At 59.1% G+C, this 56,931-nt stretch carries 52 protein-coding genes and 4 tRNA genes (1 of these 56 only partly in view); 25 read left to right on the top strand and 31 right to left on the bottom strand.

The window, feature by feature from the left end:
• Positions 1 to 251, bottom strand: the 5' portion of a protein-coding gene (locus MLC70_RS00280) for a glutathione peroxidase (protein WP_317237497.1). The gene continues 232 nt to the left of window position 1, outside the view; the window shows 251 of its 483 coding nt (coding positions 1-251); its start codon is at positions 249 to 251; the stop codon falls past the left edge of the window.
• A gap of 181 nt (positions 252 to 432) precedes the next feature.
• On the opposite strand from MLC70_RS00280, the gene MLC70_RS00275 reads away from it, so the two are divergent.
• The 3 genes from MLC70_RS00275 to htpX all read left to right on the top strand — a co-directional run bounded on the left by MLC70_RS00275 (position 433) and on the right by htpX (position 3,133).
• Complete coding sequence (locus tag MLC70_RS00275; protein WP_248180971.1) at positions 433 to 1,647, top strand: pyridoxal phosphate-dependent aminotransferase; 1,215 nt, start codon at positions 433 to 435, stop codon at positions 1,645 to 1,647.
• 12 nt (positions 1,648 to 1,659) lie between these two features.
• On the top strand, positions 1,660 to 2,154 hold the full coding sequence (locus MLC70_RS00270; RefSeq protein WP_248180970.1) for a hypothetical protein: 495 nt from the start codon (positions 1,660 to 1,662) through the stop codon (positions 2,152 to 2,154).
• Between the two features lie 94 nt (positions 2,155 to 2,248).
• Positions 2,249 to 3,133, top strand: a complete 885-nt coding sequence (gene htpX / locus MLC70_RS00265) for a protease HtpX (protein WP_248181027.1) — start codon at positions 2,249 to 2,251, stop codon at positions 3,131 to 3,133.
• Here htpX and pdxB read toward each other — a convergent pair whose 3' ends face one another.
• From pdxB to MLC70_RS00250, 3 genes are read right to left on the bottom strand one after another with little or no spacing between them, the layout of a single operon-like run.
• Positions 3,134 to 4,288 (bottom strand): 4-phosphoerythronate dehydrogenase PdxB, encoded by a 1,155-nt coding sequence (gene pdxB / locus MLC70_RS00260; protein WP_248180969.1) that lies wholly within the window; start codon positions 4,286 to 4,288, stop codon positions 3,134 to 3,136. It lies immediately after the preceding gene.
• 21 nt (positions 4,289 to 4,309) lie between these two features.
• Complete coding sequence (locus MLC70_RS00255; RefSeq protein WP_248180968.1) at positions 4,310 to 5,605, bottom strand: DEAD/DEAH box helicase; 1,296 nt, start codon at positions 5,603 to 5,605, stop codon at positions 4,310 to 4,312.
• A gap of 6 nt (positions 5,606 to 5,611) precedes the next feature.
• Positions 5,612 to 6,190 carry an elongation factor P hydroxylase gene (locus tag MLC70_RS00250; protein ID WP_248181026.1) on the bottom strand — a complete coding sequence of 193 codons (579 nt, stop codon included), beginning with the start codon at positions 6,188 to 6,190 and terminating at the stop codon, positions 5,612 to 5,614.
• A gap of 150 nt (positions 6,191 to 6,340) precedes the next feature.
• Between MLC70_RS00250 and dsbD the strand changes: the two genes are divergently transcribed.
• Positions 6,341 to 8,227, top strand: a complete 1,887-nt coding sequence (gene dsbD, locus MLC70_RS00245) for a protein-disulfide reductase DsbD (RefSeq protein WP_248180967.1) — start codon at positions 6,341 to 6,343, stop codon at positions 8,225 to 8,227.
• On the opposite strand, the gene tusA is transcribed toward dsbD, so the two are convergent.
• A complete protein-coding gene (gene tusA, locus MLC70_RS00240; protein WP_427902077.1) occupies positions 8,208 to 8,492 on the bottom strand; it encodes a sulfurtransferase TusA in 285 nt (94 codons plus the stop codon). The two genes, dsbD and tusA, sit on opposite strands and share 20 nt — an antisense overlap.
• Positions 8,493 to 8,536: 44 nt before the next feature.
• Between tusA and MLC70_RS00235 the strand changes: the two genes are divergently transcribed.
• On the top strand, positions 8,537 to 8,821 hold the full coding sequence (locus tag MLC70_RS00235; protein ID WP_248180965.1) for an antibiotic biosynthesis monooxygenase family protein: 285 nt from the start codon (positions 8,537 to 8,539) through the stop codon (positions 8,819 to 8,821).
• A gap of 17 nt (positions 8,822 to 8,838) precedes the next feature.
• On the opposite strand, the gene rlmM is transcribed toward MLC70_RS00235, so the two are convergent.
• Positions 8,839 to 9,915 (bottom strand): 23S rRNA (cytidine(2498)-2'-O)-methyltransferase RlmM, encoded by a 1,077-nt coding sequence (gene rlmM / locus MLC70_RS00230; RefSeq protein ID WP_248180964.1) that lies wholly within the window; start codon positions 9,913 to 9,915, stop codon positions 8,839 to 8,841.
• 118 nt (positions 9,916 to 10,033) lie between these two features.
• Here rlmM and MLC70_RS00225 point away from each other — a divergent pair, with 118 nt between their 5' ends.
• Both MLC70_RS00225 and MLC70_RS00220 read left to right on the top strand, forming a co-directional pair.
• Positions 10,034 to 10,522, top strand: a complete 489-nt coding sequence (locus tag MLC70_RS00225) for a 7TMR-DISMED2 domain-containing protein (RefSeq protein ID WP_248180963.1) — start codon at positions 10,034 to 10,036, stop codon at positions 10,520 to 10,522.
• Positions 10,523 to 10,591: 69 nt separating this feature from the next.
• A complete protein-coding gene (locus MLC70_RS00220; protein ID WP_248180962.1) occupies positions 10,592 to 11,875 on the top strand; it encodes a sensor domain-containing diguanylate cyclase in 1,284 nt (427 codons plus the stop codon).
• Between the two features lie 11 nt (positions 11,876 to 11,886).
• Here the strand turns inward: MLC70_RS00220 and MLC70_RS00215 are convergent, their stop codons facing one another.
• Positions 11,887 to 12,546 (bottom strand): alpha/beta family hydrolase, encoded by a 660-nt coding sequence (locus MLC70_RS00215; RefSeq protein WP_248180961.1) that lies wholly within the window; start codon positions 12,544 to 12,546, stop codon positions 11,887 to 11,889.
• Positions 12,547 to 12,780: 234 nt separating this feature from the next.
• Between MLC70_RS00215 and ccoN the strand changes: the two genes are divergently transcribed.
• The 9 genes from ccoN to MLC70_RS00170 all read left to right on the top strand — a co-directional run bounded on the left by ccoN (position 12,781) and on the right by MLC70_RS00170 (position 21,441).
• Positions 12,781 to 14,211 carry a cytochrome-c oxidase, cbb3-type subunit I gene (gene ccoN, locus MLC70_RS00210; RefSeq protein WP_248180960.1) on the top strand — a complete coding sequence of 477 codons (1,431 nt, stop codon included), beginning with the start codon at positions 12,781 to 12,783 and terminating at the stop codon, positions 14,209 to 14,211.
• A gap of 15 nt (positions 14,212 to 14,226) precedes the next feature.
• Complete coding sequence (ccoO, locus tag MLC70_RS00205) at positions 14,227 to 14,835, top strand: cytochrome-c oxidase, cbb3-type subunit II (protein ID WP_248180959.1); 609 nt, start codon at positions 14,227 to 14,229, stop codon at positions 14,833 to 14,835.
• Positions 14,836 to 14,840: 5 nt separating this feature from the next.
• Positions 14,841 to 15,026, top strand: coding sequence for a cbb3-type cytochrome oxidase subunit 3 (locus MLC70_RS00200; RefSeq protein WP_248180958.1), 186 nt, complete (start codon positions 14,841 to 14,843; stop codon positions 15,024 to 15,026).
• Entirely contained in the window at positions 15,023 to 15,913 is an 891-nt protein-coding gene (ccoP, locus tag MLC70_RS00195) for a cytochrome-c oxidase, cbb3-type subunit III (protein WP_248180957.1), read from the top strand. Before MLC70_RS00200 ends, ccoP begins: the two co-directional genes overlap by 4 nt.
• A 125-nt stretch (positions 15,914 to 16,038) precedes the next feature.
• A complete protein-coding gene (gene ccoG, locus MLC70_RS00190; protein WP_248180956.1) occupies positions 16,039 to 17,469 on the top strand; it encodes a cytochrome c oxidase accessory protein CcoG in 1,431 nt (476 codons plus the stop codon).
• Positions 17,470 to 17,516: 47 nt separating this feature from the next.
• A complete protein-coding gene (locus MLC70_RS00185; protein ID WP_248180955.1) occupies positions 17,517 to 18,020 on the top strand; it encodes a FixH family protein in 504 nt (167 codons plus the stop codon).
• Between the two features lie 5 nt (positions 18,021 to 18,025).
• Positions 18,026 to 20,473 (top strand): heavy metal translocating P-type ATPase, encoded by a 2,448-nt coding sequence (locus MLC70_RS00180; protein WP_248180954.1) that lies wholly within the window; start codon positions 18,026 to 18,028, stop codon positions 20,471 to 20,473.
• A 51-nt stretch (positions 20,474 to 20,524) separates the two neighbouring features.
• On the top strand, positions 20,525 to 20,740 hold the full coding sequence (ccoS, locus tag MLC70_RS00175; RefSeq protein ID WP_248180953.1) for a cbb3-type cytochrome oxidase assembly protein CcoS: 216 nt from the start codon (positions 20,525 to 20,527) through the stop codon (positions 20,738 to 20,740).
• A complete protein-coding gene (locus tag MLC70_RS00170) occupies positions 20,740 to 21,441 on the top strand; it encodes a sulfite exporter TauE/SafE family protein (protein WP_248180952.1) in 702 nt (233 codons plus the stop codon). The genes ccoS and MLC70_RS00170 overlap by 1 nt, the downstream gene beginning before the upstream one ends.
• 27 nt (positions 21,442 to 21,468) lie before the next feature.
• Here MLC70_RS00170 and ttcA read toward each other — a convergent pair whose 3' ends face one another.
• Positions 21,469 to 22,344, bottom strand: a complete 876-nt coding sequence (ttcA, locus tag MLC70_RS00165; RefSeq protein ID WP_248180951.1) for a tRNA 2-thiocytidine(32) synthetase TtcA — start codon at positions 22,342 to 22,344, stop codon at positions 21,469 to 21,471.
• Positions 22,345 to 22,418: 74 nt separating this feature from the next.
• Here ttcA and MLC70_RS00160 point away from each other — a divergent pair, with 74 nt between their 5' ends.
• Genes MLC70_RS00160 through MLC70_RS00150 form a run of 3 tightly spaced genes read left to right on the top strand, consistent with a single transcriptional unit; the run spans position 22,419 to position 24,810 of the window.
• Entirely contained in the window at positions 22,419 to 23,063 is a 645-nt protein-coding gene (locus MLC70_RS00160) for a TetR/AcrR family transcriptional regulator (protein ID WP_248180950.1), read from the top strand.
• A 27-nt stretch (positions 23,064 to 23,090) separates the two neighbouring features.
• Complete coding sequence (locus tag MLC70_RS00155) at positions 23,091 to 23,759, top strand: DNA-J related domain-containing protein (protein WP_248180949.1); 669 nt, start codon at positions 23,091 to 23,093, stop codon at positions 23,757 to 23,759.
• 19 nt (positions 23,760 to 23,778) lie between these two features.
• Complete coding sequence (locus MLC70_RS00150; RefSeq protein WP_248180948.1) at positions 23,779 to 24,810, top strand: polysaccharide deacetylase family protein; 1,032 nt, start codon at positions 23,779 to 23,781, stop codon at positions 24,808 to 24,810.
• Between the two features lie 2 nt (positions 24,811 to 24,812).
• On the opposite strand, the gene MLC70_RS00145 is transcribed toward MLC70_RS00150, so the two are convergent.
• The 6 genes from MLC70_RS00145 to MLC70_RS00120 all read right to left on the bottom strand — a co-directional run bounded on the left by MLC70_RS00145 (position 24,813) and on the right by MLC70_RS00120 (position 31,514).
• On the bottom strand, positions 24,813 to 25,856 hold the full coding sequence (locus MLC70_RS00145; RefSeq protein WP_248180947.1) for a MalM family protein: 1,044 nt from the start codon (positions 25,854 to 25,856) through the stop codon (positions 24,813 to 24,815).
• A gap of 47 nt (positions 25,857 to 25,903) precedes the next feature.
• On the bottom strand, positions 25,904 to 27,529 hold the full coding sequence (locus MLC70_RS00140) for an OmpP1/FadL family transporter (RefSeq protein ID WP_248180946.1): 1,626 nt from the start codon (positions 27,527 to 27,529) through the stop codon (positions 25,904 to 25,906).
• A 37-nt stretch (positions 27,530 to 27,566) separates the two neighbouring features.
• Positions 27,567 to 28,577: a transporter gene (locus MLC70_RS00135; protein WP_248180945.1), complete on the bottom strand. Its 1,011-nt coding sequence runs from the start codon at positions 28,575 to 28,577 to the stop codon at positions 27,567 to 27,569.
• Positions 28,578 to 28,636: 59 nt separating this feature from the next.
• Entirely contained in the window at positions 28,637 to 29,437 is an 801-nt protein-coding gene (locus tag MLC70_RS00130) for a C39 family peptidase (protein WP_248180944.1), read from the bottom strand.
• A gap of 312 nt (positions 29,438 to 29,749) precedes the next feature.
• Positions 29,750 to 31,201, bottom strand: a complete 1,452-nt coding sequence (locus MLC70_RS00125) for an SLC13 family permease (protein ID WP_248180943.1) — start codon at positions 31,199 to 31,201, stop codon at positions 29,750 to 29,752.
• Positions 31,194 to 31,514: a TraR/DksA family transcriptional regulator gene (locus MLC70_RS00120; protein ID WP_248180942.1), complete on the bottom strand. Its 321-nt coding sequence runs from the start codon at positions 31,512 to 31,514 to the stop codon at positions 31,194 to 31,196. The genes MLC70_RS00125 and MLC70_RS00120 overlap by 8 nt, the downstream gene beginning before the upstream one ends.
• Positions 31,515 to 31,699: 185 nt before the next feature.
• On the opposite strand from MLC70_RS00120, the gene MLC70_RS00115 reads away from it, so the two are divergent.
• Complete coding sequence (locus MLC70_RS00115; protein WP_248180941.1) at positions 31,700 to 33,064, top strand: sodium:solute symporter family transporter; 1,365 nt, start codon at positions 31,700 to 31,702, stop codon at positions 33,062 to 33,064.
• 149 nt (positions 33,065 to 33,213) lie between these two features.
• A complete protein-coding gene (gene glpD / locus MLC70_RS00110; RefSeq protein WP_248180940.1) occupies positions 33,214 to 34,740 on the top strand; it encodes a glycerol-3-phosphate dehydrogenase in 1,527 nt (508 codons plus the stop codon).
• Here glpD and MLC70_RS00105 read toward each other — a convergent pair.
• Positions 34,694 to 35,308 carry a uracil-DNA glycosylase family protein gene (locus MLC70_RS00105; protein ID WP_248180939.1) on the bottom strand — a complete coding sequence of 205 codons (615 nt, stop codon included), beginning with the start codon at positions 35,306 to 35,308 and terminating at the stop codon, positions 34,694 to 34,696. The genes glpD and MLC70_RS00105 overlap by 47 nt on opposite strands.
• A gap of 91 nt (positions 35,309 to 35,399) precedes the next feature.
• On the opposite strand from MLC70_RS00105, the gene MLC70_RS00100 reads away from it, so the two are divergent.
• On the top strand, positions 35,400 to 36,140 hold the full coding sequence (locus MLC70_RS00100; protein WP_248180938.1) for a nitroreductase family protein: 741 nt from the start codon (positions 35,400 to 35,402) through the stop codon (positions 36,138 to 36,140).
• On the opposite strand, the gene MLC70_RS00095 is transcribed toward MLC70_RS00100, so the two are convergent.
• The 3 genes from MLC70_RS00095 to edd all read right to left on the bottom strand — a co-directional run bounded on the left by MLC70_RS00095 (position 36,131) and on the right by edd (position 40,564).
• Positions 36,131 to 37,669 (bottom strand): sensor domain-containing diguanylate cyclase, encoded by a 1,539-nt coding sequence (locus MLC70_RS00095; RefSeq protein ID WP_248180937.1) that lies wholly within the window; start codon positions 37,667 to 37,669, stop codon positions 36,131 to 36,133. The two genes, MLC70_RS00100 and MLC70_RS00095, sit on opposite strands and share 10 nt — an antisense overlap.
• 112 nt (positions 37,670 to 37,781) lie before the next feature.
• Complete coding sequence (gene glk, locus MLC70_RS00090) at positions 37,782 to 38,747, bottom strand: glucokinase (RefSeq protein WP_248180936.1); 966 nt, start codon at positions 38,745 to 38,747, stop codon at positions 37,782 to 37,784.
• On the bottom strand, positions 38,744 to 40,564 hold the full coding sequence (edd, locus tag MLC70_RS00085; RefSeq protein WP_248180935.1) for a phosphogluconate dehydratase: 1,821 nt from the start codon (positions 40,562 to 40,564) through the stop codon (positions 38,744 to 38,746). The genes glk and edd overlap by 4 nt, the downstream gene beginning before the upstream one ends.
• A gap of 173 nt (positions 40,565 to 40,737) precedes the next feature.
• Between edd and pyk the strand changes: the two genes are divergently transcribed.
• Positions 40,738 to 42,186 carry a pyruvate kinase gene (gene pyk, locus MLC70_RS00080; RefSeq protein WP_248180934.1) on the top strand — a complete coding sequence of 483 codons (1,449 nt, stop codon included), beginning with the start codon at positions 40,738 to 40,740 and terminating at the stop codon, positions 42,184 to 42,186.
• Positions 42,187 to 42,245: 59 nt separating this feature from the next.
• Here the strand turns inward: pyk and MLC70_RS00075 are convergent, their stop codons facing one another.
• From MLC70_RS00075 to zwf, 3 genes are read right to left on the bottom strand one after another with little or no spacing between them, the layout of a single operon-like run.
• Positions 42,246 to 42,893: a bifunctional 4-hydroxy-2-oxoglutarate aldolase/2-dehydro-3-deoxy-phosphogluconate aldolase gene (locus tag MLC70_RS00075; protein WP_248180933.1), complete on the bottom strand. Its 648-nt coding sequence runs from the start codon at positions 42,891 to 42,893 to the stop codon at positions 42,246 to 42,248.
• Between the two features lie 39 nt (positions 42,894 to 42,932).
• On the bottom strand, positions 42,933 to 43,652 hold the full coding sequence (gene pgl / locus MLC70_RS00070) for a 6-phosphogluconolactonase (RefSeq protein WP_248180932.1): 720 nt from the start codon (positions 43,650 to 43,652) through the stop codon (positions 42,933 to 42,935).
• A complete protein-coding gene (gene zwf, locus MLC70_RS00065) occupies positions 43,639 to 45,114 on the bottom strand; it encodes a glucose-6-phosphate dehydrogenase (protein ID WP_248180931.1) in 1,476 nt (491 codons plus the stop codon). Before zwf ends, pgl begins: the two co-directional genes overlap by 14 nt.
• A 185-nt stretch (positions 45,115 to 45,299) precedes the next feature.
• Here zwf and MLC70_RS00060 point away from each other — a divergent pair, with 185 nt between their 5' ends.
• Positions 45,300 to 46,172: a MurR/RpiR family transcriptional regulator gene (locus MLC70_RS00060; protein ID WP_248180930.1), complete on the top strand. Its 873-nt coding sequence runs from the start codon at positions 45,300 to 45,302 to the stop codon at positions 46,170 to 46,172.
• Between the two features lie 132 nt (positions 46,173 to 46,304).
• On the opposite strand, the gene MLC70_RS00055 is transcribed toward MLC70_RS00060, so the two are convergent.
• The 10 genes from MLC70_RS00055 to MLC70_RS00010 all read right to left on the bottom strand — a co-directional run bounded on the left by MLC70_RS00055 (position 46,305) and on the right by MLC70_RS00010 (position 55,661).
• Entirely contained in the window at positions 46,305 to 48,158 is a 1,854-nt protein-coding gene (locus MLC70_RS00055; protein ID WP_248180929.1) for a SurA N-terminal domain-containing protein, read from the bottom strand.
• A 197-nt stretch (positions 48,159 to 48,355) separates the two neighbouring features.
• The gene (locus tag MLC70_RS00050; protein ID WP_008174603.1) at positions 48,356 to 48,628 is read right to left on the bottom strand and encodes an HU family DNA-binding protein; all 273 of its coding nucleotides are present in this window, start codon (positions 48,626 to 48,628) and stop codon (positions 48,356 to 48,358) included.
• Positions 48,629 to 48,866: 238 nt separating this feature from the next.
• Positions 48,867 to 51,284, bottom strand: a complete 2,418-nt coding sequence (gene lon / locus MLC70_RS00045; RefSeq protein WP_248180928.1) for an endopeptidase La — start codon at positions 51,282 to 51,284, stop codon at positions 48,867 to 48,869.
• A 167-nt stretch (positions 51,285 to 51,451) separates the two neighbouring features.
• Positions 51,452 to 52,735 (bottom strand): ATP-dependent Clp protease ATP-binding subunit ClpX, encoded by a 1,284-nt coding sequence (gene clpX, locus MLC70_RS00040; RefSeq protein ID WP_248180927.1) that lies wholly within the window; start codon positions 52,733 to 52,735, stop codon positions 51,452 to 51,454.
• A 76-nt stretch (positions 52,736 to 52,811) separates the two neighbouring features.
• Positions 52,812 to 53,447 carry an ATP-dependent Clp endopeptidase proteolytic subunit ClpP gene (clpP, locus tag MLC70_RS00035; protein ID WP_248180926.1) on the bottom strand — a complete coding sequence of 212 codons (636 nt, stop codon included), beginning with the start codon at positions 53,445 to 53,447 and terminating at the stop codon, positions 52,812 to 52,814.
• 166 nt (positions 53,448 to 53,613) lie between these two features.
• On the bottom strand, positions 53,614 to 54,918 hold the full coding sequence (gene tig / locus MLC70_RS00030; RefSeq protein WP_248180925.1) for a trigger factor: 1,305 nt from the start codon (positions 54,916 to 54,918) through the stop codon (positions 53,614 to 53,616).
• Positions 54,919 to 55,144: 226 nt separating this feature from the next.
• A tRNA-Leu gene (locus MLC70_RS00025) sits at positions 55,145 to 55,229 on the bottom strand.
• A gap of 81 nt (positions 55,230 to 55,310) precedes the next feature.
• Positions 55,311 to 55,386 (bottom strand) — tRNA-His (locus MLC70_RS00020).
• 90 nt (positions 55,387 to 55,476) lie between these two features.
• Positions 55,477 to 55,553: transfer RNA gene (locus MLC70_RS00015), tRNA-Arg, on the bottom strand.
• Between the two features lie 31 nt (positions 55,554 to 55,584).
• Positions 55,585 to 55,661 (bottom strand) — tRNA-Pro (locus MLC70_RS00010).
• Positions 55,662 to 55,902: 241 nt separating this feature from the next.
• Here MLC70_RS00010 and folD point away from each other — a divergent pair.
• The gene (gene folD / locus MLC70_RS00005) at positions 55,903 to 56,760 is read left to right on the top strand and encodes a bifunctional methylenetetrahydrofolate dehydrogenase/methenyltetrahydrofolate cyclohydrolase FolD (RefSeq protein WP_248180924.1); all 858 of its coding nucleotides are present in this window, start codon (positions 55,903 to 55,905) and stop codon (positions 56,758 to 56,760) included.
• Positions 56,761 to 56,931 lie beyond the last annotated feature (171 nt).

Here is a 56,931-nt window from a genome sequence, read left to right as displayed (position 1 = left end):
CTGCAGAACTGGCTGATGGCGCCATTGTCTGCGGGATCCTGATTGAGAAACTGATTGCAGGGAAACCCCAACACGTCGAGCCCGCGTTCGCCAAGATCCTTGTGCAGCGCCTGCAGACCCTCGAACTGGGGGGTGAACCCACACTTGCTGGCAGTATTAACGATCAGCAGCACTTTGCCCCGATACTCCGCCATGTCGTGGTCGTTACCCTTGATATCCTGAACGCTAAAATCGTAAATACTTTCGCTCACACGCCCTCTCCTTTAATTGCCATCAATTGAATTGCGCACAATACATCATCCGAAGAACAAAGTCCTCTTTCGCCATAATTCATCACAATTGCCCTGTTGCCCGGCGGTCATGCTCCGCTAGAATACGAGATTGATGTTATTATAATTTTTTCTGATATCGGGTTAAGGGAACCACAGTCTTATGCAGAACTTCCACAAGTCCGCCAAGCTGGATAACGTGTGTTACGAAATACGTGGCGTGGTTCTGCGTGAGGCCCGTCGGCTCGAAGAAGAAGGGCATCGGGTGCTGAAGCTGAACATCGGCAATCCGGCCGCGTTCGAGCTGGATGTACCCGAAGAAATTCAGCAGGATGTGATCTACAACATGCCTCTGGCCCAGGGCTATGTGGAATCCAAGGGGCTGTTCTCTGCCCGCAAGGCGGTCATGCACTACTGCCAGCAGCGGGGCATCGACAAAGTCGATATCGACGACATTTTCCTTGGCAACGGCGTCAGTGAGCTCATCGTCATGTCCATGCAGGCCATGCTCAACACCGGCGACGAAGTGCTGATTCCGGCTCCGGATTACCCGTTGTGGACGGCGGCCGTGACGCTCTCCAGTGGCAAGCCGGTGCATTATCACTGTGATGAAGCCCAGGACTGGTTTCCCGACATTGACGATATTCGCAAGAAGATCACCAAGCGCACCCGCGCGATCGTGCTGATCAACCCCAACAACCCGACCGGGGCGGTTTACTCAACGGAGCTGCTGGAGCAGGTCATCGAGCTGGCCCGACAGCACAACCTGATCATTCTGTCTGACGAGATCTACGACAAGATTCTGTACGACGGCACCCGGCACGTGTCCACGGCTTCATTGGCCGACGACGTGCTGTTCTTCACCTACAACGGTCTGTCCAAGAATTACCGGGCCGCAGGCTACCGCTCCGGCTGGATGATCATCAGTGGCGCCAAGCACCGCGCGCGGGACCTCATCGAAGGTATCGAGATGCTGTCCAATATGCGGCTGTGCGCCAACGTGCCCGCCCAGTTGGCCATCCAGACCGCACTCGGCGGCTACCAGTCTATCGATGATCTGGTGGCCCCCGGTGGCCGATTGTTCGAGCAACGGGAAACCGCATGGCGACTGCTGAATGACATTCCCGGGGTGAGCTGTGTCAAGCCCAAGGGGGCGCTTTACCTGTTTCCGAAACTGGACCCCAAGAAGTTCCCGATCGTCAACGACGAGAAGCTTGTGCTGGATCTGCTGTTGCAGGAGCGCATTCTTCTGGTTCAGGGCTCGGCTTTCAATATCAATGACAAGCAACATCTGAGGGTGGTCTTCCTGCCCCGGGTTGATACCCTGGAGGACTCCATGACACGGCTTGCCCACTTTCTTTCGAATTACCAGCAGTGATTGGTGGGGTAAATGGCTGATATTCACGTTGAGGAATTCTACAAAGACGCCGCCATTGCACTGGTTCAGCTTTACAACGCGTTCCCCAGGCGCATCAACCTGTTTGTTGAAGACATCGCAGGGCCGGACGAGCCCGATGAGTTCGGCCTGCACAGCAAGCGCCATATGGCCTGTTTCGGCGCCCTGCTCTGGCTCGAAGACGAAGGGCTGTTGCGCTATGTCGACACCATCCGTCAGGAAGCTCTGGATCAGGCCGTGCTGACCCGCGACGCCTTTGTGCGTCTGAGCATGCCGGCCTGCCCGGGATTACTGGCCCTACTGGAGTCCCTTGCGCCACAGGATCAGACCGTATTGCCCCCATCCGTCAGGCACGATCTGTCTACTCACGTGCACCTTATCCGCAGCGCCCTGCGCAGTGGCCGCTCCGCGACCATCACCCAAGTGATGCAGGGTACTTTTTTTGGCACCGAAACGGCCGCGAAGCCCCGCAACCGGGGCGATCATTAAATCCGCGTAAACCGCTTGAACCGACCGCCACAAGCCGCATATAACGTCGGTGTAACATGTCGCTATTGTGGAACATGACTCACTTAAGGAACCGATAATGCGTATCTTGCTGTTTCTCGCCACCAACCTGGCGGTCATTATTGTAGCCAGCATTACCCTGCGCCTTCTCGGCGTGGACAGCTACCTTGCCCAGAATGGTATTCAGTACGGTTCACTGCTCGCGTTCGCAGCCGTGTTCGGCTTTGCCGGAGCTATCGTATCGCTGCTGATCTCCAAACCCATGGCCAAATGGAGCACCAAAGCACGGGTTATCGAGTCACCACGCACACCGGCTGAACGCTGGCTGGTGGATACCGTTGCCGACCTGGCCAAGAATGCCGGCATTGGCATGCCGGAAGTGGCGATCTTCCCCGCCTCCCAGTCCAACGCGTTTGCCACCGGCTGGAACAAGAACGATTCTCTCGTGGCTGTCAGCGAGGGCCTGTTGCATCGATTCAACAAGGACGAGATCCGCGCGGTGCTGGGCCATGAAATCGGCCATGTGGCCAACGGTGACATGATAACCCTGGCGCTGATTCAGGGCGTGGTGAACACCTTCGTGATCTTCGCATCCCGGGTGATCGGCTCGTTCGTGGATCGGGTCGTGTTCAAGAATGAGAGTGGCCACGGTATCGGCTTCTTCGTGGTCAGCATCGCAGCGGAAATCGTGCTGGGCATTCTCGCCAGCACCATCGTGTTCTGGTTCTCCCGCCGCCGGGAATTCCGCGCTGACATCGCCGGTGCCCAACTGGCCGGGCGCGGCGCCATGATCAACGCACTGGCGAGACTGAAACAGGAGAGCGAGGTACCGGATCAGATGCCGGACAGCCTGCAGGCGTTTGGCATCAACCGCGGTGCCCGGGCCGGCTTGAGTGCGCTGTTCATGACCCACCCACCGCTGGAAGCGCGCATCGAAGCCTTGAAGCAGGCCAGCCTCTGATCAGATTTTCAGCTTGAAGCCCAGGGCGCGAAAAGTGTCCTGGAGCGATTTGCTGGTGCCTTTGAGCTGGATTTTGACGCTCGAGAACTCCCGCCGCACCGGATAGTTCTTGCGCAGACGGTCGAACGCCGTGCCCCGCTCCTCTACCGGCAGGTCCATGGTCAGGCGCAGACGGGCATCATCCCGGCGGGGGTCATAACAGGAGCGCATGGCAATATTTCCGGCCCCCATTTCCTCGGCCGCGCTGGTGAAGCAGAGTTTGCTGAGCGCAGGCTCTGGCAGATATTGCCCGGCCTTTTTACGGGCCGGCAGGCCCAGGAAACGGCAGAGAGACTGATACACCATCTCGGTGCCCTGCACCTTACCCTCGAGGCTGTAGCCTGCAATGTGCGGGGTTGCCAGCCAGACCCGGTCAACCAGCTGCGGATTCACCCGCGGCTCCTGCTCCCACACATCCAGCACCACCGTCGGTGCGTTCGGCGCTTGCAGCCGCTCCAGCAACGCGGCCGATTCGATGACCTCGCCACGGCTGGTGTTGATCAGCAGCTGACCGGCGGTCAGCCTGGCCAGTCTGTCTGCATCGATCATGTTAAATGTGGGGTGGGCGGATTCCCGGGTCAACGGTGTGTGAAGGGTAATAACATCGCATTCCAGTGCTTCGTCCAGACTGCAGAACATCTCATTATCATCACCTTCAACCGCCTGCCGCGGCGGATCGCACAGGCGCACGGTGAAGCCGAGCTTATCCAGCTTACGCGCCAGTTCACTGCCCACATTGCCGGCACCTACAATGCCGACACTGAGGGTCTCCCAGTCGTCCAGCCCCTGCTGTTCGGCATACAGCGACAGCACCGACAGCACATACTCGGCGACACTGTTGGCATTGCAGCCCGGCGCTGCGGAAAAGGCAATACCACGAGATTCGAGCCAAGGCAGATCGACGTGATCGGTGCCGATGGTGGAGGTTCCCACGTATCGGACTCGGCTGTCTTTCAGCAACGCTTCATTGACCCGGGTCACGGACCTGACCAGCAGGATATCCGCATCGTTGACGTCCTCGGGAGACACGGTGCGACCGGACACCCGGCGAATGGTGCCGATATCCCCGAAAAAGGACTCCAGCAGGGGAATGTTTTCGTCCGCTACGATCAACATGGTCTGAACTGTTCGCCTCTTTTAGTTCCTGCGCTGACGCGGCGGGCGGCCGCCCTGCCCTCGTCCACCCTGGCTGCGGTTGCCCTGTGGCCGGCGCCCGCCACGCTTTCTGGTGATCGGAGCATTCGGCATGGTCACCGACAGCTCCTCATCAGGCACCGCAGTTTTCAGCTTCTGACTGATGTAGGACTCAATCGCCGGCAGTGAGAAGGCATCGTCCTCGCTGGCGAAGCTGACCGACACGCCGGTCTTGCCCGCGCGCCCGGTCCGGCCAATGCGATGAACGTAGTCTTCTGCGTTCTCCGGAAGATTGTAGTTGAAAACATGGGTCACGCCGTTGACGTGAATGCCGCGACCGGCCACGTCGGTAGCCACCAGCACCTGGATGTCGCCACGCTTGAACTGTTCAAGGGTTTTCAAGCGCTTGTTCTGGGCAATCTCGCCGGACATCAGGGCAACTTTCACGCCCTGGTTGCGGAGATCCTCATCCAGATCCCGGCATTGATCCCGACGGTTGGCAAACACAATGGCCTTCTCGACCTCCGGACGTTTGAGATAGTTCACCAGCACTGGCAGCTTCTCATCCTCTCCCACCAGGTAAACGGTCTGCTCGACGCGTTCGGCGGTCTTCTGCTCCGGTTCGATTTCCACAAACTCGGCGCTCTGGGTCCACATGGACGCCAGATTGAGCACATCCTGATTGAAGGTGGCGCTGAACAGCAGGGTCTGGCGCTCCTCTTTCGGCGTGCACTTGCGGATGATGCGTTTGACGTCGGGAATGAAGCCCATGTCGAGCATCCGATCCGCCTCGTCGAGAATGAGAATATCCAGCTGATCAAGAAAAACGTCCTGGGAGCCCAGGAAGTCAATCAGGCGGCCGGGGGTTGCTACCAGAATGTCGACAATTTCGTTCTGCAGCTGATCTCGCTGCTTGTCGTAGTTCATGCCACCGACCACCGTGACCACGTTGTGGCCGGTGTAACCGCACAACTGCTCGGCATCCTTGGCAATCTGCATGGCCAGTTCACGAGTCGGCGCCAGAGCAAGCACGCGCGGCTCGGAGGCAAAGCGGTCTTTTTCCGGCACCGGAGTTTCCAGCATGCTCTGGATCGCGGTAATCAGGAATGCCGCGGTTTTACCGGTGCCGGTCTGGGCCTGCCCGATCAGATCCTGGCACGCCAGGGTAAACGGCAGGGTTTCGGCCTGGATCGGGGTGCAGTATTCAAAACCGATATCTGTGATGGCATCCAGCAGGCGTTGGTCCAGATTAAGATCCTTGAACAACGGTTTGCTGGTGTCGTGGGATTCAGATGTCATAGGCAATCAGTCTTCCTTTATGTCTGTATCAGGAGCGTGAGAAAGTATGCGCCGGGACTCTTCTTGCCAGGCGTGTTCAAACGTTTCCCCGGTTCCGTAAAATGACCTGAGCGTGTCAAAGAATGCCCGCGCGCGAGCCGGCATCCCATGCTCGAGGTAATGATTGGCCCGCGCACGCACCTTGCGGCGAAAGCCGGATTCATCGGCGGCTCCGCCTCCGGAGAGGTTGTCCACGCTGATGTGAAAGCGGGACCCTGCAGCGACGGCAAACAGCCATTCAAGCGCCTGAGGCTTTACCTCCGCCTGTTCGAAAGCCTTCTGCTGACCGGCAGTGCGGCCGTCAGGGCAGTACCAGTAACCATAGTCCGGCAGCGTTCGGCGGTGCGCGCCGGCAATACACCAATGACTGATCTCATGCAGGGCGCTGGCGAAATAACCGTGTGCAAAAATAATCTGTGCAGCGCCACCGGCTTCCGTAGCCGGCAGATATTCGGGTTCATCACTGCCTCTGACCAGGATCGTCCGGCTGGATTCCAGGAACAAGTCATTGAACAGCATGATAAGATCGTCTGGATTGTGCGTCATTGGGACGCTATTGTGCGACTTTAAATCCCGCAATACCAGAGGGAACTTTAGGGTGCCGGGGGTGTCCATTGCTTCCTGACAGAGGTTGTCCGGACGCGCTGCATCAGTCCCGTGAGCCAAGACAGAAACACTCAGGATCCGATAGTCATTATGACCGAGTTTGCCAAACCCGCTCGACGTATGTCCGAGACCTTTCTGGCCAGCCGCCACATTCTGGCGCTGTTGCTGGTTCTGTTATCCGCGTCGGCCTGGGGGTTGGGCAGTTCCGGGAACCCATTGTTTGGCAACAGTGGCGACTTTCTTGCCGTAGATGAAGCCCTGCCCTTTAACTACGCCACAGACGCCGGCAGCGTGGTCCTGTCCTGGAATATTGCACCGGATCACTATCTCTACAAATCCCGCGTATCGGTTACCCCCCTGACAAAAGGGGTCACTCTGGGTGAACCCGAGTTCTCGTTGCAAGGCACCACCACCGAGGACGAGTACTTCGGGATTATGACGGTGTTCTACGATCCGGTCGAAGCCCGGGTACCCGTGAGCCTGCCGGACGGCGTCCGGGAGGCGGAGCTGGAGGTGACCTATCAGGGTTGTGCGGAAGCGGGCCTGTGTTACCCGCCCCAGACTCGGACCGTGCTCTACTATCCGGGCAGCGGAGACGACCGTGAGACTGCGGCGGTGCAGACATCCCCAACGTCCGCGCCCGGCAACGCCAGCCCGTCGGACCTCAATCCCCAATCTGCCACCGGGCTGGCGGGCTTCCTGTCCGAACAGTCCACCCTGGCGATTGCGGCGGTTTTTCTGTTGCTCGGACTGGGCCTGACTTTCACCCCCTGCGTGCTGCCCATGGTGCCAATCATCTCCGCCCTGGTTTCTGGCCGCAATACCCGCTCCACGGGGCAGGCCCTGATGCTGTCCGGCAGCTATGTGCTTGGCATGGCACTGACCTACGCCGCCGCCGGAGTGATCACCGGATTGCTCGGCGCCAGCTTCAACCTTCAGGCCCAGCTGCAATCCCCGTGGGTGCTGGGGGTATTTGCCGCCCTGTTCGCGCTCTTCGCGCTGTCCATGTTCAACCTGTTCGACATCCAGCTTCCCCGTTTCATCCGTGAGCCGCTGAACGACGCCAGCCACCGACTGACCGGCACTCGTGTTGCGGGTATCTTCGGTATCGGCGCGTTGTCCGCACTGATTGTTTCGCCCTGTGTATCGGCACCTCTGGCCGGCAGCCTGCTGTACATCAGCACCACACAGGACGCTGTGGTTGGCGGCATGGCTCTGTTCTCACTGGGCCTTGGCATGGGCATACCCTTGATTCTGGTTGCCATCGGCGGGCGCAAGCTGTTGCCGTCAACCGGGCCATGGATGAACGTGGTCAAGGCGTTCTACGGTGTCATGCTGCTGGCGGTTGCCATCTGGCTGATTGAACGCCTGGTACCCGCTTGGCTGGCACTGACATTGTGGGGCCTGCTGGTGGCGATCACCGGCGTTCAACTGGGCGCCTTCGATGCGGCAAAAGCCGGCTGGGAGCGCACCCGCAAAGGCGCCGGCCTGGTGATGTTTGCCTACGGCCTGGCGCTGCTGGCAGGAGCCATCGGAGGCGCGACTGACCCACTGCAGCCGTTGGCGCCTTACACCGCGAAGACCGTTGTCTCCGGTAGCAACGCCGCGGAGCATGCGAGCTTCCAGAGGGTGGGATCGCCGGACCAGATCCGGGATCTGATGACGCAGGCCCGCCGCAACCGCCAGCCGGTGATGCTGGATTTCTACGCCGACTGGTGCATCTCCTGCAAGGTGATGGAACGCAACGTATTCAGTGCCGCTGACGTGATCGATGCCCTGGCACCCTATACGCTGCTGCAGATCGACATGACGGACAATACGACCGCTCAGCAGGCCTTGCTGGACGAGCTCGGGCTATTTGGCCCACCAGCCATCCTGTTCTTTGGTCGGGACGGTGAGGAGCTGCCGGGAGCCCGCGTTCTGGGAGAGATGGACCGCGACGAATTTCTACGGCACCTCAGCTCCCTCGACGTATGAAGTAGAGGAATTCCTTGCCGGATTCCTCGGTATGCAGGAGGGCGTGATTGAGGAACTGACAGAATCGTGGAATGTCCCGGGTTGTGGATGGGTCCGTGGCGATTACTTTGAGCACGCCGCCCACCGGCACATCGTTGATGCGGTTGTGGAGCATCATCACCGGTTCCGGGCAGTACAGCCCGCGTGCGTCGAGTTCTCCGTCAAATTTTGTCGTGTCCAATACCGAATCTCCGTCAGGGGAATCACTGCGTTTCTGGAAATACATGCTAAATTACTGTTTATAGCTGTCAAAATGTTACGAGGTAAACAATGATCCGGGTACTGATTGAACGTCACGTTGCTGAATCGCTGGAATCGGCCTACGAAGAACGGTCACGCAAGGTGTTGCAACAGGCCGTCAGCGCGCCCGGATTCATCTCCGGGGAGACCCTGGTGGACGCCCACGACCCGAACCATCGGCTTACCCTGGCAAACTGGCGCTCCGAAGCCGACTGGGACCAGTGGTATCACTCCGAGGAGCGGAAAGGCCTGCTCACAGAACTTCAGCCAATGATGGACCGGGACGAAGCCATTACCGTGCTCACACAGAGCTGACCGCTCGGGTTTCCGCCTCACCCCAACCGCTCCACAAAGCAGGTAATCTCTTCCCGGTCGTGATACAGGTGCCGAGCCCGGAGGCGGAACCTCTGATCGCTCTCCGCCAGCGCGCTCTCGATGATCTCGCGGCAAATCAGCCACTCCTCGTAGCGTTTCTTCATGGGCAGCTTGAGGTTGAAGATGGTAAACCGACAGAGGCCACTTTTGAGCCAGTCAACCGCCATGTGGGAGCTCCGGCGCGGGTGGTCAACAATGTCACACACCATCCAGTCCACCGGGCTTTTCGGTTTCCAGAAATAGCCGTCCGCTTCCATATGCTCGACCTGCCCCGACGCCATCAATTCGGCGTTCATCGGGCCGTTGTCGACGGCGGTGACCATCATCCCCTGATTCACCAATTGCCACGTCCAGCCACCTGGCGCCGCACCCAGATCCACCGCACGCTTGCCACCGCCCAGATAGTCCAGTACCCGGTCTGGCGGCAAAAACACTTTCCAGGCTTCTTCCAGTTTCAACGTTGAGCGGCTTGGAGCCGAGGCCGGAAACCGCAACCGGGCGATACCGCCAGCGTAACGCGCACGGTTATCTGACAGGCTGATGCCTACCAGAGCCCGCTGAAAACCGGTCAGAAGAATATCGAGCCGGGCCGGGGCAGACGCGTTGGCATCGGGTTTCAGCAGACCGGCACCCCGCAACCCCTTCGATAGCGGCGCCACCCACTTGCGGGCAAAGTTCCCCAGATCCCGATCGGCGTTATTCTCCGGCAAGCGCACGTCCACCCGGGCGCAGTTGGGAAAACCGGATGCTACTGACCTCAAGGCCTCTGAGATGGCTCCAACACGATCCTCCGGCGGCAATTCAACATCGGCCAAACCGATGAACCAGTCCCTGACAAACACCAGTTCATCGAGGCTAAGACGCTGCATCAGCGTGGTCGCGCCCTCGGGGCCGGTCAGGAAAAACGTCAGGTAGCCATGGCTGCCGGAGGGCTGAAAGTAACCGAAAACGCCTTTTTCTGCTGCGGCATCGGTCATTTCGCGGCCAGCCTCGGTTTCAAACCCCGGCCGACAGAACAAGATCACGTACTCCATGAATCACCTTTTTTACGACATCCGTCACGGAAACCGTCGAGAATTTGAAACTGTTTAACAATGCGCCGCGCCGTCGGGCGTTACACTGACAGACTTCTTTTTTTGCAGGAATTCGTTCATGTTGCTTTACCTGCGCACCTTCACCGTGTTGGCGCTTGCTGTGCTGTCGGGCATGCCCATGACACTGGAAGCGCACCCTGGCAGCCCCTGCCCCGTTCTGGACGCCAGCGATGCCGCGCAGCGGGAACGATTGATGAATCACGTCTGTTTTCATGCCGCAGCGCCCGACGATCCCGCGCATCGGGCGGCCAGCCCGGACGAGCTGCCCGCATCCATGGAGTGGCAGGAGGCCCGCGGCCATGACCTGGTGTTTACTCATACCGATTCGGTGTACTGGGTGCACCTGCACCTGACCAATTCCGGCGCATCACAGGGCTTCTGGTATCTGAAGCTGAACTATCCGCTGCTTGATGAAGTCACCTTCTGGCAGACCGGCGCCGAACGGACCACCTCGCTAACCACCGGTGACCAATACCCGTTCCTGTCGCGGGGCATAGATTACCGGTATTTCCTGCTGCCCGTCACGCTGAATACCGGTGAGTCCTAGGGTATCACCCTGAGGATTCAGAGCAGCGGCGCCCTCAACGTTCCACTGTCTCTGGAAACTCCCGACACCATGGTAGCCGACAGCAACCACCTGACTCTGACCCACGGGCTTTTCTACGGAGCCCTGTTGGTATTCGCTGTCTTTAACCTGCTGCTGTTTTTCAGCTCGGGAACGGTGTATTACTTTCACAACGCCTTCTACATGGCCACCATGGGGCTGTTCCTGTTTGCCATGGGCGGCTTTGCAAATCAGTACTTCTGGCCAGACAGCACCGGCTTCGCCAATACTTCCATCCCATTGCTGATCGCGGTGTGCGCCCTGGCCATGACCCTGTTCGGCCGCTCCTTCCTGGAAATCGCTCCGGACACACTGGCCGCCACCACTTTGCGAGCTCAGGCCTGGGCATCTGCGGTGCTGCTGGTCGTCACCTTCATGTTGCCCTACAACCGCTCTATTTTGCTCAATACCACCCTCGCCCTCACGGTGATCGGCAGCCTGTTTGTGATTGGCGTTCTGCGCTGGCGGCAGGGCTACCTGCCAGCACTTTGGTACGTGCTTGCCTGGTCGGTAATGCTGGTCGGCGCGCTGATCTATGCACTCGCGGCATTCGGATACCTGGCCGATTTCCTGGCCCGCGAGTTCTTCATGCTGACCGCCATCGGCGCTCAGGTGATTTTGCTGAACTACGCTATGGTGCAGCGTTGGCGGCTGTTGAACCAGAAACTGCTGGATGTGGAGCACAACGCCCGCAGCGAACTGGAAATCAAGGTGCATGAACGCACGGCTCAGTTGCGTAACACGATGCGGGAACTGGAAAGGGCCAACCGCAAACTCGCCACCCTGAGCCTCAATGATGCCCTCACCGGCCTGTACAATCGGCGCCACTTGGACAATATCCTCCCGGAACTGTGCGCTGAAGCGCGCCGCACCAGCCAGCCCCTGACGTTGGCGCTGATTGACGCGGATCATTTCAAGCGCATCAACGACACCTATGGTCACAGCTTCGGTGACCTGTGCCTGCAGCGCATTGCCGACATTCTGAGCCAACACGTCAAACGGCCTCGGGACGTGGTGATCCGGTTCGGCGGCGAGGAGTTCGCTCTGCTGTTACCGGGCACCGACAGCGAGGGTGCTTGCCGCGTGTGCCAGGACATCCTCGATGACATGCGCCACACTCCCATCAATGCGGAGGACGGTTCCGAGGTCATCATTACCTTGAGCGCCGGCGTGGCACGACTGGATCCAGCTGAGCTCGATCAGGAGCTGTTCCGACGGGCAGACGAAGCCCTGTATCAGGCCAAGGCCTCCGGAAGAGATCGCGTCGCGCTAACCGATGCGGAAGCGGTACCGTGACCCGGTAACGTTCAATGCTCTGCCCCGGGTTTCCCGTGCATGAAGGCGGATGCCGACTGCGCGGCCCTCTGCAGCAGCTGCGAGTGGCTCTCGACCTGCCGCGCCAGTGGCTTGAAATCATGATCGCCACCCTCCAGCCAGGCTATGTCAACCAATGCGCACGGGGGTATCCGTGCGCTGACCTCCTCGCGTTTGCCAAAAGGATCGCGGGTACCCTGAACCACCAGCTGCGGGCACCAGAGGTCACCGAAATGCCCGGTACGCCAGCGGTCCGGCTTCCCGGGCGGGTGGAAGGGGTAGCCGAAACACACCACTCCCCGAAAGCGGCCGGTCAACGTGGGCTCAGCGCCTAACAGGCTGGCCATGCGCCCGCCCATTGATTTACCACCGATAAACAGTGGTCGGTGGGCCAGCGATCCCGCCGACAGATGGTCGATCATCTGCCCAAAGCTCAGCAACAATGCCGGCTGCCGATCGGGGGGGCGTTTTTTGCCGTCTTCCCGGCGTTTTTGCATGTAGGGAAACTCGAATCGCACCGTGGTCACACCGCTCTGAGCCAGGAATCCGGTCAGTCCGTTCATGAACGGCGAGTCTGCCGGTGCCCCGGCGCCATGTGCCAACAACAGCACCGGCCCATCGGGTTTATTACCATTTTCAGTAAATAACGCCATGCATTTCACCTGTGGACTATGTACTTCTACTATTGGGGGGCAGGATCGCCAAAGCGGCACAGTATAATCACCCATACAAAAGCGGCAAAAACCGGTCGTCCATTTACGCTCCATGTTGCTGATTTGGGCGCCTTTGACGCACCTCAGGAGTTGACCTGAGTCATTGCAAAGCGTTTATGGTTTCTCCATACTTGCGCCCGCATATTTCCCCACTCTAAACCCATTGGTAAGGCTATGAGCACAGTAAATGCAAACCTGACATACAACTACAAGGTGGTGCGACAGTTCGCCATCATGACGTTGGTCTGGGGCATTGTTGGCATGGGCATGGGTGTGCTAATCGCATCCCAACTTGTTTGGCCGTCAATGAACCTTGACTTCTCCTGGACTCACTTCGGTCGGCTGAGACCGCTGCACACCAACCTGGTCATCTTCGGGTTCGGTGGCTCTGCTCTCTTCGCCACCTCTTATTACGTTGTACAGCGCACCTGTCAGGCCCGCCTGATTTCGGACAGCCTGGCGGCGTTTACGTTCTGGGGCTGGCAGGCCGTTATGGTAGCCGCCATCATTACCCTGCCAATGGGTCTTACTTCAACAAAAGAATATGCCGAGCTCGAGTGGCCAATCGATATTGCCATTGCCGTCGTGTGGGTTACGTATGCTCTGGTATTCTTCGGAACCGTCACCAAACGCAGCACGCCGCACATCTACGTTGCAAACTGGTTTTACGGCGCGTTCATTCTGACCGTCGCGGTGCTGCACATCGGTAACAACCTTGCGCTGCCAGCCACCGCGTTCAAGTCCTACTCCGCGTACGCCGGTGTCACTGACGCCATGATGCAATGGTGGTATGGCCACAACGCCGTAGGCTTCTTCCTCACCGCCGGCTTCCTGGGCATGATGTACTACTTCGTTCCCAAGCAGGCTAACCGTCCGGTTTACTCCTACCGCCTGTCGATCGTCCACTTCTGGGCGCTGATCGCCACCTACGTATGGGCCGGTGGTCACCACCTGCACTATAGCGCCCTGCCTGATTGGGCTCAGACGGCCGGCATGGTGATGTCGCTGATTCTGCTGGCACCGTCCTGGGGCGGCATGATCAACGGCATGATGACGCTGTCCGGCGCATGGCACAAACTGCGCACCGATCCAATTCTGCGTTTCCTGGTGGTGTCCCTGTCGTTCTACGGCATGTCCACCTTCGAGGGTCCGATGATGGCGATCAAGACCGTCAACGCGCTGTCGCACAACACCGACTGGACCATTGGCCACGTGCACTCAGGTGCGCTGGGCTGGGTAGCCATGATCAGTATTGGCGCCATCTACCACCTGGTGCCGAAGCTGTGGGGCGTACCCGCCATGTACAGCACCAGCCTGATCAACGTCCACTTCTGGCTGGCCACCGTTGGCACCGTACTGTATATCGTTGCGATGTGGGTCAACGGCATCATGCAGGGCCTTATGTGGCGCGCAGTCAACCAGGACGGCACGCTGACCTACAGTTTTGTTGAGGCACTGGAAGCTTCCTGGCCCGGTTACTTTGTTCGCTTCATCGGCGGTGCGATTTTCCTCACAGGCATGCTGGTCATGGCTTACAACACCTACATGACCGTTCGCCAGAAAGATGCTGTGGCAGTTGACAGCGCAGCGGCACAGCCGGCGTAACGGGAGAGAATCAAGATGAAACACGAAATTGTCGAGAAAAACCTGGGCCTGATGATCGTGCTGATCATCCTCACCATCAGTGGCGGGTTTCTGGCCGAAGTTGTGCCGCTGTTCTTCAGTAAGGATACCAACGAGCCGGTTGCGGGCCTTGAGCCGCTGTCGGCGCTGGAGCTGGAAGGTCGCGATATTTATATCCGCGAAGGCTGCCACGTGTGCCACACCCAGCAGATCCGTCCGTTCCGTGCGGAAACCGAGCGCTACGGCCACTACTCTGTTGCGGGTGAGTTCGTTTATGAGCGCCCGTTCCTGTGGGGCTCCAAGCGTACCGGTCCGGATCTCGCCCGTGTCGGCGGTCGTTATTCCGACGCCTGGCAGCGCCAGCACCTGTACGATCCGCGCAGCGTTGTGCCCGAGTCCAACATGCCGGCTTTCCCCTGGCTGTTCGAGGACCGGGTGGACCACACGGACACAGAAGCAAAAATGAAGACACTGCAAACACTGGGCGTGCCCTATACCGACGAGCAGATTGCCGAGGCAGCTGCGGAAGTTGAGGGCAAATTCGAAATCGAAGCGCTGGTGGCCTACCTGCAACAGCTGGGCACAGTGATTTCTGAGAAACGGTGATCCCGATGGATTTGAACGAGTTACGCGGCATTCACACCCTTGTCATCATGGCGATGTTTCTCGGCATCGTCTGGTGGGCGTACAGCGCCCACCGCAAGAAAGCGAACGACGAGGCGGCCCACTTGCCCTTCGACGACGACGAAGTGGAAAAGCGTACTCTTGAACAGGAAAAAACGGAGAAAAAGCAATGAGTACCTTCTGGAGCATCTGGATCAGCGTGATCGTGCTCGGTACTATTTTCGGTTGCTGGTGGCTGCTAATGGCAACACGCAAGGGCCAGACCACCGACACCGAAACAGACCGGACCACGGGCCATTCCTTCGATGGTATTGAAGAGCTTGATAACCCACTTCCCAAGTGGTGGTTCTATCTTTTCATCGCCACGTGCATTTTTGCCCTCGGCTACCTGGCACTGTACCCCGGCCTGGGTAACTTCCAGGGTCTGCTTGGCTGGAGCTCTACCAACCAGTGGGAAGCGGAAGTTCAGAAAGCGGATGCCCGTTACAGCGAGCTCTACGCCCGCTACGGCGACACCCCGGTACCGGAACTGGCCGAAAACGAAGATGCCATGAAAATGGGTCAGCGGCTGTTTGCCAACAACTGCGCGGTATGTCACGGCTCTGCCGGGCGTGGGTCACTCGGTTTCCCGAACCTGACCGACAACGACTGGCTTTACGGGGGCGCGCCTGACAACATCCTGACGACACTGCACCAGGGTCGTAACGGCGCCATGCCGGCCAAGGGCACCATGCCGAACATGACCAACGAGCAGGTCGATCAGGTGGTCAACTTCGTACTGGCCTACAGCGGTCGCGAGAAAGACGCGGAGGCTGCAAAAGCCGGCGAAGCCGTGTTCGCTCAGGGCTGTGTAGCCTGCCACGGTGCGGACGGCAAGGGTAACCAGGCGCTGGGCGCACCCAACCTGACGGACAATATCTGGCTGTATGGCTCAACTTACGACTGGATTCGTGACACGGTGGTCAACGGTCGGCAAAACCAGATGCCGGCCCAGAGCGATCGTCTCTCCGACGACCAGATCCAGATTCTGGCGGCCTACGTTTACAGTCTGTCCAACTGAGTGTCCGGCCGGAACCCCGGTTCCGGCCTGGTCTGCTCAACCCTGTGTCTGCGTGCGGGCACAGGCTTGAGAAGATCTGAAGCCCCCGGATCACGCCGTGGGCTAATTTTCATCGGGAGGAAACGATGAGCAGCGAGATTCCGGTCAAACAGGTTGACCCATCCTCTGACCCCTCCGACAAAAACAACAAATCCGGAACCGTCGAGCTTTACGCCAGCCGCAAGAAAATCTATGTGAAAGAAGTCGAAGGCTTCTTTCAGCGTATCCGTAACGTCAGCCTGTTGTTGCTGATGGGCATGTACTTCCTGTTCGTCTGGCTCACCCTGGACGGTCAGCCCCTCATCCACTTCGACCTCCCGGCCCGGGAGTTTCATCTGTATGGCACCACCTTCTACCCGAAGGATTTCTTTCTGCTCTCGGGGATGCTGATCATCAGCGCCTTTGGCCTGTTCTTTATTACCACCCTGTTTGGCCGGGTCTGGTGCGGCTACACCTGCCCGCAAACCGTGTGGACGTTCATTTTCATGTGGGTGGAAGAACGTATCGAGGGCAGCCGCAACCAGCGCATGAAGCTGGACAAGGCCCCGCGCTCGTCGCAGAAAGTGATCAAGAAATCCCTCAAGCACACCGCGTGGCTTCTGATCGCCCTCGCGACGGGCCTGACGTTCGTCGGTTATTTTTATCCGATTCGCGAGCTGCTGGCTGACCTTTTCACCCTTCAGGCCAATGGCTGGGCCTTCTTTTGGGTAGGCTTTTTCACCGTTGCCACCTACCTGAACGCGGGCTGGATGCGCGAGCAGGTCTGTCTGTACATGTGCCCCTATGCCCGCTTCCAGTCGGTGATGTTTGATCCCGATACCCGGGTGGTTTCCTACGACCCCAATCGTGGCGAACCCCGGGGTGGCCGCCGAAAGGATGCGAACCCGGCAGACCTGGGCCTCGGCGACTGCATTGACTGCGGCCAGTGTGTTCAGGTGTGCCCTACCGGTATCGATATCCGCGATGGTCTACAGTACGAGTGCATCGGGTGTGCACTGTGCATTGATGCCTGCGATGAGATCATGGACAAGATGGAGTACCCCAGGGGGCTGATCCGTTACACCACCGAAAATGAGCTTGAGGGCAAACCCTCAAAACTGCTGCGCCCCCGTACCTTCGGATACGGCGCTGTACTGGCGATCATGATCGGTGCCATCGTCTTCGTGCTCGCCACCCGCGTGCCGGCCCAGCTGGATGTCCTGCGAGATCGCGGCGCGCTGTTCAACTTCAATGGCGATGGTCGCATAGAAAACACCTACACCCTGAAAATCGCCAACATGGCGGAGGTGCCGCACACCTTCAGCATTGCCGTTTCGGGTATGGAAGGCATGAGAGTGCTGACCGACACCACCGTAACCGTCGTCAGCGGTGAGAATCGCTCCTTGCCGACAGTGGTGGACGTGGATCCGGAGATCATCACCCAGAGCAACAACACGATCCGTTTCCAGATCAGTTCCGAAAGCGATGAATCCCTGATTCTTGAAACCGAAAGCCGTTTTGTCGGTCCTAACCGCTAGCCTGACCGCCACCATGCGGAAACGACCCTGTCTGAGAGATTGCTGTTATGAATGATGAAGCCGTTAAACCCTGGTACCGCCAGCCCTGGCTCTGGTTCCTGCTGGCCTTTCCGCTGGCCTCCATCACCTGGTGCACCATTGCCATCACAGTGGCGATGAACACAGACAACGACATGGTCACCGATGACTACTCCAAGCAGGGGCGCGGCATCAACATGCAGATCGCCCGGGACCAGAAAGCCAAGGATCTGGGCCTGCACGGTGAGTTTGCGTTTTCTGACCGCGACGTCCGCCTGTCGCTGACCAGCGACGCCGGGCAGGTGAATTACCCCTACCTGATCCTCAACCTGTTCCACCCCACCATCGCGGACAAAGATCAGACGGTTCAGTTCAAGCGCACCGGAGAGAATACCTACCGCGCGACGCTCAATCAGGACGTCAGTGGTCGCTGGTATTTCGACCTGCGCAGCCCGGAGAATGACTGGCGCCTGAAAGGTGAGACGTCGTTACCCTCCGACGATGCGATCCAGGTTGGCAAGGCAAGCCGCTGAATCGAGTGAGCGCCCTGCCCTGTTTTCACTGTGGTGAACCGGCCGACGGCGAGCCACCGATTACCCTGGAGCTTGACGGCGAAGCCCGGCGTTTTTGCTGCCAGGGCTGTAAAGCGGTGTGCGAAACCATTCGCGCCGAAGGTTTGACCGGTTTCTACCAGTACCGCACTGAGCCCGCGGCCACACCGAAACAACTGACTGACATCGAACGCGACCGGATTCGTGAGCTCGATCACCCGCTGGTGCAGTCCACGTTTGTTGCCGCGGTCAAGGGAGGCCAGGAGGCCCTGCTTCTGATTGAAGGCATTACCTGCGCGGCCTGCATCTGGCTGCTGGAAAACCACATGGCAAGACAGCCAGGGGTGCAGTCCTTCTCCGTCAACCACAGCACCCAGAGGGCCCGCTTGCTCTGGTCTGCAGAGCACGCCGCACTGAGCGATCTGCTGATCGCCATCCATGAACTGGGGTATCGCGTCCGCCCTTATCAGGCGGACGACGCCGAACAGGCACTCAAGGCCGAACACCGCACCACCCTGATTCGGCTCGCCGTAGCCGGGATCGGCACCGTGCAGAGCATGATGCTGGCCTTTCCCTTGTATTTCGAGCTGATCAGCGAACTGTCTGCGGACTTTATCACTTTCTTCCGCTGGTTCAGCCTGCTGGTCGCCACCCCCGTGGTGCTGTTCAGTGCCCGACCATTCTTTCGCAACGCCCTCCGCGATTTTCGCAGCCGGCACCTGACCATGGACGTGCCCGTTGCCATTGCCATCGGACTGGCCTACAGCGCGAGCGCCTGGGTCACGGTGGTCGGCGGCGATGAAGTCTATTTCGAGTCGGTGTGCATGTTCACCTTTTTCCTGTTACTGGGGCGGTACATAGAAATGCAGGCCCGATACCGGGCCGGCCTGACCGGCAACGCCCTCGCCGGATTTCAGCCCGGCGTTGCGACCCGCATCGTGGCAGGACAGTCAGATATAGTGGCCACACACGAGCTGAAACCGGGCGACATTGTGCGTGTTCGACCAGGAGAAACCCTGCCGGTGGACGGCCTCATTACCAGCGGGCACTCTACCCTCAACGAAGCCGCGCTAACCGGAGAATACCTGCCCGAAACCCGCCACCCGGGCGATGCCGTGCACGCCGGCAGCGTGAACGGCGAGAACCCCCTGGACATCCGGGTGCACCAGGCGGGGGCCCAGACGCGGCTGTCCGGCATCCTGCGGATACTCGACCGGGTTCAGGCCGAGAAGCCCCCTGTCGCCCGCATGGCAGACCGCATCGCCGGCACCTTCGTCAGTCGCGTGCTGATTCTCACCCCGCTGGTGTGGATCGGCTGGTGGCTGGCCGGCGCCGACAACGCCTTCGACATCACCCTGTCGGTTCTGGTCGTTACCTGTCCCTGTGCATTATCACTGGCAACGCCTACTGCGATCACGTCGGCCACCGTCCGGCTCCGCCGTCTGGGTTTCCTACCCACCCGGGGCCATACCCTGGAGTCCCTGAACGACGTCGATACGGTGGTCTTTGACAAGACCGGCACCCTGACCCGCGGCGAGCTGAGCCTGATCGAAACCGATGTGACCGGCAGCCTGAGCGGATCTGACTGCCGCCGCCTGGCCGCCGGGCTGGAAAAACACTCGGAGCACCCGATTGCAAAAGTATTCCATGATGTACCAGGCCACACCGTGACGGAGGTTACCAACCATCTGGGTGGTGGGCTCTCCGGGTACTGGAAGGGTAAACCCGTGTTCATCGGCCACAGTGCCTTTGTTGGCGAGCACACCTCAGCCGCTATGCCCGCCGGGACCAACGGTCCGGGCATGGAAATCTGGCTGGCCACGAGCGAGGAATGGCTGGCACGCTTTTCCCTGGACGACGAGCCCCGGGCCGATGCTCGGGAAACCGTAAACCGGCTGAGAGAAGCCGGAATCAGGACGCTTCTGCTCAGCGGCGATCGCTCCGGGCATGTGGAACAGATCGCCCGCCGCCTTGGCGTAGACGAGGCTATCGGACAGGCATCGCCTGAAGACAAGCTGGCGGTGCTAGAGCGGCTCACTGCCGAGGGCCGCAAGGTGATGATGGTGGGGGATGGCCTGAACGACCTGCCCTCCATGGCAGGCGCTGGCATATCCGTTGCGATGGGCACCGCAGCCGACCTGACCCAGTTGAAAGCCGACGCGGTTCTGCTCAATGGCCAGCTGCTTCATCTGGTCAACGCCATGGAAACCAGTCGCCAGACACGGCGAATCATTCGCCAGAACATGGGGTGGGCACTGGGTTACAATGTGCTGGCCCTGCCCCTGGCGGCGGCGGGTATGGTGCCACCCTGGCTGGCCGCCATCGGCATGTCGCTGAGCTCACTGGTCGTGGTGTTGAATGCACTCAGGCTGGGTCGCGCCGGGCCGACTCACAAACAAGGTACTCAGGCGGTTGGCGCACCGACCCCCTCCTGATACCGTAACCGGAACATACTCCGATCCCCGAGGTTCACCATGGAAATTGTAATGATCCTGGTTCCCGTCATGCTGATTCTCGTGGCATTGGGCATGGTGCTGTTTTCCTGGGCCGTGAAGAATGGCCAGTACGACGATCTCGAAGGTCCCGCTCACCGGATCCTTTTCGACGACGACAAAGACATGATCCCGGACGACGCCAAGCCCAGGGCCGAGCGCAAACCCAACGACGAAGCGCCGGAAACTGATGAAACTCCACACCACTGATGAGTGAAGGCCTCTACCTCAGCTATTCCAGTGCCTTTGTGATTGGTCTGCTGGGCAGCACGCACTGCCTGGGTATGTGTGGGGGAATCAGCGCGTCCTTGTCGATGGCGTTACCTGTGGGCAAAGGTTTCCGAATCCGCCAGACCCTGATGTTGCTCGGTTTCAACGCCGGCCGTATCGGCAGCTATGCACTGATCGCGGCGCTGGTGGCGCTGCTCAGCACCTCCGCTGCGGCCCAGTGGAGTCAGTTGGCGCCAGTATTACGAACCGTGGCCGGACTGCTGTTGATACTGATGGGGCTGTCCATGGCCCAGTGGTGGCAGGGCATCCGCTATATCGAACGGATCGGCGCCCCGGTCTGGGCCCGGCTGTCGCCCCTGACCCGCCGCCTGCTGCCGATACAGCATGGATGGCAGGCGGTTGCTCTCGGGGGATTATGGGGCTGGCTGCCCTGCGGGCTGGTCTACAGCACTCTCGGCTGGGCCGCACTGCAACCGTCAGTGGGCAGCGCGGCCGCCACCATGGCTTTTTTCGGGCTCGGTACGCTGCCCTCAATGCTGGCCACCGGATACGCGGCAACCTGGGTGCGCAAACTTCAGGGTAAAAAGCCTTTACGTCAGCTCACCGGAACATTGTTGATCGCGTTCGGCATCTGGACGCTGCCCCTGGCTACACTGTTCCATAATGGCCATGGCGGTTAGTCTCACCGGCTCTTGACCGTGTGCCCTTCAGATATTCAGAACGTCGAGCCGGCCAAAGTCCGCAGCCTCAGGCTCCGCCATGCTGACAGAGGATCCCTGCGCGCCACCCGGGCGCTTGCCCTCGCGAAAATCGTAAAGAGTATTGTCTGCAAGATGAGACGGCTCGACATTACACAGCGCACGAAACATGGTTTCGAGCCGGCCCGGATGCTGTTTGTCCCAGGTCTGAAACATCTCCTTGATTACCTGGCGCTGCAGATTTTCCTGAGACCCGCACAGATTGCAGGGAATGATCGGGAATTCCCGCAAGGCAGCGTAGCGGGCGATGTCCTTTTCGCGACTGAACGCGAGCGGCCGGATAACCGTGTTGCGGCCGTCATCGCTGTGCAGCACCGGTGGCATCGACTTCAGCTTGCCACCATAGAACATGTTCAGAAACAGAGTTTCCAGCAAATCGTCCCGGTGGTGGCCGAGAGCAATCTTGGTGACACCCTGCTCTTCTGCAAAATTATAGAGAATTCCGCGACGTAGACGGGAACAAAGACCGCAGGTGGTCTTCCCTTCCGGCACTTTTTCCTTAACAATACTGTACGTGTCCTTTTCGATGATGTGGTATTCGATACCCATGGCTTGCAGATATCGGGGTAACACGTCTTCGGGAAATCCAGGCTGTTTCTGATCCAGGTTTACAGCAATCAGCTCAAAGGATACCGGCGCGCTCTTCTGGAGGTGCAGCAGGATGTCCAGCATGGCGTAGGAATCTTTGCCGCCGCTGAGGCAGCACATGACCTTGTCACCGGCTTCAATCATCGAAAATTCTGCTATGGCCTGACCGACTTCACGGCGCAGACGTTTCTGCAGCTTGTTGAATTCCAGTTTTTCAGGGCGCTCTGCATCGGACATAAAAACACTACGTTCACAGGATTGGTGGGCAACGGATTATACGCGTGAGAAATACGCAGGGACAGGATAGCGACATGGATACGTTACGAAGCAAGGACGACACCCTCGGTAAACGGCAATCCAACCGGATTCGCAACCGAAATGCCATTCTTCTGGCCGCCCGCGAGTGTTTTCGTGAGCGGGGCTACGACAACTCCACGATACGCGACATCGTTCGGAAAACCGGTCTGGCTGCAGGCACCTTCTACAATTATTTCTCCAGCAAACAGGACATCTTCGCCGCCCTGCTGACGGACTTCCTGAATCAGTTGAATCTGAATCTAACCCGATCCCGCAAGGCCGCAGGCAGCGGCGAAGACTTCATCCGATCTGCCTACCTCGCTCTTTTCCGTGCCACGGCGAACGATCCGCTGGTGTATGAGCTGGCTCATCGAAACGATCATGCTATCCGTGAACTGTTCGGTTCGGACATCCTCGGTCTGGCCATGCTGTCACTGGAAGAGGACGTGCGAGACGCCATCGACCGGGGCCTGTTGCCGGACGTCGATCAGGATTACCTCTGTGCGTCGTTCTTCGGAGTAGCCTATGAAATGAGCCTGCGTGTCGCAAAACGCTCCCATGCCGCCCCCGGAAACGCTGAACAGGAAGCGCAGGACGCGGCACACTTCGCCGCCACGCTGTTCCTCGGCGGCCTCAGCCGACTGGACACCCTTTCCTAACGGCGGGCACTGCCCTACCATGGCGACATGAGCAACCCCATTCAAAGCCAGCCGGTCTTCCCGGAACACCCCGCGTCGCCGGACAGTCCGTTGAATCCGGCACTGAGGCTCCACATTGAGCACCTGCTGGTTGCGGTGGAACACGAGTTACGCGGCTGCCCGCAGGGCATAAGCGAGCTGGGCCTGATCAAGCGCCTGCAGAATCGACCCTGGGAGTTGATTGGCAAAGTTCAGTTCAGCGAACCCGAGAAACTCTATCCCGTGCATTTTCTGCTCTTCCATGCATTGTATCGGCTGCGGGATCAGCTTCTTGCCCGGGGTGAAACACTGACCATTTCACCGTTGAACTTGCGGCTCCACGACTGTGCGGTGGTCGCGGGGTCCGGAACCGCGGGTCACGTTGACGCCCTACGGGCTTTTTACCTCGATCTGTCCCAATACCAGCTCCCCGACGATCACATTCTACAGATGATGGATAATTTCTGGCGTGGCCGGCCTCAGCAGCGGCCGGGACGGCAGGCACTTATTGACGCCGCCTCGGTGTTGGGATTCCAACAGCTGCCCGACGGCTTCCCCGAGGTAAAACAGCGATTTCGGCGCGCGGTCATGCAGGCGCATCCCGATCGAGGCGGTGACACCGACAGCATACAGAAGCTGAATCAGGCATTCGCCGTTCTCAAGGCGCATTTTCAATAAACCGGACGAGGACCGATTGATGGCAAGGCACACTCTATCTCTGGCATGCGGACTGCTGCTGATCCTGGTCAGCCTGAACGTCAGGGCCGACCTGGTCGTACTTCAGTACCACCACATCAGTGACAGCACGCCACCGTCGACGAGCACTTCGGTGTCCCTGTTCGAGGGCCAGCTCGATATGATCGCCAACCAGAAGATTGAGGTAGTGGCCCTTCAGAACGCCACCGAAGCGGCTCTCAGGGGCGACTTGAGGGATCGTAAACAGGTCGCTATCACGTTTGACGATGCCTACGATTCGGTTTACGAGGCAGCCGCGCCCCTGCTGGAGCAACGGGATTACCCCTACACCATCTTCGTCAACACCGATGCGGTGGGCAGCCACGGCTACATGACCTGGGAGCAACTGCGGGAGCTGAATGAACAAGAACGGGTCACCATTGCCAACCACAGCCATGATCACGGCCACCTGGCGCGGCGTCCGAACGAGCAACAGGACGACTGGGATGCGCGGGTGGACAACAGCCTCGATCGGGCTCAGGCCATTCTGCAGGAAAAACTGGAGATCGATGTGCCGATGTTCGCCTATCCCTACGGCGAATTCGACGAAGACCTCGAGGCAAAGCTGTCCGACCGCGGCTGGATAGCCTTCGGCCAGCAATCCGGCGCCATCGGTGAAACATCCGGCATCACCCGCCTGCCACGCTTTCCCATGGCCAATACCTACGGCCAGCTTGGTAACCTGAAAGATAAATTACTGAGCCGGGCGCTTCCCGTCGATGCCAATGAGCTGCCAGCCGGGGTATTGGCCAATAACCCACCGACGCTGAAACTCCGGTTGCCCGACAACCTGAGCGTCAGTCGGCTGAGTTGTTTTGCGTCGGGACAGGGGCGAATCGAGATTGAGGAGATGGGAGACGGCAGCGTTCACATCACCGCACCGAAGACTTTTGACAGCCGCCGGTTCCGATACAACTGCACGCACCCGGCCACAGATGGAAGCTACTTCTGGCTGTCGCAGCAGTGGCTGGACCTTGAGCAGCCGGAAGACTGAATCTAGCGTTCGCGCAGTTCGGTCAAGCTGAGCTCGCCGCGGATGACATGGGGAATAGCACGGGGGCCCCGCGTGCCCTCAACCACGGTCTGCCCCTGCGTGTCTTCATCCCGCGTGTAAATCACCAGCCATCGCTCCCCATGCTCCGGAAACACCGGGACGTGGGCCTCCAGATAACCACGGCGATGCCAGCTCTCCGGCACATAGTCCGCCACCATATCGGTCACCACCCTCACGGGCTTGAGGTTACCATCGAGGAACGCCGCCGAGGGGACAAACAAGCCGTCTTTAGCGAAGGAGCGTATCCTCATGATATAGCCCCGTTTTGCTTTACCTGTTGGCAGGCGAACCAACAGGTACGGACTATGGCCGGTGATGAAACCGTGAACCGGCGAGGCGTCATCAATGTTCAGGCCAAACTCGCGGCCGCTTTGCCAGTCTTCCGCGGCCCCGGTGTCCAGTGAGTCGCAACAGTGGCGCTGCCAGCGCACCAGGTAGCTCTCGGTGGGCTGTTCAATCCCCAGTATGGCAAACGCATCCGGGTCGCCGCCCTCGCGGGGCGCAGCCTGCGCTTCGCCATTACCTTGCTGGTAGATGCTGGCGGGGGTGAGTTCGACCGGTGGCTTGATCCGGCCTTTTTCCACGGCAGAACGGGTATCCGGCTGGTAGTAATTGACCCGGATGTTGCCCTCGGCGTCGCGCCAGGTGAAATAGGGTTGGGGTTCCCCGGGGCGAATGTAACCGTCCCGCTCAAGCTGATTGCCGTCCGGGTAGTTCTCCAGGTTGAACTCCGGGTCCGCCGGCGCGACGGTTCTACCGGGTTCCGAGGGCTCCGAGGATTCTCCCGAGTGGTCGGCAACGTCGGCCGCTGGCTTTTCGGCAGGTTCACGGATGATTGGCGATTGCTGCACCCGCCCCTGATCATCCACCCAGGTAAAATAATCCTGCTCGGAGGATGAAGTCGGCCCGGTGCCCTGGCATCCGGCCAGCAACACCCCTGCCAGTATCAACAGACACCCCCTCACCCGCAGACCCTTTCTCGACATACGCCCTCACCGCCAATGGAGAAGCGCGATCCTATCGCGCCACGGCATCAGAATTTGGTCCGGAAACTGAGTCCCGCCATCACCACCCGCAGGGAGGTTTTGACGTCCAGACCTGCATAAGGGTTGTAGATGATGTTGGTTATATTGTCACAGTTCAGGTTGCAACTGGTATTGGCCGGGATGGTTTCAATCGACTGCAGGTAGCTGAGATTCATGTCGATCTCGGTGTCCTTGTCCCACTTGTACCCCATGCCCACGCTGTAGAGGTTGGCGCCGCCGAACGGCGCCATGATGGAGCGTTGATCATCCGGGATCACCGAATCACGGATCTCCACGCCGGCTCGCAGATCAAGCCGTGACGAGGCATGAAACTCCAGCCCGAACGCCCAGTTCCACTGATCGGTAAAGCCCAGCGGCAAACGCAGCGTGTTGGGCGTGGCGTTGTCCGGTGACAGAATCCGCGCGGCGTTGAGGAACTCCAGGTTGCGATCGAATCTGAACACGAAGGCATCCCACTGTTTGTAATCGGTCCAGCCCACATCCACATTGACTGTCAGCAATTCGTGCACGTCCACACTGATCCCGGTCTGGAAATGCTGCGGGTAGACCAGATCCATGCTGACGTTGCCGGCTTCCCGCGGTGCACCGGAGGGTAAGCTCAGAATCGCGGACGTGATGGCACCGAGCACCGACCCGTTTACGCTCTGCCAGAATCCGGACCAGTCCTCGGTATACTCAATCTCGAAGGTGCCTTTGAGATTCATGTCGGCTTCGGACGTATAACTGGCGCCCCAGGTGAACCAGTCCGTGGGTTCCCACATGACACCGAGGGTATAGGTGGGAGAAAGAGTCTCCTGAACGTTGATGCTCAGGGCGCCGATGTCATCCCAAGGGCCGACGTTACCACCGCACAGTGCCAGCCAAGGCTGCAACGGCTCGTCCCCACTCTCACAATTGAACGCATCCTGCAGCACTTCTGCCACGCCCAACAGCATGTTGGGGGCGCGCATATACTGATCGGCTGCGATACCCATGTGGGAAAGATGAATGCCGGCACCGACTGACCACTCGTCATTGATTTCATAACCCACAGTCGGTGACAGATAAGTGGTTCTTTGCAAGGCCGTTGCCTGTGGCATGTAGCGCCCGGGGTCGTCCTTGTCGCGATAGAAACCGGCTGCCAGTGGCAGGTAAAACGCATTACCGAAGGTCAGTTTGGAGCCGGGCGGATTGATGCTGACACCGGCCGAAGGCGCAATCGCGGGGCCCGGAGGTGCCCGCAAAATGCCGTAGCCCGGAACGTACAGCGCCACGTTGTTGGTATGGCTGTGCGTGTTGGCAACCGGATCCCGTTGCTTACCGGTCAGAGGATCGGTTTCAAGCCCCTTGATGCCGAAAATTTCGTAGTCTTCGTCAGCGTAGAAATTGGCATCAATATCGAGATAGACGCTCATCAGGTTTACTTCAAGCTGGCGCCCATCCAGCTTGGTCAGCCCCGCCGGATTGTAGTGAATCGCCATGATCCCCGGGGGATCAGCTGTGACGGCATTGCCCAGCGCCAGAGCTTTGGGGTGTATGGTCAGATTCTGCGCGAGCTGCGCCTCGGCACCACACGAGAGGGTCGCGGCGATCACGGCCCCGAGAATCTTCTTCTTGTGGCTGGTCATTCCCATGGAGTCCTTCCTTCCCGTAAAACGTCAGCGGCTTTGGTCACTCTTTCAGGCCGGAGAAATTAATGGGCAGGGATACTCCCAGGGAGAAGTCCGGGGCGTCCTCGGTCAGACCGATACCAAGACTGGTGTTCACAATGGTGGTGTCACTCACCCGGGTACCCAGTGAAAGACTGAGAAAACCGGTCATCTGATCCTGCGCCACAGCCTGGTCGCCGTTGGAGAAGGTCAGAACGGTCTCATCGCTGTAGCTGAGCTGAGCCGACACGCTCAGGGAAATATCGTAGGACAGGGAATAAGCAAAACCCGCAGAGCCTGACAGGCCGAACCCCGGCTCCACTTTTTCCAGCAGGCGGGCGCCCCGAACCTGCTCAAGTCCGGATTCAGTCAGATTGTAGGTTGCACTGACTGAACCGAACACCACCACCGGATCCAGAACCTTGGACAGGCTCGCGCCACCACCGATCGAGTAATAACCGCTGCCGGTGGATAGCTGCTCGTTGATATCAATCTCATAGGGACTGACGCCGGTTTTCGACGTCAGGGTGCCGAAGAAGGTGGTGGATATTTTTCCGGGCACATAGGCAAAGGGCTGCCAGCGGGCGGTTGCCGAAATGTCTCCGAAGTCGTAAACGTTGAGTTCATCCTGGGTGTCGTACTTCACCACCAGTGGCACACGGGTGCCCACGGTCAGGTTATTCAGCAGACCGTAATCGTAGGTGAACGCGTTGGTGAAGCTGTGGGTGGCCGAGGGCACAACGTCCAGATTCCGCACCGATCCATTGGTGATTGCAAGATCCAGCCGCTGGTCGGCGGTATACGTGTAGTCAAAGGCGTAGTTAAGAGCGTGGGAGCCCTTTTTCTGCAGGGAATAGTTCTTTTCTGACGCCTGAAAGACTTCCTCCAGCTGACGGGTAGAATCCTCATCCCCTTCCTGCTTTGCCAGCGCCTCCCTCGCCTGATCGACATTGCCGTCCTGGGCCGCAGCCATCCCGGGCATCAGACCGGCCATCGAACAAAGGATAAAACCTCGCGTGAACCAACGATTCATCCTGACTCCCTTAATTCTGATTGTTTTAATCCTGATCCCCGGTGCGTAAACCCGGGCCTTTAATTTCGGCGGTAATGAAGCTGCTTGCGGGTGTTCTCCACACTGCCATCCGGGTTGTTTTTCTGGCGCTCAAGCAGATTCTGGATACGTCTGGCTGTCGCTTCATGAAAAAGGGGTGCCTGCTGGAGCGCCAGCAGCGTCAAGGTCTGGTCATCAACAAAGCGGAGGTCCTCTTCCTTGAGCTCCAGGTAATCCAGTGGCTTGTCGCTGCCCGGAAAAACAATGAACAACACATTGTCATTCCATTTCTCTTCGAACTGCGCGAGCGTGAAGGAGATGTTGCCTACTGCAGGATCGGCCAGGTAAACACGGCCATCGCGAATGGTCCGCAGCACCACAAAGTGTTTGAAGCCGGCGTGCTCGATGGGAACGATGGCAGGGTGGTCAAGGTCGATGAGGTCTTCAATCGACGCCCGGAAGCCACCGGATGGATAGCCAAGCGCCGTAACCAGGCGTTTCATGTCCAGCATGGAAAACGCCCGGCGCTGTACGATCCTTTCGCTTTCACCGTAGTGCAGCAGGCCTTCCATAACCTGACGCTCGTTCAGTGTCCGGCCCAGGTAATGGTTCAATACCGTTGTCAGCGCGGCACTGCCACAACTGTAGTCATAGGCCTGACGAACAATGTTGCGGAACTTCTGCTCGACCAGAGGCTCGAGGCGGACATCGGTGCGAAGTTTCACCGGTCCGCTGTCGATATCCTGTTCAATGACCACCGTCTCCCGGTCAAACGGTTCCACCACGGTCGCTTCCTGCACCATGGTGAATGTAAGGATGGATCCGGCAAGTACCAGCAGCATGTCTGAAGAAGTCCCTGTTATTATTAGTCGTTGCCTTACGCACGCATTCTTGTGTTACACGTTGTTACGGTAAGATACCGAAAAGCCCTGACCCTTAAAGATAACTGTGCCTCAAATCTGTCGCTGCAAAAGAGGCCGGATGCCAGGGTTTTGAGAACTGGTTCAAGGCATTGGGACAGGCCCTGCCGTAAGTCGACGTCGGGCACTCGGGATTTCACTGGAAGAGGCCATCATTCAGAACATCAGCCACCGCTCGGAAGCGATGGACCGGGCCGAGGATCTCCTCGGCAAGATTCGGGGTGAGTATTCGGGCTAGAGCGTGAACACCAGTCCAAGTAAAAGGTAACTGGCGATGGTCACCACGATGATACCCAAGACGTTGAGAGCAAATCCGGCACGGATCATGTCCTGGATTTTCATGTGGCCACTGGCAAACACGATGGCATTCGGCGGGGTCGCCACGGGCATCATGAAGGCGCAGCTGGCAGCAATCGCCGCTGGAACCGTCAGCAGCAGGGGCGACAACTCCTGAGAGATCGCCAGAGCGCCCAGCAGCGGCAGAAAGGCGGCGGCGGTGGCGGTATTGCTGGTCACCTCCGTCAGAAAAATAATGACACCGGCCACCAGAACGATCATCACGATGGCAGGCAGATGCCCGGCCACACTCAGGCTTTCGGCAATCCACTCCGCCAACCCGGAGCTGCTTATCACGCCTGCCATGGCAAGACCGCCGCCAAACAACAGCAGCACGCCCCAGGGAATGCTTTGGGCAGTCTCCCAATCCAGCACGAACACCCGTTCTTTTACATTCACCGGAATCAGAAACATCGCCACCGCGGCCGCGATGGCAATCCCCGTGTCGCTCAGCCAGGGCATCCGTTCGTCCGCCAGCAAAGGTCGAAAAATCCACGCTGTGGCAGTCAGCACAAACACCACCGCAACCAGCATCTCCCCGCGCTGCAGCGGGCCAAGGGCCCTGAGCTCGTCCTGAATCAGGGCCCCGCTGCTGCCCTCGGCGGCAAGACCGAAATCGGTGCGGGTCAGCCACCACCAGGTCAGCGTCAGCATAACCACGCTGACCGGAACACCGATCATCATCCACTGGGCAAAACCGATCGACACGCCCTGATTCTCGCTGAGATAGGCCGCGAGGAGCGCGTTGGGTGGTGTACCGATCAGGGTGGCGATACCCCCGATACTGGCGGAGTAGGCAATTGCCAGCAGCAATGCCGTTGCGTACCGGCGCTGGCCTTCTGACTCGCCACTGCTCATCATCGCGATGACCGACAGTCCGATGGGCAGCATCATGATGGAGGTGGCAGTGTTGCTGACCCACATACTCAGGAACGCGGTGGCCATCATGAATCCGGCAATCTGCCGCCGGGGCTTTGCTCCCACCGATCTGAGCGTGTGCAACGCAATACGCCGGTGAAGATTCCAGTGCTGCATGGCAAGGCCAAGCGTAAAGCCGCCCAGAAACAGAAAGATAATGGGATTGGCATAGGGCGCCGTGGCTTCCTTGACCGAGCCAAGGCCCAGCGCGGGCACCAGCAAGATCGGTAAGAGCGCGGTCGCGGGAATCGGGATGGCCTCTGTCGACCACCAGGTTGCCATCAACAGCATGAGCCCGGCGGCGGCCCAGGCCGCTTCACTCATGCCGTTCGGCGCGGGCAGCACCAGAGTGAGCACCAGGAATAACGGGCCGAGGACCAACCCGATTATCTGGCTTCTGGGCAGTCCCGGTCGGGAATCATCATCAGGCATCGGCGCACGTCACGCATACCGTGGTGTAGGGCAGGACCTGGAGCCGGCGAGGATCGATCTCTTCGCCACACCGCTCACACTCATCACCCACGCCCTGCTGGATGCGCTCAATGGCGTGCTCGATCTGTACCAGTTCAGAGCGGATTTCCACCTCCAGCGAATCAACCACTTCGTCATTCTGGGTCTGGATCGCCTGCTCCTCGAAGTCTTTCTCCAGTGCACCGCCCTCGCGGTGCTGATGGGCTTCGTAGCGAGTGAGCCGGGCCCTGAGATCTGCCCGCAATGTCTCCAATTCGGATTGTCTGTTGTCCATAGTGCAACCTCCGGAAATAGCGCCTGATGATTGATCAGCGCATAAACACCAGCCTAAACCATAAGCTGGACCCTGGATTGACGCTTGTCAAAATCGCAGTGAACCTGCAACCGATCACCGAATCTCGCCGCACAGGCGCGAATATGGCACTATTTCGCCCTTCTCACCCGGCGGAGCAAATAATCATGTTCTACACCACTGCGGCCGCGCTGGCCGTTGCCCTGATTCTGTTTACCTGGCTTGGCGTTCGGGCACGGCTGGCTGACGGGGGACTGGACGACTTTGTCACCGCCCGGAACACTCAGGGGGCGAGGGCCCTGGGGCTCAGTTTTCTGGCCTCGGGCATGGGCGGATGGATCCTGTTCGCGCCACCGGAGGTCGGTGCGCTGGTGGGGCCTCTGGCGCTGGCCGGTTACGCTCTGGGCGCCGCCCTGCCCTTCATCGTGTTTGCCTTTTGCGGGCCGGCCATTCGCCGCTTTCTGCCTCAGGGCCGTAGCATCGGAGAATTTGCGCAGGCCTGCTATGGCAACGGCGTCCGCCACTATGTGTCGCTGATCTCGGTGCTGTACATGCTGTGTTTTCTGACTGCCGAGCTCACTGCCATCGGTGCCATCACCTCCATGCTCTCCAGCGTCAACGGCAACCTGGCGGTGATCGGTGTGGCCGTTGCGACCCTCATCTACACCGCCTGGGGAGGATTGCGGGCCAGTCTGGTCACGGATCAGTGGCAGGCCTTTCTCCTGATTGCCCTGCTGATCATTGTCGGCGTGGTTGCGACCGACCGGCTACCGGAGATCAGTCTGGATGACAGTCCCGGCGTGCCGGTTGGTAGCGCTCTGGGTGTTGCACTCACCTTGGTGATTGCAGTCACGGCCGCCAACCTGTTTCATCAGGGTTACTGGCAGCGGCTTTGGTCTGCCAGGGATACCTCTGCGCTTCAACGGGGCGCCTTCTTCGGCGGTATTATCACCATCGCCGTTGTGGCCATTGTGGGCTCACTGGGCATCGCCGCTGCCATGAGTGGAGCCGATCTGGGCAACCCACCGATTCCGTTCTTTGCCCTGCTCGCTGACGCGCCGGCATGGCTCACCCTTCCCGCGCTGATATTGGCTCTGACACTGGTGGCATCATCGGTCGACACCCTTCAGAACGCCCTCGCCTCTCTGGCGGTAACTGAGAAAACCGGTATGTCTCTGACCTCCGCCCGCTGGCTTACAGTGCTGCTGATGATTCCGGTGGTGCTGGTGGCACTGCAGGGCATCTCCGTGCTGCGTCTGTTTCTGATTGCCGACCTCCTGTGCGCCACCGCGGTTATTCCGGTGCTGATGGGGCTGTGGAAACGGATGTCCACCCTGGCCGCGGTCGGCGGCGGTCTGGCTGGATTGATCGGTGCCATCCTGCCCGGATGGTTCACCGGTGGCAGCCTCGCCGCCGGCCTGCACGCCGCCAGTTTCCCCGGCGCCATTCCCACATTGGCGCCGTTCCTTGGCGCGCTGGTGTGTTCAACCGTGGTCAGCGTTCTGCTGGCGATGTTGGCGGGTCGCCGCTGAATCACCCGGGACAGAGGCTGCCTCGGGTGATTCAGCGGACTGCCGCAATGTGAGAGCAGTCACTGTAGCGTGAGTTGAGGTCGTTCTTACCTGACAACAGCGGTATACTCAGTAACCATGTCGAGGGTGTACCAGGGAACGACCAGATCATGAAACCAGAGCACACGGAATATGACGTCATCGTCGTCGGTGGCGGCGTAAACGGCACCGGCATTGCCATGGATGCGGCAGGTCGCGGTCTGCGTGTGCTTCTGTGCGAGATGAACGATCTCGCGTCCGCCACGTCGTCTAACAGCAGCAAGTTGATTCACGGCGGATTACGCTATCTGGAGCACTACGAATTCCGCCTGGTGCGTGAGGCCCTTGCGGAGCGTGAATCGCTTCTGAAGAATTCGCCGCACATCATGTGGCCCATGCGCTTCCGCCTGCCCTACCGGGCCCATTTGCGCCCGGCGTGGATGATCCGTACCGGTCTTTTTCTTTACGACCACCTCGCCAAACGAGAAGTGCTGCCCGGCTCCCGCTCCATCCGTTTTGACGGCACCAGCCCGCTGAAACCGGAAATTACCCGTGGATTCGAATACTCGGACGGCTGGGTGGACGACGCCCGCCTGGTGGTACTGACCGCATTGAAAGCCCAGGCCTGCGGCGCAACGGTTCTCACTCGTACCAAATGCACCAGGGCAGTCCGGGGGAAACAGGCCTGGACGGTCACCCTCGAAAACACACAAAACCAGTCCACCACGACCGTAACCGCCAGAGCCATTGTCAATGCCTCTGGCCCCTGGGTCAGCCGTCTGTTCAGCGAAACTCTGGCCATGCAGGCTCCAAAAGCCATCCGCATGGTTAAAGGCAGCCATATTGTCGTTCCCCGACTGAACAAGGATACCGAAGCCTACATCCTGCAGAACGAGGACGGCCGCATCGTTTTCGTTATCCCCTACGAAGACCGTTTCTCACTGATTGGCACCACCGACGTCGAGTACCAGGGAGACCCGAAAAAGGCGACCATCTCGGCCGAGGAAACCCGCTACCTGCTGGACATTGTCAACGATCACTTTCGTCACCAACTGTCACCGCAGGACGTGGTCTGGTCCTACTCCGGAGTCCGGCCGCTGATGGACGACGAACAGCAACCCGCACAGAAGGCCAGCCGGGACTACGCATTCGAAGTCGATGCCGAGGCAGATCAGGCTCCGGTGATTTCCGTGTTCGGTGGCAAAATCACGACCTATCGAAAGCTTGCCGAAGCTGCCACAGAAAAGCTCTGCCAGTTTTTCCCCGGCGCCGGTCGCCAGTGGACCCGCAACGCCGTTCTTCCGGGAGGCGACTTCCGTGATCAGAGCACGCTGGCAGAGCACTTCCAGAGCCAGTGGCCCTGGCTCCCCGAGGACATGATCAGTCGATTCGTACGCACCTATGGTACGCGCACTCGCAATGTCCTTGGTGCTGCCGGTGCCATCGACGCACTGGGCCGTCGCTTCACTGGCAATCTCTATCAGTGTGAGGTGGATTATCTGATCGCTGAGGAATGGGCCATGACGGCCGAGGATATCCTCTGGCGCCGCACCAAGCAGGGGCTTTACGCGTCCGATGAGCAGGTACGGGCGCTGGAGAATTACATCGGTCTCACGATCGGAGCAGGGTCCGAATCCGCGACTGCAGTGTCGGAATAACTTCCTCTTCGAACCAGGGATTGCGGCGCAGCCAGAGATTGTTGCGTGGGCTGGGGTGCGGCATAGGCACCAGATTCGGCCAGTAGTGGCGCCAATGTCGAACGTTTTCGGTGACCGAGCGGGCGGCACTGGGCAGATGCCACGCATGAGCGTATTGCCCGATCACCAGCGTCAGTGCCAGATTGGGCAAGCGCTCCAGCAACGCCTGTCTCCAGGCCGGCGCACATTCCGGTCGTGGTGGCAGATCCCCCGATTTACCGGTGCCAGGGTAGCAAAATCCCATCGGCAGAATGGCGAATTTGTGCTCGTCATAGAACTCCTCCCGTGACACGTCCAGCCACTGACGCAGACGATCCCCACTCGGATCGTTGAACGGCAAGCCGGTCTCGTGCACCCGTCGGCCGGGGGCCTGTCCGACCACCAGCAACCTGGCCGATTCTGACAGCTGGATCACCGGTCGCGGGCCGCAGGGCAGCGAATCTGCACACAGAGTGCAAGCACGCACCCGGCTCACCAGTTCCCGGAATGGCAGTTCCCGGAATGGCAGTTCAGACAGGGGTTCGGTCATGGGCTTTCGTCATCCAGGCAATTGCATAAATCGGACTTTCCCGTAACGATAGAGCCACACAACCCACTTCACAAGCACGCAAGGACACCTCATGAACGCGAAAGCTGGCCCTCGTACCCCGCCGGAGATCGATGTTGAAGAGTTCCGCAAAGTAGTGCGCAGCCGCCGTTCGATCCGCCGTTTCACCGACGAGCCCATCCCGGCGGACGTGTTGGACGACTGCCTGGAACTGGCCACGCTGGCGCCAAACTCCAGCAACCTGCAACCCTGGGAATTCTTTGTGGTGCAATCGCCGGATCTGCGGAAAAAACTGGCAACCGCCTGCCTGAACCAAAATGCGGCCAGAACGGCGCCGGTGTTGATCGGTATTGTGGCCCGTACCGATACATGGCGCGAACATGCCCGCGAGGCACTGGCGCAATGGCCGGAAGAAACCTTGCCGGGCATTGTCGAGAAATACTACACCCGCATTGCCCCCATCCATTACAACCAGGGGCCACTTGGGATACTCGGCTTGGCAAAGAAAACGGCGGGCCTGTTTGTCGGCCTCACCCGTCCAGTGCCGCGCGGGCCCTATTCCGCCACGGAAATGAAAATCTGGGCGACCAAGTCCACCGCATTGGCTGCAGAGAACCTGATGCTGGCGCTGCGAGCCTACGGGTATGATTCCTGCCCGATGGAGGGCTTCGACGACTGGCGCGTGCGCAAGCTTTTAAACGTGCCTCGCCAGGGCCTGGTGGTGATGGTACTGGCCGCGGGCAAGCGCGCCGAGAACGGCGTTTACAACCGCCAGTATCGCCTCGACAAGCAGACGTTGGTGCACTACCTCTGAGGGTGGCTTTTGCGGGCTTTCTTGATCGCGTACATGGCGTCATCGGCCCGGGCCAGCAAGGCGTCGGGGTCGGTTTCCCCAGCATGGCTCACCACCCCGCCCACGCTTGGGCCCGCATAGTCCAGTGACATCTCCGGCAGGTCGAAACGGCCGCAGGTCACTTTGCGCAGCCGACCGAGGAATGCCTCAAGCCCGGCTTCGCCCTCCTCCGGTTTTGCTGACGACAGCACCACAAATTCATCGCCGCCGTAGCGGCTGACCAGATCACCGGCCCTTGACGCGCCGCGCAGGCAGACCGCAAGGCTCTGCAGAAACTGGTCGCCCACATCGTGACCGTGTTCGTCATTGATCTGTTTGAAACCATCAAGGTCCATAAACGCCACGTAGATCTTTCCACCGTTGCGCTGAGCCGCCGCCAGCATGCGCGCCAACTCCTCAATGAGGTAACGGCGGTTGGCTAGCCCGGTCAACGGATCGTGAAGCGCATAAACGGACAATTCCTGATTCGCGCGCTCCAGTTGTTCCAGGTACTCCGCCCGCTCGGCAAGAAGCGACAGGTAATTCGAGCAACTGATGATCAGGCGCTGTTCATTGTCATAATCGTCAACCGCGTCGGGTTCGGTGGCCGCCAACAAGATGCCCGCCACCCGACCGGCCGCGGTTTCCACGCCGACCAGCGCAACCACGGCCCGGGCGCTCAACCCCACACGCTTTAACGCAGGTGTCAGCCTGGACACGTCAGTATGGGCAGCAAGAAAGGGATCCGGATGCACGCTATCGAACAACGCGTCGGTCAGCGGTATCAGCTCATCGGTTTGCTTGGCCAGAGCCATCCAGGGCTCGTCAGCCGCAGACAACGCGCGACAGCGCTGCCCCTGCAGCTCGAACGGCACAGCCCGGTGCCATACGCCGTCTTTTTCCAGCAGTGCCGCCGACTCGGTGAGGCCGGCATGGAAGTCATCGGAACGGAAACAGAGCTCACCAATGGCGGAAATCAGCGCCACTGCCTCCAGCCTTTCCTCAGCCCGGTTAGCACGGAGAATCGAAGCCTTGGCTGCGGCATCCCGGGCGATCTGGTAAGCAATCAGCTCGGAGCAGAGCTTGAGCACGTCAAAGGTGTCCTGATCCACACGCCTGGACTCACTACTGGCGCCACACAGGGTTCCATACGTTCCGCCGTCCAGGTTGTTTACAGGCACGGTCAAGTAGGTTTTCAGGCCCAGCTTCTGGGCCGCTTCGGAATCCCCCCACAACTCAGGCACATTCGGGGTATAGAAGGTTCCCTCGTCCATGGCGCGTTTGCACAATGTATCGAACCACTGCACCGTCAGCCCTTCCGGGATGTTCATGTCGCCGGTATTTTCCGAAAACAGGATGGTCTGGGTCTGCTTCACCTCATCAATTACGGTGAGATAGGTGGATTCCAGGCCGGTGATGCGTTGCAAAAGCAATAGAATGGGACGGGTGAGCTGTTCGAGGTTCTCAGCGCCGGAGAGAGACCGTGCAAAATGAGTAAGTAACAAATCCATGCCGCGAATATGACTGCCGGTGACGGTGAGTGTCGGGCAAACCGTATGATTCGCTTTGCCTTATTATATGCAGATTAGACCTTTCGTACCCTGACAGCCAGTCACATCGGGCCTATACCTCCGGATTGCGAAGGGCTTCCGCGGCACCCAGCAGGCCGGTGTAGGCCTCGGTCACCACGTACACCGGGGTAGACTCCACCAACGGGCGCATCCGGCCCTTGTCCTCAAAACCAGTGCGGAACGGGCTCTCGAGAAAAAACTCAAGGATACGGGGCAGGATGCCACCGCACAGGTACACGCCCCCCATGCTACCCAGCGTCAGTGCCGCGTTGCCCGCCACCCGCCCCAGAATCTCGCAGAAGTGCCGCAGGCTTTGCTGCGCCAGCAGGTCGGCGTGGCCGACCGCGGCGACGGTGATCTTTTCCGGCCCATCCAGGGGCGCCGGCAGCCCCTGAATCTCGGCGTGCGCCTGATACAGGTTCAGCAGGCCCTGCCCACACAAAATTCTCTCCACCGACACGCGCCCGAACCGGGCCTTGAGTATGCGCAGAATCGCCATTTCCAAGTCATCCACTGGGGCAAAATCCACGTGGCCGCCCTCAGTCATCAGCGGCACCCAGCCATTGGTGATCGGCACCAGCCCTGAAACTCCAAGCCCGGTACCCGGGCCCATCACCAGTCTGGGCCGGCGGCTGTCACCCGGCCCGCCGCACACATGGACCAACTGATCGGCCGAGACATGGGGCACACCCAGCGCCATGGCGGTAAAATCGTTGATCACCTTGAACGCCCGCCACTGGAATTGCTGGCGCAGCTCTTCGGTGTCAAAACGCCAATGGTTGTTGGTCATCCGCACCCGGGTGTCCCGAACCGGGGACGCGACCGCCAGGCAGGCTTCAGCAACGGCCTCAATGCCCGCTTTGTTGAGGTAATCCGCGATGGCCGCGCCCAGACTGTCGTAGTCCCGGCAGGGCAACACAGCAATCGCTTCGGGTTTGACCTGACCCCCGCGCACCAGCGCAAAGCGGGCGTTGGTTCCACCAACATCCCCTACCAGGGCGAATTCGTGATCAGTCATGCGTTGTGGTTCCAGAAAAAACAGGCGCCTTCCTCGGGGTGACTGGCAGAACGCCGCATCCAGCCAAACAGTTCCCGTCCGTAGCCCTGATGAGACCGGGCCAGATCGGCTTTTTCCGAATCACGGGCCGCCAATTCGTCCGCATCAACCAATACGGACAGATCACCGTGTTCCGCGTCCACACGCACCAGATCACCATCGCGAAGCCTCGCCAGCGGACCGCCATCCAGCGCTTCCGGATAAACATGAATGGCCGCTGGCACCTTGCCCGAGGCCCCGGACATTCGCCCATCGGTAACCAGCGCCACGCGGAACCCGCGGTCTTGCAGCACACCCAGGTAAGGCGTCAGTTTGTGCAACTCCGGCATACCGTTGGCCTTGGGGCCCTGGAAGCGCACCACGACCACACAATCACGATCCAAATGGCCCGCCTCGAACGCGGCCTTCAGGTCGTTCTGGTCATTGAACACCACTGCAGGCGCTTCCACCAGGCGGTGTTCCGACGCCACCGCCGACACCTTGATCACCCCGCGCCCGAGGTTACCATCGAGCACTTTCAACCCCCCGTCTGGTGCAAAAGGCGCGGCGACAGAACTGAGCACCTCTGGTGCCTGGCTGGTTTGCGGTGCCGGCGACCACACCAGCTGGTCGTTATCCAGCTCCGGCATGCGTGTGTACTGCTCAAGCCCCGGCCCCATCACGGTCTGCACGTCATTATGAAGAAAGCCGCCGCTCAGCAATTCGCGGATCAGGAAGGGTGTACCACCGGCCTCGTGAAACGCGTTGATGTCCTCCTGGCCATTGGGGTAAATGCGGGTCATCGACGGCACCACCGACGACAATTCGGCGTAGTCGTTCCAGTCAATGATTACGCCCGCCGCACGGGCAATCGCAATCCAGTGAATGGTGTGATTCGTGGAACCGCCGGTCACCAACAGCGCCACGAGGGCATTGATAATGGCCTTCTCGTCCACCATGTCTCCCAGACCCAACTCGCCGCCGTGGGGTTGTGACAACCGGATAACCTGCTCGGTTGCGGCACGGGTCAGACGGTCGCGAAGCGGTGTGCCGGGATTCACGAAGGCCGCGCCGGGCAAGTGCAGGCCCATCACTTCCACCAGTAACTGATTACTGTTGGCCGTACCGTAGAAGGTGCAGGTACCGGGACTGTGGTAAGACTTGCTCTCCGCCTCCAGCAGCTCCTCTTTCCCGATTTTGCCCTCGGCATACAGCTGCCGGATACGCTGCTTTTCCTTGTTCGGCAAGCCGGAGGGCATCGGGCCGGCCGGCACCAGAACGGTGGGCAGATACCCGAAACTGAGGGAGCCCATCAACAGACCCGGCACGATCTTGTCGCAGATACCCAGCAACAGCGTGGCATCAAACATGTTGTGGCTCAGCGCCACTGCAGTGCTCATGGCAATGACATCCCGGGAAAACAGGCTGAGTTCCATCCCGGGCTGGCCCTGGGTCACACCGTCGCACATGGCCGGTGTGCCGCCGGCAAACTGTGCTACGGAACCCATACCGTGGGCCGCGTTGCGAATAACGTCGGGGTAACCGTGGTACGGCTGGTGCGCCGAGAGCATGTCGTTATAGGCAGACACAATGGCCACGTTGGCCTTGTTCATGAATTTCAATGTGTCTTTATCCGACGCGTTGCACGCGGCGAATCCATGGGCGAGATTGCCGCAGGATAGTGAGCTGCGGTGAGGCGACTGCGCCTTCAGCGCGTTCATTCTTGCGAGATAGTCCCCGCGGCTGGCGCGGCTGCGCTCAATGACTCGCTGGGTCACCTTTTTAACCACTGAATGCATGCGGGTCTCCTCCCTGTATGGTTATGACATCTGGTATTAGACGTAAGTGTACACCCGGGTTCTCGGCCGTCACCTGAAAGTCATGGCGTGGTACGATAATAACCGCATCGGCCGCAGTTCGATCCGCGCCGTCCCCTCAGTCACCAAGGTTTCTTCACAAGGACATTCAGACCATGCTCAGGCGTACCAAGATTGTCGCCACCCTCGGCCCCGCAACCGACTCGCCGGAATCCCTTGCCGCCGTTATCGCGGCGGGTGTGGACGTCACCCGGCTGAACTTTTCCCACGGCAGCGCCGAGGACCACATAGAGCGCGCACGGCGAGTGCGGGAAACCGCCGCCTCACAAGGTCGGTTTGTAGCACTTCTGGCCGATCTCCAGGGCCCGAAACTTCGCATTGCCCGTTTCCGTGACAACAAGGTGACCCTGAAGGCCGGTCAGGAATTCGTGCTCGACGCCAGCATGGACAAGGAAAACGGCGATGAGCACCGGGTCGGCATCGACTACGAGCAGCTGATTGACGACGTGGTAGCCGGCGACATCCTGGTGCTGGATGACGGCCGCATTGAAATGGAAGTGACCGCCGTTGATGGCAGCAGCATCACATCCCGAGTGCTGATCGGCGGTCCCCTCTCCAACAACAAGGGCCTGAACAAGCGCGGCGGCGGTCTGTCCGCCGACGCGCTGACGGACAAAGACAAAAAAGACATTGTGACCGCTGCCCGCCTCGGCGCAGACTACGTCGCGGTGTCGTTTGTTCGCACCGCCGAAGACATGCATGTTGCCCGCAGACTGCTGAGCGACGCCGGCTCCGAAGCATACCTGGTGGCCAAAATCGAGCGGGCAGAGCTGGCGCATGACAACGCCGCTCTGGACGCGGTAATCGAGGCGTCGGATGCAGTCATGGTGGCCCGTGGCGATCTGGCCGTTGAAATCGGCGACGCGGAGCTGGTGGGCGTGCAGAAGCACATCATCCAGCGGGCCCGGGTGCTGAACAAGGTGGTCATCACCGCCACCCAGATGATGGAATCCATGATCGACAACCCGATGCCGACGCGCGCCGAAGTATCCGATGTGGCCAACGCGGTCATGGATTACACCGACGCCGTGATGCTGTCCGCCGAAACCGCCGTGGGCGATTACCCGAAAGAAGCGGTCGAAGCCATGGTGCGCATCTGCCTCGGTGCCGAGAAGCACCCCTCGATGCACCAGTCCAAACACCGCATCCACGAGAGCATGGAAATGGTGGATGAAGCCATCGCCCTGTCGGCCATGTACGCCGCCAATCATCTGGAAGGGGTTGCGGCCATCATCTGCATGACCGAAACCGGCGCAACGCCGCTACTGATGTCTCGCATCAAGTCCAGCCTGCCGATCTTCGCATTCTCACGGCATCACTCCACCCAGCACCGGGTTGCCATGTTCCGGGGCGTGCAGACAGTTCCGTTTGATTCCGCAAAAATTCCCAACGAACGCACCAACGCACTGGCCGTCTCGGAGCTGGCGAATCGTGGCGTGGTCAAGGCCGGCGACCTGGTGGTGATGACCAAAGGTGATTACGTGAACGCCCAGGGTGGCACCAACACCATGAAGATCGTACGGGTAGGCAACGACATCCGCTGACAACACCGGGTGAGCGACCATGGGTATGGTCGCTCACCACACCCAACTGCCCCCCGCTCCTAGAGACCCGCCAGGCTCTCACGGGCCACTTGTGAAACGGCGGCCCAGTCTTTGCCCGCAATCGCCTCGGCCGGGGTTAGCCAACTTCCGCCCACGGCGTGCACATTACCGAGCGCCAGGTAATCCCGAGCGGTTTCACGGCGAATTCCCCCGGTCGGGCAGAAGGATACATCTGGAAAGGGTCCGGCAAAGGCTTTCAGCGCGGGTATACCGCCGGCAACTTCAGCGGGAAAGAACTTGAATTCACGGTAACCCAGGTTATACCCCACCATCAGCTCCGAAATGGTGGAAATTCCCGGCAACAAGGGCGCCTCTGACGTCAGACCAAACTCCAGAATGGCCTCGGTGACACCCGGTGTGATGACGAACTGCGCGCCAGCCGCCTCGACCTGCCGATACTGGGCGATGCTGGTCACAGTGCCGGCGCCCACCCAGGCGTCCGGGATAGCCTGACGAACCGCTTCAATGGCTTTCACGCCGTGCTCGGTACGCAGGGTGATCTCCAGCACGCGGATGCCTCCATCCACCAGCGCCCGGCATAGCGGTATCGCATCATCGGGGTCGTTGATGGCTATCACCGGAATCAACGGTGAGGCCGCGAGCACCGTCTGCACGCGCTCACGATGGAATTCGGACAGTTGGTTCATGATCTTCTCCATTAAACGGACAGGAAAAATCGCGCCGCCTCAGGGGCTCCAGAACACCTGCAACCCGGGCTTCAAAAACGCACGCACCGGCATCGCCAGGACATCGTCCGGGTTTTCAAACGCCCGCTTCAGGGTGTCCAGCTTGTCGGCGCCTTTCAGGTGCAAAACGGTGAAACGGGCCTCACTCAGCACCGGTCGAGTCAGGGTAATCCGCGGCTGCGCCTGAGACGGCGGCGTCATAGCAGCGACCACTTCGGGACAGCCAGCGTCCATTGCGAATGGCAGTTCCGGGGCATCCGGGAATAGAGAGGCGGTATGGCCATCATTGCCCATCCCCAGAACAAGCACGTCCAGTGGCTGGGCCAGAGCAGCCAATTCCGCCCGGACCGCATCCAGACCCAGGGCGGGGGTTTCACCCTCCTGCTTCAGGGAGAGATAACGCGCCGCCGCGGCCTTGCCCTGCAGCACCGACGACTTCACCAGGCGGGTATTGCTGGCCGGATCCGCTTCGTCCACCCAGCGCTCATCCGCCAGCGCAACCGTGACGCCGGACCAGTCCAGATCCTTGTTCGCCAGCGCCTCGAAAAACGGCACCGGTGTTGAGCCGCCGGACACCACCAGCGTCGCCTGCCCGGCTTCAGCCAGACGGCTACGCAACACCTCGGCCACCGCATCCGCGAGCGCAAGCGCCACCTGCTGCGGACTGTCACCAAACCGTTGCTCAATACCGTGGGGCAGCCGAATCTCAGGCGTCTTCATACCAGCTCCTCCCGTCCCGCGTGATCATCGCAATCGACGCTACTGGCCCCCAGGTGCCCGCCGCGTATCGCTTCGGAGGTTCCCCGCTGTCATTCCAGTTGCGGATCACACGGTCCACCCATTTCCAGGCATGCTCGACTTCGTCCCGACGCACAAACAGGTACTGGTTGCCTTTCATCACCTCCCACAACAGCCGCTCATAGGCATCGGGAATACGGTCGGTATCGAAGGTTTCCGAGAACGTCAGCTCCAGCGGCCCCTGGCGCAGACGCATGCCCTTGTCCAGCCCCTGGTCCTTGGTCAGGATCTTCAGTGACATCCCCTCATCGGGCTGGAGGCGGATAATCAGCTTGTTGTTGGCCAGATGCTTCTGATCCGGATCGAAGATGTAATGAGGTGCCGGCTTGAAGTGGATAATAATCTGCGACAGCTTCTCCGGCAGCCGTTTTCCGGTACGGATGTAAAACGGCACACCGGACCACCGCCAATTCTCGATCTCGGCTTTCAACGCCACGAAGGTTTCGGTGCCACTCCCCTTGTTAGCCCCCTCCTCCTCCAGATACCCGGGCACCGGCTTACCGTTGCTGGTACCCGCCGTGTACTGACCTCGCACCACATGGCTGTCCATCAACTCCGGAGTGATGTCCCGCAGGGCTTTCAGCACTTTCACCTTCTCGTCCCGAATGCTGTCAGCCGACAGGTCCGAGGGCGGATCCATGGCGATCAGACACAGCAGCTGCAACAGGTGGTTCTGGATCATGTCACGGATCTGGCCCGCTTTATCGAAATACCCCCAGCGCCCTTCAATACCCACGCTCTCGGCAACGCTAATTTCCACATGTGAGATGTGGTTCTGATCCCACTGGGACGCAAACAAATTGTTGGCAAATCGCAGTGCAATCAGATTCTGTACGGTTTCCTTGCCCAGGTAATGGTCGATGCGGAAAAGCTGGTCTTCGCGATAGACCTCGCCCAGCTCATCGTTGATCACCCTGGATGAGGCAAGGTCGTGGCCGATCGGTTTCTCTACCACCACCCGGGTCTTGCCTGTGCAGCAACTGGCACTGCGAAGATTGCGGGAAATCTCGCCGTACATGGCCGGCGGCGTGGCCATGTAAACAATAAGGTTGCTGTCCGGCGTACCGCGCCACTCGTTGAGGGCGGCGAAACCGGCTGAATCGGTGAAATCCAGATAAAGATAATCGATGCGTTTCAGGAAAGTCTCAGCGAGGGCCTCGTCAAACTCTGCCGGCTTGACGTGTTCCCGGAGCTTTTCTCTCAGGAGCTTTCGAACACCCGAGGTGTCGGACTTGTCCCTGGCAATCGCGAGGATACGGCTGCCCTGATCAAGCAGACCGGAGCGGTCAAGCTGGTACAACGCCGGAAAGAGCTTGCGCTGCGCCAGGTCCCCAAGGGCACCGAACATCATCAGGTCTGAGCGGGTATGGTCGTTATCAGCCATTGCTTCCTTCTCTTTTAACAACGCCAGATGTAGTAATTCTTAACAAATAATGACACCGGGGTTCGATTAATCCAAGAGTTAAATCGCGTTTCTGATATTTTTACTACCGCATATTCCGGGAAAACACGGTATAATCACCAACAATTACGCTAATGACCGCCGATGAATTCAGGGAGCACCTTTCCATGGCCGCGCACCAGGCGAAACGCGACGACAACCTGATTGAAGACATACAGTCCCGCCTCGACAGCCTCAACAAATCCGAGCGCAAAGTGGCGGAAGCCATTCTCCGGGACCCCAGCGCAGCCACCCGCTACAGTATCGCAGCCCTTGCCCGTGCCGCAGACGTGAGCGAGCCCACCGTAAACCGGTTTTGTCGCGGGTTTTCAGCGACCGGTTTTCCCGACTTCAAGATTCGCCTGGCCCAGAGCATTGCCACCGGCACCCCCTACGTGGGCCAGAACGTCGAGCCGGACGACAGTGTTGCCGAATTCGCTGACAAGATCATGCTGAGCACGATCGCTAGCCTGGACAAGGCCCGCCAGGCGCTGGACCCAAAGGCCCTGGCCACCGCCATCGACTATCTCATTCAGGCCAAACAGATCAATTTCTTCGGCATGGGGGGCTCCGCGCCGGTTGCCCTCGACGCCCAGCACAAGTTCTTCCGTTTCAATATTCCGGTGATGTCCTACGACGACGCTCTCATGCAGCGCATGGTCGCGGCCGGCTCCAGTACCGGTGACGTCATCGTGATGATCTCCTACACCGGCCGCACCCGCGAAACCGTCGACATCGCTAAAATTGCCCGGGCCAACGGCGCGACTGTGATTGGCATTACCAATCCGGACTCCCCCCTCGCGGACGCCTGCACCGTGGTCCTGGAAGTCACTGCTCCAGAAGACACGGAGGTCTACATGCCCATGTCATCGCGGATCATTCACTTGACGGTGATCGACATTCTGGCGACCGGCGTCACGCTCAAGCGTGGAGCCGACTTCCTCGGCCATCTGAAAAAGATCAAGGAAAGCCTGAAACCCACCCGCTTCCCGTCCGAGTAGCCCTACCTTATAAGGTAGCAGAGTCAACGGAGCCTGATCCCTGCTGGCGCGAAAGCGTGACGATTCGCCCCAACAAAAAAACCCGGCCAACGCCGGGTCTTGCAAAAAAGGCACCCCGCAGGGTGCCTTATCTCAGTTCCGGGTCACTTCCGCCCTTTCCCGAAGGTATTGCTGATAGGCCGCATACTCCCGCTGCCCCTCCATGGACGCCAGGAAGCCACGCAACTGATCCAGCTCACCGCTGTCCTGGTCAATATCGCCTTCGTTCACCCTGTCCAGGGCGATGATGGCGACACCGCTGCCGGCCAGCGCCTTACCATAATTGATCGAGCCTTCCTGCGGACGATCAATCGAAAACACTGCCGAGATAAGCCCACGGCCAAGGTCGGACCCGCTGCGGGACTGAGCGGTGTATTCCGTCCATTCCCCAACCGCCAGCGCCTCAACGTCGGTACCCGCCTCCAGCTCCGCGATCAGTGCGTCAGCCCGGTCTCGCAGGGCTTCGCGGGTTTTCTGCTCGAGCAGCACAGAACGAATCTCTTCCCGAACCTCGTCGAGAGGGCGCTCCTCAGCTTCGTAATAGTTCTTGACCCGGGCCACCACCGAAACGTTGTCGCCCACATCGATCAGTTCGGTGTTGAAGCGGTCTTTCACAACGTCATCGGAGAACAGTTGACGCACCAGACCGGCATGGTCAAACGGCGCACTGCCGCCGTCGCGGGTGACATCGCTGGTCTCGCGAATCTCCAGCTCCAGCTCCTCAGCCGGGCCGTTGAGATCGTCCGAAGCGTAGGCAGAATCTGCCAACTGCGTGCGCACCTCGGCGAACCGCTCCTGCGCCTGACGCTCGGCCAGGTCGCGACGCAACGCATCTTCCATCTCTTCCAGTGGCGGCACATCCGACTTTCTCACGTCCAGGAGCTTGATCAGATGCACACCAAAACTGGTGGTGACGGGATCCGACACTTCACCCTTTTCAAGCGCAAACAGCGTCTCATCAAAGGCCTCGTCATAGACACCACGCCCGGCAAAACCAAGATCCCCCCCTTCGGCGGCGGACATGGAGTCTGCCGAGAACTCTTGCGCCAGATCCTCAAACGCTTCTCCGGCTTCCAGACGCTCCTGAATGGTGGCCATGGTATCCGAAGTATCTGCCCCTTCTTCCAGCAGAATGTGCGCCGCACGGCGCTCTTCCGCCGCCAGATCCGACGCGCGGTCCTGGTAGTAGGCCTGCAGATTTTCCTCGCTCACCTCAACAGTTTCTGCCAACGCTTCCAGAGAGAGCGCAATGTATTCGGCGTCCACGCGCTCCGGCAGGCGATAGTCGTCCAGATTGTTCTGGTAATAGGTTTCAATGTCGTTGTCACTCACCTCGATGCCCTCGCGGACATCCTCAGCGGACACAGTCACCACCCGGAAATCCCGGGTCTGGTTCTGGATCCGCAGCAGCTGGGCAACGTTCTCATCCGTCACCACACCGCTCTGGGCAATGCCGGCGCGGATCTGGTTCACCACATACTGTTTGCGCATGGCTTCGCGGAACTCCCCGATACCCATGCCCATGTTGCGCACAGTCGCCACAAACCGATCCTGGTTGAACGTTCCGTCCACCTGGAACTGGGGCATCTGGGTAATCAGCGAGTCGATGTCCTGATCAGACAGCTCCAGACCCTGCTCATTGGCATCCTGAATCAGTACCTGCTCCTGGATCAGTGACTCAAGGACGTCGCGGCGGATTTCGTCTTCATCGAGCATGGCCGGGTCGGGATTCTCCATCGCCGACAGGCGGCGCTGGCCCTCCATCTGGACCACGCGCAGGAACTCCCGCTCAGTAATGGCTTCACCGTCGACGCTGGCGACTTCCGATTCACCGGAGAAACCGCCGATGATGGATTCCACACCCCACAGAGACATAACAACAATCAACAGACCAATGATGATTTTGGCAATAGTGCCCTGGGAATTATCCCGAATATCTTGAAGCATGTTTCTCCCGAATCCCTGATCAGAATCGAACCAGTGGCTGGCGCGACATCTTTAAAGCCGGAGGCTTAACGTAAAAAGGCGCACCCTGAACGGAATGCGCCTTGAATTCATCTGGAGCGGGCTGGCTTCGGAGCTGACCCCGGGCCAACCGCTCCGGCAGCACCCGCATGACCGGTGCTGCCTGAGAAAGAAACCGTTTACTTAACGGCGTCTTTCAGGGCCTTACCTGCCTTGAACCCAGGCACTTTGGAGGCCGGAATCTTGATCTCGGCACCAGTCTGCGGGTTGCGACCAGTACGGGCAGCACGCTCTTTAACAGAGAAAGTGCCAAAACCGATCAGAGTAACCTGATCGCCTTTTTTCAGGGCACCGGTGATGGAGTTGGTCATTGCGTCCAGAGCACGGCCAGCGGCGGCTTTGGAGATATCTGCGGACTCTGCAATTGCATCGATAAGTTCGGACTTGTTCACACTAAACCCCTTCGATTTCAGGTTGAAGATGTTATAGGTTGGATTGTTTTTTCTCGGACGTTCTCGACTATCGCATAAGCGGTCAGAGAATTCCATTCTTCAGTTTTTTTATTCCTTGCGGTTGTTAACCGGTATTCGGAATAGGCACTTACTGCGCGGGAGCCCTTGGTATTGGCTGCTTCACGGCGAAACAGTTATACCAACGGGCTCTCAGGCATGTCAACAACTCATCAAGGGTTTAATGTGTATTTATGCGTTCCGCACTGTCGGAATCGTCGTCCCTGGGTTTGCCGGAACCGGTTTCCGATGACGAATCCGCCGACCGCGGTTCCGGCGGATACGCCAGCGCCACATCCAGCACTTCGTCGATCCATTTCGCCGGGATGATCTCCAGCGATTCCTTGATATTATCCGGTATCTCCTTGAGATCACGAACATTTTCATCTGGGATCACAACGGTTTTGATGCCCCCGCGATGGGCTGCCAGCAGCTTCTCCTTGAGCCCGCCGATAGGCAGCACGCGGCCCCGCAGAGTGATCTCACCGGTCATCGCCACATCAGCCCGAACCGGAATTTTGGTCAGCGCAGAAATCAGTGCGGTGCACATGCCGATACCGGCACTCGGACCGTCTTTCGGCGTTGCGCCTTCCGGTACGTGCACGTGCAGATCGTGTTTCTCGTGGAAATCATCGGCAATCCCGAGACCCTGTGCCCGACTCCGGACCACGGTCAATGCGGTCTGGATGGACTCCTGCATGACGTCACCGAGTGAACCGGTTTTCACCACACGCCCTTTGCCACTGGTCAGCGCACACTCGATGGTGAGCAGCTCGCCGCCAACCTGAGTCCAGGCCAGACCAGTCACCTGCCCGATCTGGTTGGTTTCTTCCGCCAGACCATACTTGAACTTCTTGACGCCGGAATAGTCCTCCAGCATCTCCTGGGACAGGGTTACCGAAGCCTTGTCGCCGCTTTCAACGTGCTCGCGCACCACCTTGCGGCAGATCTTGGCGATCTCGCGCTCCAGACCCCGCACACCGGCCTCACGGGTGTAGTACCGGATCAGGTCACGCAGCGTCTCTTCCGGGATCGTCAGTTCGTCCTTGCGCAGGCCATTGGCCTTGATCTGCTTCGGCAGCAGGTAGCGCAACGCGATATTGACCTTTTCATCCTCGGTGTAACCCGGGATACGGATGATTTCCATCCGATCCAGCAGCGCCGATGGGATGTCCATGGAGTTGGAGGTACAGACGAACATCACGTCCGACAGATCATAGTCCACCTCGAGATAATGATCGTTGAAGGTATGGTTCTGCTCCGGATCCAGCACCTCCAGCAATGCAGACGCAGGATCACCACGGTGGTCCATGCCCATCTTGTCGATTTCGTCGAACAGGAACAGCGGGTTCTTCACGCCGACCTTGGACAACTTCTGCAGCAGCTTGCCGGGCAATGCACCGATGTAGGTCTTGCGGTGACCACGAATTTCCGCTTCGTCACGGACGCCACCGAGGGCCATACGGGTGTACTTGCGATTGGTCGCGCGGGCAATGGATTGGCCGAGCGAGGTCTTACCCACCCCGGGAGGCCCGACCAGGCACAACACCGGCCCCTTCACTTTCTTCACCCGACTTTGCACAGCCAGGTATTCCAGAATGCGCTTCTTGACCTCATCAAGCCCGTAGTGGTCCTTGTCGAGGATCTCACGAGCCTTTTCAATGTCGTGACGAACGCGGCTGCGCTTTTTCCACGGTACGGCCAACATCCAGTCAATGTAGCCGCGCACTACCGTGGCCTCGGCAGACATCGGCGACATCATCTTCAGCTTGTTCAGCTCGGCCTCGGTTTTCTTGAGCGCTTCCTCGGGCAAGCCGGCTTCCTCAAGCTTCTGCTCAAGCTCCTCGAAGTCGTTGTTGCCCTCACCCAGATTACCCATTTCCTTCTGGATAGCCTTCATCTGCTCGTTCAGGTAATACTCGCGCTGACTGCGCTCCATCTGCTTTTTGACGCGGCCACGGATCCGTTTCTCAACTTCGATCAGGTCGATCTCGCCGTCCAGTTTGCCCAGCAGCAGATCCACCCGCTTGCGCACATCCAGCGCCTCGAGCAATTCCTGCTTTTCCGGAATCCGCATTTCCAGATGCGCCGCCATGGTATCGGCGAGGCGCTCCACATCAGTAATGCCGGTAAGTGCGTTGGACACCTCCGAAGGTACCTTTTTGGACAGCTTGACGTACTTCTCAAACTCGTCCATCAGGGTTTTGACCAAAACGTCCTCTTCGCGATCCGGCAGGGTGTCCTCGTCCATCATCACGGCTTTGCCCGACAGGTAGTCACCCTCCTCGATGCCGCTCAGGGTGGCCCGGGCATTGCCCTCTACCAAAACCTTTACAGTACCGTCCGGCAAACGCAACATTTGCAGCACCGTCGCCAACGTGCCCATATCGAACACATCATCCGGGCCGGGCTCGTCAGTGGAGGCATCCCGTTGTGCGACCAGCAGAATTTCCTTGCTGCCCTCCATTGCGGCTTCCAGTGCCTGGATGGATTTTTCGCGCCCCACGAACAAAGGGACGACCATGTGCGGGAACACCACCACATCTCGCAACGGGAGCAACGGGTATTCGTGCACAGACTCTTCAGGTATCCGGGTCATAAGGAATCCTCTGACGACGTTTCTTTCAGCATATCACCCATCATTGGGGCGACAGCGAAAATTGCAATCTTTTTACCAAATGAAACAGGCGGGGAAACGCGGTTTACAGAACAATAAAAAAGGGCGTTGCCGCCCTTTTTTATACGTCACAATCCTCCCGGAACGACTCAGTCCTCCGGAACCGCCTTGGCGTGGTCGCTGCTGGCGTAGATCTTGAACGGCTCGGAATCGCCGCTGATCACGCTCTCGTCGATCACCACCTTGGTGACGTCGTGCTCGGAGGGAATCTGATACATGGTATCCAGGAGGGTGGCTTCCATGATGGAGCGCAGCCCCCGGGCCCCGGTTTTCCGCTCCATCGCCTTGCGGGCAACCGCCCTCAGCGCCTCTTCACGGAAATCCAGCTCCACACCTTCCATATCGAACAGCTTCTGATACTGCTTGGTCAGAGCGTTCTTGGGTTCGGTGAGAATCTGTATCAACGCTTCCTCATCCAGCTCGGTCAGCGTTGCCACAACCGGCAGACGACCCACGAACTCGGGGATCAGGCCATACTTCACCAGGTCCTCGGTCTCGACATCCTTGATGATGTCGCCGGTGTTCTTGGTGTCATCCGGGCTTTTCACCGATGCGGAGAAGCCGATGCTGCTGCGCTCGGAGCGCTCCTGAATCACCTTGTCGAGACCGGCGAAGGCACCACCACAGATGAACAGCATGTTGCCGGTATCCACCTGCAGAAACTCCTGCTGCGGGTGCTTGCGGCCGCCCTGGGGCGGAACCGAGGCTACCGTGCCCTCGATCAGCTTCAGCAGGGCCTGCTGCACCCCTTCGCCAGACACGTCCCGGGTAATCGAGGGGTTGTCCGACTTGCGTGAAATCTTGTCGATTTCATCGATGTAAACAATGCCTCGCTGGGCCTTGTCGACGTCGTAATCGCACTTCTGCAACAGTTTCTGGATGATGTTTTCAACATCTTCGCCCACGTAACCGGCTTCAGTCAGGGTGGTGGCATCGGCAATGGTAAACGGTACGTTCAGCATGCGCGCCAGGGTTTCAGCCAGAAGAGTCTTACCGCTACCGGTCGGACCGATCAGCAGGATGTTGCTCTTGCCCAGTTCGACCTCGGCCTTGCCCTCACCATAGCGCAACCGCTTGTAGTGGTTGTAGACCGCCACCGACAGTACGACTTTGGCGCGATCCTGGCCAATGACGTACTCGTCGAGCGTATCGCGAATTTCAGCGGGAGTGGGAAGACGGTCGCTGGCTTCTTCCTGCGCATTCTCCTGAATCTCTTCACGGATAATGTCGTTGCACAGGTCGACGCACTCGTCGCAGATGAACACCGAGGGCCCTGCAATGAGCTTACGGACTTCATGCTGGCTCTTTCCACAAAACGAGCAGTAGAGCAACTTGCCGTTATCGTCGCCCCTGCCGTTTCTTTCATCTGCCATTGAAATACCTCTGATCTTGGTTTGCCGGCGTTACTGGCTGATACGCCGGCCAAGGATGATGCGATTACCTTCAGTATTATTTATTCGGTACGCGCTTATCAAGTATAGAATCAATCAGGCCGTAGTCTTTGGCCTGCTGCGGATCCATGAAGTTATCGCGATCCGTATCCTTTGAGATGGTCTCCAGATCCTGACCGGTATGATGGGCAAGGATGGAATTCAGGGTGTGGCGGATCTTGAGAATTTCACGGGTGTGAATTTCAATGTCCGTGGCCTGTCCCTGGTAACCGCCCAACGGCTGGTGAATCATTACCCGCGAATTGGGCAGACACGCGCGCTTGCCCTCTGCACCACCTGCCAACAGAAACGCCCCCATGCTCGCCGCCTGACCGACGCACAACGTGGCCACGTCCGGCTTGATAAACTGCATGGTGTCGTAGATGGACATGCCGGCCGTAACCGAACCGCCGGGGCTGTTGATGTAAAGATGGATATCCTTGTCCGGATTCTCGGACTCGAGAAACAGAAGCTGCGCAACAATCAGGTTGGCCATGTGGTCCTCAACCTGGCCCACCATGAAGATCACCCGCTCCTTGAGCAACCGGGAGTAGATATCAAAGGAACGCTCACCGCGAGCGGTTTGCTCAATAACGATCGGAACCAGACCGGAACTGGTTACCATTGCGGGACCATCAATCGGTTTTTGCATCATGATGCGCCTGAACTCCTTCTGGACATTGGGGCGTGGCCTCTGGCCACTGCGTTATCAGTCTTATACACCCTATACTCTGCCACCACGGGGCCAAGATGAAAACAGCCGGACATGCCGGCTGTTTTCCCTTTTCGGCCAACAGGAGCCTTTCCGACTCCTGACCAGATCAGCGCTGGGGCTGACCGGCCTGAATGGCTTCTTCGTACTTGACCTTCTTCTCTTTCACTTTGGCCTGCTCAAGCACGTAATCCACAACCTGGTCTTCCAGCACGGAGGACTCGATCTGAGACTTCTGCTCGGGGCTGCTGTTGAAATGGGCAACCACGTCCTCAGGCTGTTCATACGTTGACGCAATCTCCTGGATCTTTTCGTCAACCTTGGCCTGATCCGCTTTCAGGTCATTCTTCTTGACTACTTCCTGGAACAACAGGCCAGTTTTCACACGACGCTTGGCCTGATCTTCAAAGATTTCCTTCGGCAACTGCTGGAAATCCACCTGCCCACCGAAACGCTGAACCGCGTCCTGACGCAGGCGATCAATTTCCTGATCCACCAGTGCCGCAGGAATATCAAGCTCGGTCGCTTCCAGAAGGCCGTCAACCACGTCGTTCTTGACCTTGGTGGAAATCGCCTGCTTCAGCTCACGCTCCATGTTCTTCTTCACTTCTTCACGGAAGGCTGCTTCGTCGTCTGCCTCGATACCGAACTTCTTGAAGAATTCGGTGTCGAGCTCCGGCAGCTGGGGCTCTTCAACCTTGTGAATGGTGATGGCGAACGTGGCCGGCTTACCCGCCAGATCCTCGTTGTGGTAGTCCTCGGGGAACGTCACCTCGATTTCCAGTTCTTCGCCGGTCTTCCCGCCGACAATGCCCTTTTCAAACCCGGGAATCATCTGGTCCGAACCCAGTGTCAGACGGTGACCTTCGGCCGCGCCGCCCTCGAACTCTTCACCGTCAATGGTGCCTTTGAAGTCGATAGTCACCACGTCCTTGTTCTTGGACTTGCGCTTGACTTCTTTCATGGTGGCCTGCTGACGACGCAGGTTATCGATCATGTTATCGATGTCCTTGTCGCTGATGTCAGAGGTCAGTTTTTCCACTGAAATCTTACTCAGGTCACCCAATTCGATTTCCGGCAGCACTTCAAAAACGGCAACGAATTCCAGATCCTTGCCTTCTTCCATCACTTTCGGCTCAAGCTTCGGCCAACCCGCCGGGTTGATGTCCTGCTCCTGCAGCGCCTTGATGTAGTTGTCGCGCATTGCCTCGCCAACCACTTCCTGACGAACGCTGTCACCGAAACGACGCTTGACCACGCTCATGGGTACCTTACCCGGACGGAAGCCATTCAGGCGTACGGTGCGGGCAGTTTCCTGCAGGCGCTTCTGGACCGCCTGGTCGATTTCCTGGGCGGGCACACCAATCGTCATGCGACGCTCGATGTTGGAGGTCGTTTCAACAGACACTTGCATGGAAGATCCTCAAATAACAGGTTCAGTATGTGAATGAAATTAAACCGAAAAATCCGTCTCCGGGCAGCTTCCCGCAGAAGGACCGAAATTTAAAAGCCGGTAGTTTATCACGGTTTACCCCGCCGAGAGAATCACCCGACTCGCGCCGCTTGCGCCGGTGCCGCAAAGCCGTTGATCGCGATAAACAAGGTACAGAGATGAGGACAAACCGAAAAAAAGAAAGGGGTGGTGCGCGAGGAGAGACTCGAACTCTCACGGGTTGCCCCACTGGAACCTAAATCCAGCGCGTCTACCAGTTCCGCCACTCGCGCACAACAGGATGAAGAATGCTCGATCGCGTCGTGCCAATCGATGAACTCATCAACATGCGGAATCAACATCTGAAAGAAAAGTGGGGTGGACGAAGGGGTTCGAACCCTCGACCGCAGGAGTCACAATCCTGAGCTCTACCAACTGAGCTACGTCCACCACATCGGGACATGCCTTGCGGCATTTACATCTGCTTACGTCAACTTTGCTGATTCGGCGAGTCCAGAGCGGACCTAACCAACGGCTTAATGGCGCGCCCGGCAGGACTCGAACCTGCGACCACCCGCTTAGAAGGCGGGTGCTCTATCCAGCTGAGCTACGGGCGCTTGACCGTTGCCCACCTGAATATTCAGAAAGTGGTCGGGGTAGAGAGATTCGAACTCCCGACATCCTGCTCCCAAAGCAGGCGCGCTACCAGACTGCGCTATACCCCGTCTGAACTGAACAACAAGTGCCTCAGCAAAGTTGGCGCGCATATTACCGGCGCCGACCCCTGCCGTCAACACAGATTTGGAAATTGATTGAAGCGGCAACAGATTAGCTGACCGCGCCCGCGCCATTTGGTTCCCCGAACCGGTCCCTGTCGCACCTGCCGTCAATTGGAGTTCGAGTCCAAGCATGAGACAATGCTCGCCCTTTATTTTTGCCCAACCGACAAGACGACAAGACAGAGACATGAGCGCCAAACTGATCAATGGAAAAGAGATTGCTGCCCGGGTTCGCCAACAGGTTGCCCACGGCGTGGAAGCCCGTCGACAACAGGGCTTGCGAGCCCCGGGGCTGGCCGTCGTGCTGGTGGGGAACGATGCCGCATCCCAGGTCTATGTCGGCAACAAGCGTAAGGCGTGCGACGAGGCCGGCATTCTGTCGCTGTCTTACGACCTGCCTGAAGACACCTCGCAGGAAGCCCTCGAGGCTCTGGTTGAGGAACTGAACGAAAATGCGGCGGTGGATGGCATCCTGGTCCAGCTTCCACTGCCCTCACACCTGGATGCCGACCCCATTCTGGTCAAGATCCGTCCGGACAAGGACGTGGACGGCTTCCACCCCTACAACATCGGCCGCCTGATGCAGCGTAAACCCGCCCTGCGCCCCTGCACGCCCGCGGGGGTTATCACCCTGCTGGACAGCATTGGCACCCCCTACAAGGGGCAGCACGCGGTGATCGTGGGCGCTTCCAATATTGTGGGCCGCCCCATGAGCATGGAACTGCTGCTGAAAGGTGCCACTACGACAGTCTGCCATCGCTTTACACCTAACCTGGAGAAGTTTGTCGGCGAAGCCGATATCCTGATTGCCGCCGCTGGCAAGCCGGGCCTGGTGAAAGGCGAATGGGTGAAAGCCGGCGCCACCGTGATTGACGTGGGCATTAACCGGATGGAAGACGGCAAACTACGAGGCGATGTGGATTTCGACACCGCCGCCGAGCGCGCCGCCCACATCACGCCGGTGCCTGGCGGCGTGGGCCCGATGACCATTGCGACCTTGCTGGAGAACACCCTGTACGCAGCGAACGAGCTGCATCAGGACTGAGAGCTGGCTTGCCGGATTACGCTTCGCTAATCCGACACCAAACCGGAACGTAGCTCCCACAAAAAAGCCCCGCTCGAGAGCGGGGCTTTTTTTAGGTTCATCGCGCTTTACCGGGAAATGCTGCTTTTATCTTCAGAAAGAAGTAGTCGTTATCCCGGTAGCCGTAGGCCA

The organism is Marinobacter goseongensis (assembly GCF_023156235.1).
GTDB lineage: Bacteria > Pseudomonadota > Gammaproteobacteria > Pseudomonadales > Oleiphilaceae > Marinobacter > Marinobacter goseongensis.
Note: the sequence above shows the minus strand (reverse complement) of the source record. Positions and strands in the feature narration are given on the sequence as shown.

Bases quoted from the DNA above. Each gene is read 5' to 3' on its own strand.
- MLC70_RS00145 (WP_248180947.1), bottom strand. From the start codon at position 25,856: ATGTCGAGAAAGGGTCTGCGGGTGAGGGGGTGTCTGTTGATACTGGCA.
- clpX (WP_248180927.1), bottom strand. From the start codon at position 52,735: ATGGCAGATGAAAGAAACGGCAGGGGCGACGATAACGGCAAGTTGCTC.
- MLC70_RS00135 (WP_248180945.1), bottom strand. From the start codon at position 28,577: ATGAATCGTTGGTTCACGCGAGGTTTTATCCTTTGTTCGATGGCCGGT.
- MLC70_RS00270 (WP_248180970.1), top strand. From the start codon at position 1,660: ATGGCTGATATTCACGTTGAGGAATTCTACAAAGACGCCGCCATTGCA.
- MLC70_RS00250 (WP_248181026.1), bottom strand. From the start codon at position 6,190: ATGACGCACAATCCAGACGATCTTATCATGCTGTTCAATGACTTGTTC.
- MLC70_RS00200 (WP_248180958.1), top strand. From the start codon at position 14,841: ATGGATTTGAACGAGTTACGCGGCATTCACACCCTTGTCATCATGGCG.
- MLC70_RS00120 (WP_248180942.1), bottom strand. From the start codon at position 31,514: ATGGACAACAGACAATCCGAATTGGAGACATTGCGGGCAGATCTCAGG.
- tusA (WP_427902077.1), bottom strand. From the start codon at position 8,492: ATGTATTTCCAGAAACGCAGTGATTCCCCTGACGGAGATTCGGTATTG.
- MLC70_RS00215 (WP_248180961.1), bottom strand. From the start codon at position 12,546: ATGGCGTTATTTACTGAAAATGGTAATAAACCCGATGGGCCGGTGCTG.
- edd (WP_248180935.1), bottom strand. From the start codon at position 40,564: ATGCATTCAGTGGTTAAAAAGGTGACCCAGCGAGTCATTGAGCGCAGC.
- MLC70_RS00220 (WP_248180962.1), top strand. From the start codon at position 10,592: ATGGTAGCCGACAGCAACCACCTGACTCTGACCCACGGGCTTTTCTAC.
- MLC70_RS00115 (WP_248180941.1), top strand. From the start codon at position 31,700: ATGTTCTACACCACTGCGGCCGCGCTGGCCGTTGCCCTGATTCTGTTT.
- ccoO (WP_248180959.1), top strand. From the start codon at position 14,227: ATGAAACACGAAATTGTCGAGAAAAACCTGGGCCTGATGATCGTGCTG.
- MLC70_RS00130 (WP_248180944.1), bottom strand. From the start codon at position 29,437: ATGCTGCTGGTACTTGCCGGATCCATCCTTACATTCACCATGGTGCAG.
- zwf (WP_248180931.1), bottom strand. From the start codon at position 45,114: ATGGCTGATAACGACCATACCCGCTCAGACCTGATGATGTTCGGTGCC.
- MLC70_RS00275 (WP_248180971.1), top strand. From the start codon at position 433: ATGCAGAACTTCCACAAGTCCGCCAAGCTGGATAACGTGTGTTACGAA.
- MLC70_RS00185 (WP_248180955.1), top strand. From the start codon at position 17,517: ATGAATGATGAAGCCGTTAAACCCTGGTACCGCCAGCCCTGGCTCTGG.
- MLC70_RS00125 (WP_248180943.1), bottom strand. From the start codon at position 31,201: ATGCCTGATGATGATTCCCGACCGGGACTGCCCAGAAGCCAGATAATC.
- ccoP (WP_248180957.1), top strand. From the start codon at position 15,023: ATGAGTACCTTCTGGAGCATCTGGATCAGCGTGATCGTGCTCGGTACT.
- pgl (WP_248180932.1), bottom strand. From the start codon at position 43,652: ATGAAGACGCCTGAGATTCGGCTGCCCCACGGTATTGAGCAACGGTTT.
- MLC70_RS00160 (WP_248180950.1), top strand. From the start codon at position 22,419: ATGGATACGTTACGAAGCAAGGACGACACCCTCGGTAAACGGCAATCC.
- ccoG (WP_248180956.1), top strand. From the start codon at position 16,039: ATGAGCAGCGAGATTCCGGTCAAACAGGTTGACCCATCCTCTGACCCC.
- rlmM (WP_248180964.1), bottom strand. From the start codon at position 9,915: ATGGAGTACGTGATCTTGTTCTGTCGGCCGGGGTTTGAAACCGAGGCT.
- MLC70_RS00235 (WP_248180965.1), top strand. From the start codon at position 8,537: ATGATCCGGGTACTGATTGAACGTCACGTTGCTGAATCGCTGGAATCG.
- clpP (WP_248180926.1), bottom strand. From the start codon at position 53,447: ATGATGCAAAAACCGATTGATGGTCCCGCAATGGTAACCAGTTCCGGT.
- MLC70_RS00075 (WP_248180933.1), bottom strand. From the start codon at position 42,893: ATGAACCAACTGTCCGAATTCCATCGTGAGCGCGTGCAGACGGTGCTC.
- MLC70_RS00100 (WP_248180938.1), top strand. From the start codon at position 35,400: ATGAACGCGAAAGCTGGCCCTCGTACCCCGCCGGAGATCGATGTTGAA.
- pdxB (WP_248180969.1), bottom strand. From the start codon at position 4,288: ATGTTGATCGTAGCGGACGAAAACATTCCCCTGCTGGAGTCCTTTTTC.
- folD (WP_248180924.1), top strand. From the start codon at position 55,903: ATGAGCGCCAAACTGATCAATGGAAAAGAGATTGCTGCCCGGGTTCGC.
- MLC70_RS00140 (WP_248180946.1), bottom strand. From the start codon at position 27,529: ATGGGAATGACCAGCCACAAGAAGAAGATTCTCGGGGCCGTGATCGCC.
- MLC70_RS00255 (WP_248180968.1), bottom strand. From the start codon at position 5,605: ATGACATCTGAATCCCACGACACCAGCAAACCGTTGTTCAAGGATCTT.
- MLC70_RS00155 (WP_248180949.1), top strand. From the start codon at position 23,091: ATGAGCAACCCCATTCAAAGCCAGCCGGTCTTCCCGGAACACCCCGCG.
- MLC70_RS00095 (WP_248180937.1), bottom strand. From the start codon at position 37,669: ATGGATTTGTTACTTACTCATTTTGCACGGTCTCTCTCCGGCGCTGAG.
- ttcA (WP_248180951.1), bottom strand. From the start codon at position 22,344: ATGTCCGATGCAGAGCGCCCTGAAAAACTGGAATTCAACAAGCTGCAG.
- tig (WP_248180925.1), bottom strand. From the start codon at position 54,918: ATGCAAGTGTCTGTTGAAACGACCTCCAACATCGAGCGTCGCATGACG.
- MLC70_RS00055 (WP_248180929.1), bottom strand. From the start codon at position 48,158: ATGCTTCAAGATATTCGGGATAATTCCCAGGGCACTATTGCCAAAATC.
- MLC70_RS00150 (WP_248180948.1), top strand. From the start codon at position 23,779: ATGGCAAGGCACACTCTATCTCTGGCATGCGGACTGCTGCTGATCCTG.
- MLC70_RS00225 (WP_248180963.1), top strand. From the start codon at position 10,034: ATGTTGCTTTACCTGCGCACCTTCACCGTGTTGGCGCTTGCTGTGCTG.
- pyk (WP_248180934.1), top strand. From the start codon at position 40,738: ATGCTCAGGCGTACCAAGATTGTCGCCACCCTCGGCCCCGCAACCGAC.
- ccoS (WP_248180953.1), top strand. From the start codon at position 20,525: ATGATCCTGGTTCCCGTCATGCTGATTCTCGTGGCATTGGGCATGGTG.
- ccoN (WP_248180960.1), top strand. From the start codon at position 12,781: ATGAGCACAGTAAATGCAAACCTGACATACAACTACAAGGTGGTGCGA.
- lon (WP_248180928.1), bottom strand. From the start codon at position 51,284: ATGACCCGGATACCTGAAGAGTCTGTGCACGAATACCCGTTGCTCCCG.
- glk (WP_248180936.1), bottom strand. From the start codon at position 38,747: ATGACTGATCACGAATTCGCCCTGGTAGGGGATGTTGGTGGAACCAAC.
- MLC70_RS00060 (WP_248180930.1), top strand. From the start codon at position 45,300: ATGGCCGCGCACCAGGCGAAACGCGACGACAACCTGATTGAAGACATA.
- MLC70_RS00170 (WP_248180952.1), top strand. From the start codon at position 20,740: ATGAGTGAAGGCCTCTACCTCAGCTATTCCAGTGCCTTTGTGATTGGT.
- MLC70_RS00105 (WP_248180939.1), bottom strand. From the start codon at position 35,308: ATGACCGAACCCCTGTCTGAACTGCCATTCCGGGAACTGCCATTCCGG.
- dsbD (WP_248180967.1), top strand. From the start codon at position 6,341: ATGACCGAGTTTGCCAAACCCGCTCGACGTATGTCCGAGACCTTTCTG.
- glpD (WP_248180940.1), top strand. From the start codon at position 33,214: ATGAAACCAGAGCACACGGAATATGACGTCATCGTCGTCGGTGGCGGC.